Annotated in this window: 56 protein-coding genes (1 of these 56 running past the window's edge); 20 read left to right on the top strand and 36 right to left on the bottom strand. The window is 36.0% G+C overall.

Features of this window, described 5'->3' with window-relative positions; all coding sequences use genetic code 11:
• Both LB467_RS12935 and LB467_RS12930 read right to left on the bottom strand, forming a co-directional pair.
• Positions 1–97 carry the start of a GH3 family domain-containing protein gene (locus LB467_RS12935; RefSeq protein ID WP_224474462.1) on the bottom strand. 1,430 nt of this gene lie to the left of the window's left edge, so only the first 97 of its 1,527 coding nucleotides appear in the window; the start codon lies at positions 95–97; the stop codon falls past the left edge of the window.
• 108 nt (positions 98–205) lie between these two features.
• The gene (locus LB467_RS12930; protein WP_224474461.1) at positions 206–1,765 is read right to left on the bottom strand and encodes an NAD(P)/FAD-dependent oxidoreductase; all 1,560 of its coding nucleotides are present in this window, start codon (positions 1,763–1,765) and stop codon (positions 206–208) included.
• A 484-nt stretch (positions 1,766–2,249) separates the two neighbouring features.
• Here LB467_RS12930 and LB467_RS12925 point away from each other — a divergent pair, with 484 nt between their 5' ends.
• The 5 genes from LB467_RS12925 to LB467_RS12905 all read left to right on the top strand — a co-directional run bounded on the left by LB467_RS12925 (position 2,250) and on the right by LB467_RS12905 (position 7,352).
• A complete protein-coding gene (locus tag LB467_RS12925; RefSeq protein WP_224474460.1) occupies positions 2,250–2,618 on the top strand; it encodes a response regulator in 369 nt (122 codons plus the stop codon).
• Entirely contained in the window at positions 2,619–2,855 is a 237-nt protein-coding gene (locus LB467_RS12920) for a DUF3820 family protein (protein ID WP_224474459.1), read from the top strand.
• Positions 2,856–2,976: 121 nt separating this feature from the next.
• Positions 2,977–4,611 (top strand): CTP synthase, encoded by a 1,635-nt coding sequence (locus LB467_RS12915; protein WP_224474458.1) that lies wholly within the window; start codon positions 2,977–2,979, stop codon positions 4,609–4,611.
• 52 nt (positions 4,612–4,663) lie between these two features.
• Positions 4,664–6,529, top strand: a complete 1,866-nt coding sequence (gene yidC / locus LB467_RS12910; RefSeq protein ID WP_224474457.1) for a membrane protein insertase YidC — start codon at positions 4,664–4,666, stop codon at positions 6,527–6,529.
• A gap of 676 nt (positions 6,530–7,205) precedes the next feature.
• Entirely contained in the window at positions 7,206–7,352 is a 147-nt protein-coding gene (locus tag LB467_RS12905; RefSeq protein ID WP_224474456.1) for a hypothetical protein, read from the top strand.
• Between the two features lie 50 nt (positions 7,353–7,402).
• On the opposite strand, the gene LB467_RS12900 is transcribed toward LB467_RS12905, so the two are convergent.
• Complete coding sequence (locus LB467_RS12900; RefSeq protein ID WP_224474470.1) at positions 7,403–8,044, bottom strand: protein-L-isoaspartate(D-aspartate) O-methyltransferase; 642 nt, start codon at positions 8,042–8,044, stop codon at positions 7,403–7,405.
• A 136-nt stretch (positions 8,045–8,180) separates the two neighbouring features.
• Here LB467_RS12900 and LB467_RS12895 point away from each other — a divergent pair, with 136 nt between their 5' ends.
• The 7 genes from LB467_RS12895 to miaA all read left to right on the top strand — a co-directional run bounded on the left by LB467_RS12895 (position 8,181) and on the right by miaA (position 15,462).
• A complete protein-coding gene (locus LB467_RS12895) occupies positions 8,181–9,146 on the top strand; it encodes a Gfo/Idh/MocA family protein (RefSeq protein WP_224474455.1) in 966 nt (321 codons plus the stop codon).
• A 69-nt stretch (positions 9,147–9,215) separates the two neighbouring features.
• Positions 9,216–10,103 (top strand): 3-hydroxyacyl-CoA dehydrogenase family protein, encoded by an 888-nt coding sequence (locus tag LB467_RS12890; protein WP_224474454.1) that lies wholly within the window; start codon positions 9,216–9,218, stop codon positions 10,101–10,103.
• A gap of 245 nt (positions 10,104–10,348) precedes the next feature.
• Positions 10,349–11,593 (top strand): DUF1015 domain-containing protein, encoded by a 1,245-nt coding sequence (locus LB467_RS12885; protein ID WP_224474453.1) that lies wholly within the window; start codon positions 10,349–10,351, stop codon positions 11,591–11,593.
• 11 nt (positions 11,594–11,604) lie between these two features.
• Positions 11,605–12,258, top strand: coding sequence for a YggS family pyridoxal phosphate-dependent enzyme (locus LB467_RS12880; RefSeq protein WP_224474452.1), 654 nt, complete (start codon positions 11,605–11,607; stop codon positions 12,256–12,258).
• A gap of 21 nt (positions 12,259–12,279) precedes the next feature.
• Positions 12,280–13,653, top strand: coding sequence for an exonuclease domain-containing protein (locus tag LB467_RS12875; protein ID WP_224474451.1), 1,374 nt, complete (start codon positions 12,280–12,282; stop codon positions 13,651–13,653).
• A gap of 65 nt (positions 13,654–13,718) precedes the next feature.
• Entirely contained in the window at positions 13,719–14,549 is an 831-nt protein-coding gene (locus LB467_RS12870; protein ID WP_224474450.1) for an ion transporter, read from the top strand.
• Positions 14,542–15,462, top strand: a complete 921-nt coding sequence (gene miaA / locus LB467_RS12865; RefSeq protein WP_224474449.1) for a tRNA (adenosine(37)-N6)-dimethylallyltransferase MiaA — start codon at positions 14,542–14,544, stop codon at positions 15,460–15,462. Before LB467_RS12870 ends, miaA begins: the two co-directional genes overlap by 8 nt.
• Before the next feature lie 298 nt (positions 15,463–15,760).
• On the opposite strand, the gene LB467_RS12860 is transcribed toward miaA, so the two are convergent.
• On the bottom strand, positions 15,761–16,336 hold the full coding sequence (locus LB467_RS12860; RefSeq protein WP_224474448.1) for a DJ-1/PfpI family protein: 576 nt from the start codon (positions 16,334–16,336) through the stop codon (positions 15,761–15,763).
• A gap of 484 nt (positions 16,337–16,820) precedes the next feature.
• Here LB467_RS12860 and LB467_RS12855 point away from each other — a divergent pair, with 484 nt between their 5' ends.
• Positions 16,821–17,900: a Gfo/Idh/MocA family protein gene (locus LB467_RS12855; RefSeq protein ID WP_224474447.1), complete on the top strand. Its 1,080-nt coding sequence runs from the start codon at positions 16,821–16,823 to the stop codon at positions 17,898–17,900.
• Here the strand turns inward: LB467_RS12855 and LB467_RS12850 are convergent, their stop codons facing one another.
• The 3 genes from LB467_RS12850 to LB467_RS12840 all read right to left on the bottom strand — a co-directional run bounded on the left by LB467_RS12850 (position 17,901) and on the right by LB467_RS12840 (position 20,597).
• Positions 17,901–19,007: a sensor histidine kinase gene (locus tag LB467_RS12850; protein WP_224474446.1), complete on the bottom strand. Its 1,107-nt coding sequence runs from the start codon at positions 19,005–19,007 to the stop codon at positions 17,901–17,903.
• Positions 19,008–19,017: 10 nt separating this feature from the next.
• Positions 19,018–19,782: a LytR/AlgR family response regulator transcription factor gene (locus LB467_RS12845; RefSeq protein ID WP_224474445.1), complete on the bottom strand. Its 765-nt coding sequence runs from the start codon at positions 19,780–19,782 to the stop codon at positions 19,018–19,020.
• Between the two features lie 260 nt (positions 19,783–20,042).
• Positions 20,043–20,597, bottom strand: a complete 555-nt coding sequence (locus tag LB467_RS12840) for a hypothetical protein (RefSeq protein ID WP_224474444.1) — start codon at positions 20,595–20,597, stop codon at positions 20,043–20,045.
• Between the two features lie 214 nt (positions 20,598–20,811).
• Between LB467_RS12840 and LB467_RS19325 the strand changes: the two genes are divergently transcribed.
• A complete protein-coding gene (locus tag LB467_RS19325; RefSeq protein WP_317196370.1) occupies positions 20,812–22,026 on the top strand; it encodes a GAF domain-containing sensor histidine kinase in 1,215 nt (404 codons plus the stop codon).
• Positions 22,027–23,250: 1,224 nt separating this feature from the next.
• Here the strand turns inward: LB467_RS19325 and LB467_RS12830 are convergent.
• On the bottom strand, positions 23,251–24,003 hold the full coding sequence (locus LB467_RS12830) for a VIT1/CCC1 transporter family protein (RefSeq protein ID WP_224474443.1): 753 nt from the start codon (positions 24,001–24,003) through the stop codon (positions 23,251–23,253).
• 385 nt (positions 24,004–24,388) lie between these two features.
• Between LB467_RS12830 and LB467_RS12825 the strand changes: the two genes are divergently transcribed.
• Together LB467_RS12825 and LB467_RS12820 are read left to right on the top strand one after the other, a co-directional pair.
• On the top strand, positions 24,389–25,081 hold the full coding sequence (locus tag LB467_RS12825) for a protein-L-isoaspartate(D-aspartate) O-methyltransferase (protein ID WP_224474442.1): 693 nt from the start codon (positions 24,389–24,391) through the stop codon (positions 25,079–25,081).
• Complete coding sequence (locus LB467_RS12820) at positions 25,081–27,462, top strand: spermidine synthase family protein (RefSeq protein ID WP_224474441.1); 2,382 nt, start codon at positions 25,081–25,083, stop codon at positions 27,460–27,462. Before LB467_RS12825 ends, LB467_RS12820 begins: the two co-directional genes overlap by 1 nt.
• 459 nt (positions 27,463–27,921) lie before the next feature.
• On the opposite strand, the gene LB467_RS12815 is transcribed toward LB467_RS12820, so the two are convergent.
• Both LB467_RS12815 and LB467_RS12810 read right to left on the bottom strand, forming a co-directional pair.
• Complete coding sequence (locus LB467_RS12815) at positions 27,922–29,070, bottom strand: sensor histidine kinase (RefSeq protein WP_224474440.1); 1,149 nt, start codon at positions 29,068–29,070, stop codon at positions 27,922–27,924.
• A 1,478-nt stretch (positions 29,071–30,548) separates the two neighbouring features.
• Positions 30,549–30,938, bottom strand: coding sequence for a hypothetical protein (locus LB467_RS12810; protein WP_224474439.1), 390 nt, complete (start codon positions 30,936–30,938; stop codon positions 30,549–30,551).
• Between the two features lie 539 nt (positions 30,939–31,477).
• On the opposite strand from LB467_RS12810, the gene LB467_RS12805 reads away from it, so the two are divergent.
• On the top strand, positions 31,478–32,230 hold the full coding sequence (locus tag LB467_RS12805) for an XRE family transcriptional regulator (RefSeq protein ID WP_224474438.1): 753 nt from the start codon (positions 31,478–31,480) through the stop codon (positions 32,228–32,230).
• A gap of 516 nt (positions 32,231–32,746) precedes the next feature.
• Here LB467_RS12805 and LB467_RS12800 read toward each other — a convergent pair.
• Positions 32,747–34,099 carry a hypothetical protein gene (locus LB467_RS12800; RefSeq protein ID WP_224474437.1) on the bottom strand — a complete coding sequence of 451 codons (1,353 nt, stop codon included), beginning with the start codon at positions 34,097–34,099 and terminating at the stop codon, positions 32,747–32,749.
• 1,248 nt (positions 34,100–35,347) lie between these two features.
• On the opposite strand from LB467_RS12800, the gene LB467_RS12795 reads away from it, so the two are divergent.
• From LB467_RS12795 to istB, 3 genes are all read left to right on the top strand, one after another.
• Positions 35,348–36,010, top strand: a complete 663-nt coding sequence (locus tag LB467_RS12795; protein WP_224474436.1) for a DDE-type integrase/transposase/recombinase — start codon at positions 35,348–35,350, stop codon at positions 36,008–36,010.
• 95 nt (positions 36,011–36,105) lie between these two features.
• Positions 36,106–36,906 carry a hypothetical protein gene (locus LB467_RS12790; RefSeq protein ID WP_224474435.1) on the top strand — a complete coding sequence of 267 codons (801 nt, stop codon included), beginning with the start codon at positions 36,106–36,108 and terminating at the stop codon, positions 36,904–36,906.
• Between the two features lie 60 nt (positions 36,907–36,966).
• Positions 36,967–37,722 (top strand): IS21-like element helper ATPase IstB, encoded by a 756-nt coding sequence (istB, locus tag LB467_RS12785; protein ID WP_224474434.1) that lies wholly within the window; start codon positions 36,967–36,969, stop codon positions 37,720–37,722.
• 318 nt (positions 37,723–38,040) lie between these two features.
• On the opposite strand, the gene LB467_RS19200 is transcribed toward istB, so the two are convergent.
• From LB467_RS19200 to LB467_RS12665, 25 genes are all read right to left on the bottom strand, one after another.
• The gene (locus LB467_RS19200; protein ID WP_262901630.1) at positions 38,041–38,175 is read right to left on the bottom strand and encodes a hypothetical protein; all 135 of its coding nucleotides are present in this window, start codon (positions 38,173–38,175) and stop codon (positions 38,041–38,043) included.
• Positions 38,176–38,303: 128 nt separating this feature from the next.
• Entirely contained in the window at positions 38,304–38,726 is a 423-nt protein-coding gene (locus LB467_RS12780; protein WP_224474433.1) for a UPF0158 family protein, read from the bottom strand.
• A 142-nt stretch (positions 38,727–38,868) separates the two neighbouring features.
• Positions 38,869–39,201 carry a helix-turn-helix domain-containing protein gene (locus tag LB467_RS12775; RefSeq protein WP_224474432.1) on the bottom strand — a complete coding sequence of 111 codons (333 nt, stop codon included), beginning with the start codon at positions 39,199–39,201 and terminating at the stop codon, positions 38,869–38,871.
• A gap of 10 nt (positions 39,202–39,211) precedes the next feature.
• Positions 39,212–39,544 (bottom strand): type II toxin-antitoxin system RelE/ParE family toxin, encoded by a 333-nt coding sequence (locus LB467_RS12770; protein WP_224474431.1) that lies wholly within the window; start codon positions 39,542–39,544, stop codon positions 39,212–39,214.
• Between the two features lie 770 nt (positions 39,545–40,314).
• Positions 40,315–40,839, bottom strand: coding sequence for a hypothetical protein (locus LB467_RS12765; RefSeq protein ID WP_224474430.1), 525 nt, complete (start codon positions 40,837–40,839; stop codon positions 40,315–40,317).
• 178 nt (positions 40,840–41,017) lie between these two features.
• Positions 41,018–41,764, bottom strand: coding sequence for a hypothetical protein (locus tag LB467_RS12760; RefSeq protein WP_224474429.1), 747 nt, complete (start codon positions 41,762–41,764; stop codon positions 41,018–41,020).
• Positions 41,765–41,925: 161 nt separating this feature from the next.
• On the bottom strand, positions 41,926–42,465 hold the full coding sequence (locus tag LB467_RS12755) for a hypothetical protein (protein WP_224474428.1): 540 nt from the start codon (positions 42,463–42,465) through the stop codon (positions 41,926–41,928).
• A gap of 183 nt (positions 42,466–42,648) precedes the next feature.
• Positions 42,649–43,125: a hypothetical protein gene (locus LB467_RS12750; protein WP_224474427.1), complete on the bottom strand. Its 477-nt coding sequence runs from the start codon at positions 43,123–43,125 to the stop codon at positions 42,649–42,651.
• Between the two features lie 155 nt (positions 43,126–43,280).
• Entirely contained in the window at positions 43,281–43,769 is a 489-nt protein-coding gene (locus tag LB467_RS12745; RefSeq protein WP_224474426.1) for a hypothetical protein, read from the bottom strand.
• Positions 43,770–43,888: 119 nt separating this feature from the next.
• Positions 43,889–44,290, bottom strand: coding sequence for a hypothetical protein (locus LB467_RS12740; RefSeq protein WP_224474425.1), 402 nt, complete (start codon positions 44,288–44,290; stop codon positions 43,889–43,891).
• A 325-nt stretch (positions 44,291–44,615) separates the two neighbouring features.
• Complete coding sequence (locus LB467_RS12735) at positions 44,616–45,092, bottom strand: hypothetical protein (protein WP_224474424.1); 477 nt, start codon at positions 45,090–45,092, stop codon at positions 44,616–44,618.
• Positions 45,093–45,717: 625 nt separating this feature from the next.
• Positions 45,718–46,242, bottom strand: a complete 525-nt coding sequence (locus LB467_RS12730) for a hypothetical protein (protein ID WP_224474423.1) — start codon at positions 46,240–46,242, stop codon at positions 45,718–45,720.
• A 193-nt stretch (positions 46,243–46,435) separates the two neighbouring features.
• Complete coding sequence (locus LB467_RS12725; RefSeq protein ID WP_224474422.1) at positions 46,436–46,930, bottom strand: toxin-antitoxin system YwqK family antitoxin; 495 nt, start codon at positions 46,928–46,930, stop codon at positions 46,436–46,438.
• A gap of 172 nt (positions 46,931–47,102) precedes the next feature.
• Complete coding sequence (locus LB467_RS12720; protein ID WP_224474421.1) at positions 47,103–47,864, bottom strand: RDD family protein; 762 nt, start codon at positions 47,862–47,864, stop codon at positions 47,103–47,105.
• An 851-nt stretch (positions 47,865–48,715) separates the two neighbouring features.
• Positions 48,716–49,384: a hypothetical protein gene (locus LB467_RS12715; RefSeq protein ID WP_224474420.1), complete on the bottom strand. Its 669-nt coding sequence runs from the start codon at positions 49,382–49,384 to the stop codon at positions 48,716–48,718.
• A gap of 61 nt (positions 49,385–49,445) precedes the next feature.
• Positions 49,446–50,423: a hypothetical protein gene (locus LB467_RS12710; RefSeq protein WP_224474419.1), complete on the bottom strand. Its 978-nt coding sequence runs from the start codon at positions 50,421–50,423 to the stop codon at positions 49,446–49,448.
• A complete protein-coding gene (locus LB467_RS12705) occupies positions 50,395–51,054 on the bottom strand; it encodes a hypothetical protein (protein ID WP_224474418.1) in 660 nt (219 codons plus the stop codon). Before LB467_RS12705 ends, LB467_RS12710 begins: the two co-directional genes overlap by 29 nt.
• 576 nt (positions 51,055–51,630) lie before the next feature.
• Entirely contained in the window at positions 51,631–52,683 is a 1,053-nt protein-coding gene (locus tag LB467_RS12700; RefSeq protein WP_224474417.1) for a TlpA disulfide reductase family protein, read from the bottom strand.
• 156 nt (positions 52,684–52,839) lie between these two features.
• Positions 52,840–53,301, bottom strand: a complete 462-nt coding sequence (locus LB467_RS12695; RefSeq protein WP_224474416.1) for a hypothetical protein — start codon at positions 53,299–53,301, stop codon at positions 52,840–52,842.
• Between the two features lie 186 nt (positions 53,302–53,487).
• Positions 53,488–53,793, bottom strand: coding sequence for a hypothetical protein (locus LB467_RS12690; protein ID WP_224474415.1), 306 nt, complete (start codon positions 53,791–53,793; stop codon positions 53,488–53,490).
• Between the two features lie 18 nt (positions 53,794–53,811).
• Positions 53,812–54,600 carry a hypothetical protein gene (locus LB467_RS12685; RefSeq protein ID WP_224474414.1) on the bottom strand — a complete coding sequence of 263 codons (789 nt, stop codon included), beginning with the start codon at positions 54,598–54,600 and terminating at the stop codon, positions 53,812–53,814.
• A 189-nt stretch (positions 54,601–54,789) separates the two neighbouring features.
• Positions 54,790–55,212 carry a UPF0158 family protein gene (locus tag LB467_RS12680; RefSeq protein ID WP_224474413.1) on the bottom strand — a complete coding sequence of 141 codons (423 nt, stop codon included), beginning with the start codon at positions 55,210–55,212 and terminating at the stop codon, positions 54,790–54,792.
• 126 nt (positions 55,213–55,338) lie between these two features.
• On the bottom strand, positions 55,339–55,965 hold the full coding sequence (locus LB467_RS12675; protein WP_224474412.1) for a hypothetical protein: 627 nt from the start codon (positions 55,963–55,965) through the stop codon (positions 55,339–55,341).
• 155 nt (positions 55,966–56,120) lie between these two features.
• A complete protein-coding gene (locus LB467_RS12670) occupies positions 56,121–56,738 on the bottom strand; it encodes a hypothetical protein (protein ID WP_224474411.1) in 618 nt (205 codons plus the stop codon).
• Positions 56,739–57,007: 269 nt separating this feature from the next.
• Positions 57,008–57,550 carry an outer membrane beta-barrel protein gene (locus LB467_RS12665; protein WP_224474410.1) on the bottom strand — a complete coding sequence of 181 codons (543 nt, stop codon included), beginning with the start codon at positions 57,548–57,550 and terminating at the stop codon, positions 57,008–57,010.
• Positions 57,551–57,671 lie beyond the last annotated feature (121 nt).

The raw sequence follows: 57,671 nt of genomic DNA, 5'->3' as shown, positions 1-57,671 counted from the left end.
TTAAAATTTCCAGTTGTGCTTCTTGTGCTTCGGGTTGAGAAACAATAGAATCCCTAAGGTCTATTATTTTTTTTATAATTGAACCTACTATGGCCATAATACTGCTATTTATTAGTGGTTATTTTCAAAAAATGAAGATAAAAAAAACCAAAATCAACACTATTAATCTCTTGACAATTATCAATAATTTAACCTTTATAGATCGCTAAGATTTTTGCAAACTCTTCACGCATTTTTCGGCACATCTTTCACCGTCTATAGCTGCTGAAATTATACCGCCGGCATAACCGGCTCCTTCCCCGCAGGGATAAAGTCCTTTTATTTGCACGTGCTCAAAACTATAAGGATCTCGAGGGATTCTTACCGGTGAAGAAGTTCTTGATTCCGGGGCGTGAACCACGGCATCGTTGGTTAAGAATCCACGCATACTTTTATTGAATTCTTTAAACCCTTCTTGCAAAGTTTTATGAATAAAACCAGGAAAAACTTTTTCTAATTCAGCTGAAGTCACTCCGGGTTTATAAGAAGTTGCCGGCAAATTTGCAGAAACTTTTCCCTCGGTAAAATCTACCAAACGCTGAGCCGGGACCTTTTGTGTGCTTCCGCCTTCCAGCCAGGCTTTTTGTTCTATTTGCTTCTGGAATTCCATTGCTGCCAGCGGATTCTTTTCTGAACCTTTAAAATCTGAAAGCCTCAACTCTACCACGATTCCCGAATTAGCAGTAGGTTGATCTCGCTTGCTGGGAGACCAGCCATTAGTTACTACTTCCCCGGGAGCGGTGGCACAAGGAGCTATTATTCCACCGGGGCACATACAAAATGAATACATTCCCCTTCCTCCTATTTGCTTTACGATACTATACGGTGAGGGCGGAAGAAATTCTCCCCTGGAATCACATTTATACTGAATTTGATCTATAAGTTCCTGCGGATGTTCTACCCTAACCCCAAGTGCAAAAGCCTTGGCTTCTATTTTTATATTTTTTCTATATAAAAGTTCAAAAATATCCCTGGCCGAATGTCCCGTAGCCAGGATGATTTTCTTCGCTTTAATAGTTTCACCTTTTAAAGTTTTAATTCCGGCAACTTCATTATCAGCAATAAGAATATCGGTTAGCCGGGTTTCAAAGAGAACCTCTCCCCCACAAGTAATGATGCGTTCGCGAATATCTGCAATAATCGCCGGAAGCTTGTTTGTACCAATATGAGGATGCGCATTTACCATTATTTCGGGAGTAGCACCAAAACCCACGAGTAATTTCAGGATTCTATCTACATCCCCGCGTTTTTTAGATCGGGTGTAGAGCTTACCATCACTATAAGTACCGGCGCCTCCTTCTCCAAAACAATAATTGGAATCCTCATTTACAATATGTTCAATATTTAGTGCCTTTAGATCGCGGCGACGCGTTCTAACATCCTTTCCGCGTTCAATGATAATCGGTTTAAATCCGAGTTCAATACAACGCAATGCGGCAAATAAACCGGCAGGACCGGCTCCCACAATTATGATTTCCTCTTTATTTTTGACATCCTGATAATCTGGGAGGAATATCTTTTCTTCAGAAAACTCTTCATTTACGTAAACATCAACTTTTAAATTGATCTTTACAGCTTTCTGCCTGGCATCAATCGAGCGTTTCAGGATCTTTACGTAATTAATATCCTTCAAAGCGATGCCGCCGTAGCGGGAAACTGCTTTTTTAAGTTTTTGCTGATTTGCAGCTTCTTCGGGGCTTAACCTTATTTGATACTGATACTTCATTTTATAAAATCTACAACAAAAATATACTTTTCTAATTTATCCGGTAAATTTCAAAATTTAAGATATCTGTAAAATAAAGGGCAATCCAGAAGATTTTTTTTATGCCATTCTAAAATTTTAACTTATTTTACAAACCCAAATATTTTATTCTTATTTAAATGAATTTAACCTCACGCTATCCGATGGTTTCCTATGTAGAAACCTCATCTGAAGTTCAATCAATTTACGATGACATTAAGAAAACCCTTCAACTCCCATTTATATTAAACTGGTTTATGCGTCAGGTTAACAAGGCTACTTTCCTATGTAAGAGAGTTATCAAGAACCCAGGGTATTGTTCCGCTTTTTGAGGTTTTTGACGATAAGACCTGTAAAGAATATCTTCTACCAAAACTTAAAAATCTTCCGAAGAAATAGATCAGGTTTTGCGAGAAGTAATTGAAATGCCCAATACCCAATTAAACCAATTAAAAGGAAATGAGTTATGAGTACCATTATTCTTGTAGACGACCAGCCCATAGCTAATTTTATTACCCGAAAACTTTTGGAAATTGAAGGATATAATAAAGATGTTGTAGATTTCACCAATCCCGAAGAAGCCTTATCCTATTTGGATGACAAGCAAAACACACTTATTTTTTTAGATCTGAACATGCCCGAAATGAATGGCTTCGAGTTCATGGATTCTTTAAAAGCTATAGGCCAAAAACATAGAATTATTATTCTCACCTCCAGCACCAGTGCTGTTGACCGGAAAAGAGCTGAAGAATATCCTTCGGTGATAGATTATGTAGAAAAGCCTTTAAACAAAAATAAGTTCACCCAACTTCAACCCTTTTTGCAAGAATTGTAAATGAGCATAAAACCCAATCAAAAAGCGCTTTTAGAACTTGCCCACGCTAAAATGCATTTTGGAAAATACAAAGGCTATTATTTAAGCGACATTCCCGAATATTATTTGGTTTGGTATCGCCAAAAAGGTTTCCCTGAAGGCAAACTCGGTCAGCAAATGAGTGAGGTCTTTGAACTTAAACTCAACGGGATGGAACAATTGCTTAGAGATATAAGAAGAAAGTTTCCAAAACCCTGAATTTTCCTCAGTTTAAAAGGCGGTTTTAACTTTAAAAATATTAGGTTTAAATTTAACGGCTTTTCTATTCTTCTTTGTAATTTAGCGCCCTGAATTAAACAACGCAACAAACACTTCAAAGATGGCCGAAACCAAGTATATTTTTGTCACCGGCGGCGTTTCTTCTTCCCTCGGAAAAGGGATTATAGCAGCTTCACTGGCAAAATTATTACAAGCGCGTGGATTTAGAACCACTATTCAGAAACTTGACCCCTACATTAACGTTGATCCCGGCACATTAAATCCCTACGAACATGGCGAATGCTATGTTACCGAAGATGGTGCCGAAACCGATCTTGACCTTGGCCATTACGAGCGTTTTTTAAACGTAAATACTTCCCAGGCGAATAATGTAACTACCGGCCGTATTTACCAAAGTGTTATTGATAAGGAACGCCGTGGAGAATTTTTAGGAAAGACCGTACAGGTGGTTCCGCATATTACTAATGAAATTAAAGATCGCATCCAGATTCTTGGCCAAAATGGCGATTACGATATTGTAATTACTGAAATTGGCGGAACCGTAGGCGATATAGAATCCTTACCATACATTGAAGCAGTAAGACAGTTAAAATGGGAATTAGGCGATGAGAACGCCTTGATTATACATCTTACGCTTGTCCCCTATCTTGCTGCTGCAGGAGAACTTAAAACCAAACCAACCCAGCACAGTGTAAAAACTTTGATGGAAAGTGGACTTAAAGCCGATATCCTGGTTTGTAGAACCGAGCATGAACTTTCAGATGATATTCGGCGTAAACTGGCTATTTTCTGCAATGTTCGCCAGGAAGCGGTAATTCAAAGTATTGATGCGGCTACCATCTACGATGTTCCAAATTTAATGTTGAAAGAAGGACTCGATACAGTAACCCTGAAGAAATTACATCTACCCGATGAAACCACTCCAAATTTAGATAGATGGAACCAGTTTTTAGATCGGCATAAAAACCCTAAAGCTGAAATTACTATCGGTTTAATTGGAAAATATGTTGAGCTACAGGATTCTTATAAATCCATTCTTGAATCATTTATTCACGCAGGCGCAGAAAATGAAGTGAAGGTAAATGTAGAAAGTATTCATTCAGAATTTATAAATGAAAATACCATAGACCATAAATTTGCGAATTTAGCCGGAGTTTTGGTTGCTCCCGGGTTTGGGGAACGTGGTGTTGAAGGAAAAATAGACGCTGTAAAGTATGCACGGGAACACAATTTGCCATTTTTAGGTATTTGTTTGGGAATGCAAATGGCAGTTATTGAATTTGCCAGAAACGTATTAAAGTTAAAAACTGCCAATTCTACCGAAATGGATTCTAAAACTAAACACCCGGTTATAGACCTCATGGAAGAACAAAAAGAGATCACTCACAAAGGCGGAACAATGCGACTTGGTGCCTGGGATTGCAAACTTACAGAAGGTTCTAAAATCCAAAAAGCCTACGGCAAAACAGAGATCAAAGAAAGACATCGTCATCGTTACGAATACAATAATAAATACAGGGAAGAATTGGAAAAAGCAGGAATGCTTAGCACGGGAATAAACCCTGAAACCGGACTGGTAGAAGTTATAGAATTAAAAGAACATCCCTGGTTCGTGGGGGTTCAATATCACCCGGAATACAAAAGTACGGTTGCCACTCCGCATCCGGTTTTTATCGCCTTTATAAAAGCGGCTTACGATTTTTCGAAAAAAAGAAAAAATGCCAGTCTGGCATAAAAATAAAAATGGCCGACTTATTGACCAAAAGCAAGTTATAGTTTAGAAAAGCATGGAAGAAAAGAAATTTGATGTTCAGTCCTTAATTGGATTTATACTTATTGGTGGAATTTTACTTTGGATGTTGTACACCAACACTCCTGCCGAAGACGAGGTAAAACCACAACAGGAAACCGAGCAGGTAGAAGTTCCTGAAAATACCGATTCTAATCAACCGCCACAACAACAGGAAACGCAAACTCCTGGAGCAGATTCTACTGCCCTTGCGCAGGCTCGTGAGCGTTTAGGTGCATTTGGTTATTCGGCCAGTCTTCCATCGGCTACAGAAAATACGACCACAATTTCCAACGATGTTTTAGAGCTTAAAATTGATAATAAAGGTGGTTATATTTCAGAAGCAAGATTAACGAATTTCAAGACCTTCGATTCTATTCCGGTTTATTTAATTAAAGACGGAAATGCCTCCTTCAACATTAATTTTACTACTACAGACGGTAGAACCTTAGACACCGAAAACCTTTATTTTGAACCTGAAGTAACCCAAAGCGGAGATAACCAGATTATCTCTATGAAGCTGAAAGTTTCAGAAAACGAATTCCTTGAATACCGCTATGTTCTGAAACCGGGAGAGTATATGCTGGATTTCAGCATTAGATCTCAGGGACTAAGTAATGTGTTTAACAGCTCCAGGGATATTAATATGAACTGGCAGTTAAAAGGTTACCGCCACGCAAAAAGTATATCCTACGAAAATCGTTACACCGAACTGATTTACGAATATGATGATGGTGCCGATGATTATTTAGGCGGCGGTGATTTTGAAGAACAGGAAGATGAGAATATTACTTATGTTGCTTTTAAACAACACTTCTTCACCTCTATTTTACTAACCGATACTCCGTTTAAAAGAGGAAAATTTAATTCGCAGAACCTGGTTGAGGATGAAGAAATAGACACGGTTTATACCAAAAATTTTGCTGCACAATTGCCTTTGGAATTAAATGGCGGAGAGCTTAATTATAATATGAACTGGTATTATGGTCCTACAGATTATAAGATTCTAAACGATTATGACCGTAACCTGGATGAAGTTGTACCCTTAGGTTGGGGAATCTTTGGCTGGATCAATAAGTATGTATTTATACCGTTTTTTGCATTTTTAAGTGGAGTTTTACCTAGTTATGGTATCGCTATTATTGTAATGACTATTGTAGTACGTATCGTGCTTTCTCCGGTTACTTATAAATCTTATCTCTCACAAGCTAAAATGAAGGTTTTAAGACCTGAAATCAACGAGCTAAATGAGAAGTATAAGGACAATGCAATGAAAAAGCAGCAGGAAACCATGAAGCTGTACAGTAAAGCAGGAGCCAGCCCAATGAGCGGTTGCTTACCTGCCCTGATGCAAATTCCTGTTTTCTATGCCTTATTCCAGTTCTTCCCAAGTGCGTTCCAGTTAAGACAAAAAGGATTCCTTTGGGCAGACGATTTATCGAGTTATGATACTATTGCCGAATTACCATTCACAATCCCTTTTTATGGAGATCACGTGAGTTTATTTCCGATTTTAGCATCTGTAGCCATCTTTATTTATATGATGATGACCACGGGACAAAGTATGCAGCAAGCCCAGCAACCGGGAATGCCTAATATGAAATTCATAATGTACCTGTCGCCAATAATGATGTTGTTTTTCTTTAACAACTACGCAAGTGGACTTTCATTGTATTATTTTACCTCTAACTTGATTACCATCGGAATTATGTTGGTGATTAAATATGTGATTATTGATGAAGATAAAATTCACGCAAAAATCCAGGAGAACAAGAAAAAACCTAAAAAGCAAAACAAGTTCACCAAAAAGATGCAGGAAATGATGGAGCAGGCTGAACAGCAACAAAAACAAAAGAAAAAATAAGTTTCTGATTGAAAATTATAGAAAGAGGTTGCTTAAAAAGGTATCGTTTCGTCAAGCTGAACTCGTTTCAGCTTCTAACATGTTTTAATTGCCAAAATCTTAGATCCTGAACCAAGTTACCATTGACGTATTTTTAAAACCCTGATATTTAGGTTTGTTTTTTTATATTTTTATAATTCAAAAAGAAACTTACCTGGTTTGGAAGTTTCCTTTTTCATTTTTTGCGTGTATTCCTCTCACTGCGTTCGTCGGATACAAGTAAGCGAAACAAAACCCGCCTGAACGGACGGGCAGGAAGGGCGTCCTATGTGGAGGTGTTTTTTTGGCAACAAGGCCAAAAAACCGCAAATCAGCAGCTAAATTTTTTCCAGGGCCCCTCGACTCCACTCTGGACAAGCTTTCAAAAATTATTAACGCTGCTGATTTTCTACACTCACACACGGAGTTTAAAACTCGCTTTGCTCGAAAACGTCATTTTCCTCCGCTAGGTATTTTTTTTATCACGGGTCTCAGGATGACGAAGGATTGAAATAGCTTTTTTAATTCTTATCCCCCAACAAAGCCACAAACCGGAATTGTCTAAATTCGGTTTTATTGAATTGCTGAGATTTGAGAGCCTGCTTGTAATTTTGCCGCGTTACCAAAGTTTGGTATATTTAGTTATAAATTTTTCAGAATGGGCAGGAATACATCAATATCGCTCGGAAATAACTTTGAAGACGTTATAAACGAAGCTCTAGAAGCTGGGGAAAAAAGTAGATTTATTGATGATTTTGATCCAAAAGAACATCTAAAAAAACTTCAAGCCCCTAAAATGCATTGAACCAAATCAGTTCGGGTTAACGTAAAATGAACTTTTTAAACAACCTCTATTTAATTCTTATCCCCCAACAAAGGAACAAAGCGGAATTGTCCAAATTCGGTTTTATCGAATTCTTTAGGAGATTTTCTTATAAATAGGGTCATTGTTTGTACATCGTCGCCCACAGGAATTACCATTCTACCCCCAACTTTTAACTGTCCTAAGAGATCTTTAGGCACATAAGGCGCACCGGCAGTAACAATAATCTTATCAAAAGGAGCATAATCTGGTATTCCTTTATAACCATCGCCGAAACTAAGGTGTTTGGGACGATAACCTATTTTACTAAGAAAGGTTTTTGTCTTTTTGTAAAGTTCTCGTTGGCGTTCAATACTGTAAACTTTAGCACCCAATTCACATAACACAGCGGTTTGGTATCCGCTTCCGGTTCCTATTTCCAAAACCTTATCCCCTTTTTCTATTTCCAGTTTTTCGGTTTGAAAAGCTACCGTGTAAGGCTGTGAAATCGTCTGGTCTGCAGCAATGGGAAAAGCTTTGTCCTGATAGGCGTGATCTTCAAAACTGCTATCCATAAACAAATGTCGTGGAATTTTCCCAATCGCGTCTAAAACCGCCTTATCGGTAATTCCTTTTTTCTTTACAGTTTTTACTAATTGCTGCCTTTTCCCCTTATGTCTAAAGTTGTCTTCAATCACTTACTTGCCCGTTTAGGATACAAAAATACTCATAAGAAGTTAAAGTTGCCAAGTGAATTCGGGGGAGATTCCCCGGTTAATTGCTAAACTATTTGCAATCAAAATGCTATTTTTGTGAAAAATGCTAAAAAATATGTTGAAAGTTGGCGTGCTTGGTGCAGGACACTTAGGAAAGATACATTTAAAATTACTCAAACAATCTGAAAAATATGAGCTCGTAGGCTTTCACGATGCCAGTTTAGAAAATGCTGAAAAAGTTTCTGCTGAATTCGGTTATAAACATTTCGATTCTATAAATGACCTTATCGCAGCGGTAGATGTAGTAGATGTAGTAACTCCTACCCTCTCCCATTTTGAAGTCGCTAAAAAAGCGATTTCCGAAGGAAAACATCTTTTTATAGAAAAGCCCATCACCAACACTTTTGCTGAAGCAGAAGAACTTATCGCCTTAACCAAAAAACACGGTGTAAAAGGCCAGGTAGGCCACGTAGAACGTTTTAACCCGGCTTTCAGGGCTGTGGCTTCCAGGATTCAAAATCCTATGTTTATTGAAGCGCATCGCCTGGCAGAATTCAATCCACGCGGAACAGATGTCCCCGTGGTTTTAGATTTGATGATCCATGATATAGATGCAGTTCTAAGCGTTGTAAAATCCAAAGTAAAAAACATTAACGCCAGCGGAGTTTCGGTAATTAGTGACACTCCAGATATAGCTAACGCGAGAATAGAATTTGAAAACGGTTGTGTTGCTAATTTAACTGCCAGCCGGATTTCAATGAAAAATATGCGTAAATCAAGATTTTTTCAGCGTGATGCCTACATTTCGGTAGATTTTCTTGAGAAAAAATGCGAGGTTGTAAAAATGAAAGACGCTCCTGAAAATCCTGATGACTACGCAATGGTATTGCAGAATGCTGAAGGAGTTAAAAAGCAAATCTATTTTGATAATCCCGAAGTTTCTCCAAACAATGCCATTTTAGACGAACTGGAAACTTTTGCCGATGCCATAAATAATGATACCACTCCTATTGTAACGCTGGAACAGGGCGCGGAAGCATTGCGTGTTGCCAATGGAGTTATCGCCAGTTTTAGTAAATAATTTCATGTATTAATTACGATTAAGTTTCAGCATAATTTTGAACTTAATCTCATATAAAAACCACACAAAATGAAAAATATAGCAGTTATAGGAGCAGGAACTATGGGCAACGGAATCGCCCATACTTTTGCCCAGTTTGGATACCAGGTAAACCTAATAGATATTTTAGAAGAAAGTCTGGATAAAGGGATGAAAACTATTTCGGGAAATTTAGACCGAATGCTTTCCAAAGAAAAAATTAGCGAAGCCGATAAAGAAGCAACCCTTAACAACATTACTACGTTTACCGCTATTCCTGAAGGGGTTAAGGAAGTTGATCTTGTAGTTGAAGCCGCTACAGAAAATGAAGGGCTAAAACTTAAAATCTTTAAGCAACTGGACGAGAATTGTGCGGCTAAAACTATTTTAGCGAGTAATACTTCTTCAATTTCCATTACGAAAATCGCTTCTGTAGTTTCCAATCCGGAGCGTGTAATTGGTATGCATTTTATGAATCCGGTGCCAATTATGAAACTGGTAGAGATTATTCGCGGTTATAACACCAGCGATAAAGTTACCTCAACGATCATGGAACTTTCAGAGAAGCTGAATAAAGTTCCGGTTGAAGCTAACGATTACCCCGGTTTTGTAGCCAACCGAATTCTAATGCCAATGATAAACGAAGCGATTGAAACCTATTACAACGGTGTTGCTGGTGTTAAGGAGATCGATACGGTAATGAAATTAGGGATGGCGCACCCAATGGGACCTCTTCAATTAGCTGATTTTATTGGCCTTGATGTTTGCCATTCAATTCTAGAAGTGATGTATGAAGGTTTCAAGAATCCAAAATACGCACCTTGCCCATTATTGACCAATATGGTGATGGCGGGAAAACTGGGAATAAAATCCGGGGAAGGTTTCTATGATTATTCTGAGAGTAAAAAAGCAGAAAAGGTTTCTTCTCAATTTAGCTAAGTGCTAAAATATTTTGAGAAAGTAACTAAGAATTAAGTAACAAACTAACGAGGTTTTATATAAGGTTTTTTAAAACGTCATCCTGTCCCGAAGCTTCGGGATTGTTTCAGGATCTAAATTGTGTTTATTATAATTTGTTAAAATCCCGAAGTAATTCGGGATAAAGTCTGAAACAAGTTTGACAACATTTTAAATAGCATCATTTTAAAGCTCACATATAGTGAGTAGAATTTCAACAATAACTTTTGACAAAGATCCTTCCATTTAGAGCTGTTAGACCACAACGGGCCAAAGCCGGACTTGTAGCGACAAAGTCTTTTGAAGACTATACTGAAGCCGAAATAAGGGCGATTTTACAATATAATCCTTATTCATTTTTACATATTTTGAATCCGGGTTATAAGTTTCAGCACGAGATTACCGGAGGGCAGCGTTTCCAGATGGTAAAAAACCGTTACCTGGAATTCAAGGAAGAAAATTCGTTTATAAAAGATGACGAGCCGGCTTATTATCTTTATAAAATAGTGACCCGTGAAGATACCTGCTGCGGAATTATAGGCGCTGCCAGTGCCGAAGATTATGAAAATAATCTTATAAAAAGGCACGAAGATACCATAGCCCATCGCGAAACTTTGTTCAAGGATTACCTTAAAGTGGTGGGCTTTAATACCGAACCGGTGCTGCTCACCTACCCCGATAATTCTAAAATAAATGAGATTATTGACCAGGTAATGCAAACCCGGCCAGAATATGAGTTTGCCACTGCAAACCGGGAGATTCATTATCTGTGGAAAATAGATAAGGAAGATTTGCTCGAGCAAATTCAGGAAGAGTTCAGCCAGATGCCGCATTTGTATATTGCAGATGGTCACCATCGCTGCGCTTCCTCTTATTTGCTTGCTCAGGAATCCCGGGAAGCCAATCCCAATCATACCGGGAAAGAAGCTTATAATTTTTTTATGAGCTACCTTATTTCAGAAAGCAACCTCAAAATTCACGAATTCAGCAGGTTGATAACCGATTTAAATGGGCATACAAAAGAGGAATTTCTTATTCTACTCGATGAATTTTTCAGAATTGAAAATCACGGGATGCAGGTTTATAAACCCTCGCAAAAGCATCATTTTAATATGTATTTGGATGGGGAATTTTATTCTCTTTACTTGCGAAAAACAAACTATGATTTTGGTGATTCTTTGAGTAAATTAGATCCCTATATTCTCTATAAGAAAGTGCTTAAGCCAATTTTGGGAATTGAAGACCTTAGAAATGACAAGCGTATTTCTTATATTCACGGTAAAAACGATCTCATAGAACTTAAAACCCGTATAGATAAAGGTGAATTTGCGGTAGGTTTTGGGATGCTTCCGTTAAGCATTGAAGAGATTAGAGAAACAGCTGACGAAGGTTTAACCATGCCTCCAAAAAGCACCTATATTGAACCCAAACTTTTAAGCGGTTTAACCATCTACGAGTTTGAAAACAACTAAAAATTAATTGCATGGATATTGCAGAAAATATTAAAAGATTTAAAGAAGAACTACCTAAAGACGTTAACTTGATTGCTATTTCTAAAACCAAACCTCCGGAAGATATTTTTACAGCTTATCAGACTGGCCATAGACAATTTGGTGAGAATAAGATCCAGGAAATGACCGAGAAGTGGGAAAAACTCCCTAAGGATATTGAATGGCATATGGTAGGTCACGTACAGCGCAACAAGGTAAAATATATGGCACCCTATGTTTCGCTGATCCACGCAGTAGATAGTTTAAAATTATTGAAAGAAATAAATAAGGAAGCCGACAAAAACGGTCATTCTCTAGATTGCCTGCTGCAAATTAAAATTGCTGAAGAAGATAGCAAATATGGAATTTCAGCTGAAGAAGCCAAAGAGATTTTAGATTCAGAAGAATTTAAAAAGTTAGATCACGTTAACGTAAAGGGCCTTATGGGAATGGCCACTTTTACCGATGATGAAGCACAGGTAAAAAAAGAATTTGAACACTTAAAATCGGTTTTTGAAGATTTTAAAAAAGAATATTCTAATATGAATATCCTTTCTATGGGAATGAGCGGCGATTATAAGATTGCGGTAGATTCCGGTAGTAATATGGTTCGCATAGGAAGCGAAATTTTTGGAGCAAGAAATTAATTAAAGAAGCAGGAGCATTTTTTGTACGCAGTAGTAGACATAGAAACCACCGGTGGTAAATACAACGAAGAAGGAGTAACTGAAATTGCCATTTATAAGTTTGATGGCCTGAAAGTAGTAGACCAGTTTATAAGCCTTGTAAATCCCGAAAAGCCCATTCAGCCTTTTGTGGTGAACCTTACGGGCATTAATAATGATATGCTGCGCAATGCACCTAAATTCTACGAAGTCGCCAGGCGAATTGTAGAGATTACCCAGGATTGTGTTCTGGTAGCTCATAATGCGAAATTTGATTATCGAATTCTTCGCACCGAATTTAAAAGGCTGGGATTTGACTTTGAAAGAAGATCGCTTTGTACCGTAGAACTTTCCAAGAAACTTATTCCGGGGCAGGAGTCTTACAGTTTAGGAAAACTGGTTAAGGCCTTGGGAATTCCGTTAAGTGACAGGCACCGCGCCAGTGGTGATGCTCAAGCCACCGTAAAACTCTTTAAGATGCTACTTGCCAAGGATATTGAAAAGAATATCCTTAAAGATGCCGTAAAAATAGAACCAAAACGACAGGTAGATACCAGACTGGTTTATATTCTGGAAGATCTCCCGGGAATTACCGGCGTTTATTATTTTCATAATGAAGAAGGCGAGATTATCTACATTGGCAAAAGTAGAAATATAAAGAAACGGGTAACCCAGCATTTCACCAATGAGCACCACAAAGCCCGGCAACTGCAAAAAGAAGTTTCTTCGGTAAGTTTTGAAGCTACCGGAAATGAACTTGCAGCTCTGCTAAAGGAAAATCAGGAAATAAAACAAAATAAACCCAAGTATAACAAAGCTTTAAAAAAGAATATTTTTAGCCACGCGCTTTATCATTCTACCGATGAGCAGGGATATATTCATTTAAAGATTGCGCGAGCCGGGAAAAACAATAGTATAACTACTTTTTCTTCCTTAAAACGAGCTAAAAATGTGTTGGAACGGTGGGTAGAAAAATATGAACTCTGCCAAAAACTTTGCAGTCTCGAGAATGGCAAAGGAAATTGTTTTAACTATACTATAAAAAAATGTAGGGGTGCCTGTATAAAGGAAGAATCAGCTGAGTCTTACAATGAAAGAGTTAGGGCCTTGATAGATCGGCATTCCTATAAAAACCAACATATGCTGGTTATAGACCGCGGTCGTGATATAGATGAAAAAAGCGCTTTACTTGTTGAAGATGGCGAATTTAAAGGATATGGATATTTTAATTTAAACCACCAGATTAACAACATAGATATTATTAGATCTATAATAACTCCTATGAAAAACGACCGGGACGCGCAGCATATTATTCAAAGTTATTTACGTCGCAATTCCCGATTAAAAATTATTCAATTAGACCCGCTAACTAAATAAGCTTCAATTTTCTTAGATGCTACAGTAATTTATTTAAATTTGAATAATTCGTAAATCACTAATTTTTGGCGAAAACACAACCCAAACCAGGCTGGAAATCTAAAATCCACGAAATAATTTATGAAGCCGATACCCCGGCCGGTAAGTTTTTCGATGTAGCTTTACTGATAGTTATTCTTATTAGTATCGTTCTGGTAATGCTGGAAAGTGTGAGCTCCATTAATGTAAAATATTACTGGCATTTCTACATTGCCGAATGGATTATAACCCTAATATTTAGCATTGAATACATCTTACGAATTATCGCCATAAAAAAACCTAAGAACTATATTTTTAGCTTTTATGGGATTGTAGATTTACTTTCTACCATTCCAACTTACATTGCATTTATATTTGGTGGGCATAACTTACTATTTGCAGTTAGAGCCTTAAGGCTGCTAAGAGTTTTTAGAATTTTAAAGATCGCCCGTTACGTTGGGGAGTCTAATAGACTCTTACTGGCATTGCGAAACAGCCGACCTAAGATTATTGTATTCTTATTTGCAGTACTCATTATTTGTATTATTATGGGAACTTTAATGCATCTGGTGGAAGGTGAAAAAGGAGGTTTTGACAATATTCCCATCAGTATCTATTGGGCTATTGTAACCCTTACTACAGTGGGCTTTGGAGACATTTATCCCGTAACGCCATTTGGGCAGGTTATCGCCTCTTTTATTATGATTGTAGGTTATGGAATAATTGCCGTACCTACAGGGATTGTCACCTCAGAGATCACCAGGTCTCAAAAAAAGAAAATCCCTACCAATACGCAAGTTTGCCCGCATTGTAACGAAAGCAAGCATATAGATGATGCAGAATTTTGCCATAACTGCGGAAAGAAATTGAATGAATAATAATTACCTGCTTAATGTAGTTGGCCCTACCGCTATAGGCAAGACAGCCCTGGCTATTAAACTGGCAAAAAAGTTTAATACCGAAATAATTTCAGCCGATTCGCGGCAGTTTTATAAAGAAATGAGCATAGGTACTGCAGTCCCTTCAAAAAACGAATTACAAACGGCTAAACATCATTTTATTCAACATATTTCTATTGAAGAGGAATATAATGTTGGTGATTTTGAAGCTGAAGCAATCCAGAAATTAGAAGAAATTTTTCAAAATAACAGTTTTGCAGTAATGGTTGGCGGGAGTGGTTTGTACACCAAAAGTGTCTTGCAGGGCCTGGATTATTTCCCTGAAGTTCCTTCGGAAATTAGACAAAATCTTAACCTGAAGTTTAAAGAAGAAGGCCTGGTTCCTTTACAGGAACAATTACAAAAACTCGATCCCGAATATTATAAAACTGCCGATGTGGAAAATCCGCAGCGCGTAATTAGAGCCCTTGAGGTTTCTATAGGTACCGGAAAACCGTATTCTTCTTATCTAAACCGGCCTAAAAAACAGCGCAATTTTATTCCCATAAGTATAGGTTTAAGCGCTGATAGAGAAATAATCTATGAACGTATAAACCGTCGTGTAGATCTAATGATGGATGAAGGTTTGCTGCAGGAAGCTGAAACTCTATTCCCTAAACGCCAACTCAATGCCTTAAATACGGTAGGTTACAAAGAACTTTTCGAATTTCTAAAAGGAAAAGATTCCCTGGAAACCGCAGTTGCCGAGATCAAAAAAAATACCCGAAGATTCGCAAAAAGGCAACTTACCTGGTTTAGAAAAGACCCTGATATTCAGTGGTTCAATTTTCACACTCCGCCCGAAGAAATTCAACAATTCATTGAGGCAAAAATCATTAATTATGAAAGGTGATGGGTTATAAGTTAGAATAAACTGAAGTTATCTGAAAAGTCTAAATCGTCAGGCTGAACTTGTTTCAGCTTCTAACATGAATCAATTATCAACTTATTAGACCCTGAAACAAGTTCAGGATGACAACTTTTAAAACTTTTCAGAATGCCTCAATGAATTCAGCTTTGCTGAAGAAAAGGGTGGTTGAACCCGAAAAAAATAGTAGAAAATTCCAACAGAAACCCCTCCAGCCTACGGCCATCTCCTTTAAAATAAGGGGGGAGTAACTAAAAATTATAAAGTCCTTTAAAAACCTCTGTTAAATTTCAATTTTTGCTCCCAGAAGCTTTACAAACTCCCTGATAAAAGCTGAATGACCTGGCCAGGCTGGTGAAGTCACCAAATTACCATCTACAACCGCTTCAGTTGGATTTACCTCTTTGTACGTCCCTCCTACCAGTTCTATTTCCGGGCCTATGGTTGGGTAAGCAGTAAGCGTTCTTCCTTCCAAAACCTTTGCAACCGTAAGAATTTGAATAGCATGGCAAATAGAAGCTACCGGCTTATCCTTTTCAAAGAAATGTTTAGTAATTTCAATTACTTTTTTATTCAACCTAAGATATTCCGGGGCACGGCCGCCGGCCATTACAAAACCTGCATAGTCTTCTACATTTACATCGTCAAATGAATAATTGAGCTCAAATAAGTGTCCGGGTTTTTCGGTGTAAGTCTGGTCTCCTTCAAAATCGTGAATGGCGGTTTTAATTTTATCGCCTTTTTTCTTATCGGGGCAAACAGTATGTACGGTGTAGCCCAACATTACCAGCATTTGGTAAGGAACCATAGTTTCGTAATCTTCAGCAAAATCTCCGGTTAAAAAGAGTATTTTTTTCATAATAATTTTGGTTTTATTTCTAATTATATTTTAATTATTCTTGTTGTTCATTTTTTCCATTGATGAAAAAACGAACCAAAATAATCTAGGCTTACGAAACTTTATTTAAATTATTGTTCGACACCTAAATTTTAGGAACTCGCTACTTTAATTTAACTGAAAAGAAAAATACGTTAAGTTCAGACAGCCAAAAAATTTCCGGTGACTTCACTTCAAATTTCGCAATAAATTTTCGATAGGCCACTAAATCAAAACTTCAGTAATAATTCCTTTAAATCGGAAATAAGTTCCTAATTCCTTAATGGATCTAAATTCAAAAAAATAGTAAAAATGTATAGGAGCTGTTGTTTTGATTTATTTTTAAGTTAATAAAATTCAGCCTAAGCAGTAGGTATCAGCTTTTAAAAAATAGTTAAAAATGAAATTTGAAGGCTGATTTTAAGAAAGCTTGAGTAACTTTTGGGTTCAGCCAAAAAACATAAATATGCAAGATCGCAGGACATTCATTAAAAAATCAGGATTATTTATTGCCGCCAGTACATTACCAATCCCCAATTTTTTGCTTCCGAATAAAGAGAAACTGGGGGTAGCCCTGGTAGGATTGGGTAATTACAGCACCGGCCAATTAGCTCCTGCACTGCAGGAAACCGATTATTGTGAGCTGAGAGGCATTGTAACAGGAAGCCCTGAAAAAATCCCTGTTTGGCAAAAGAAATACGGCATAAAAGATCAAAATGTCTATAATTATGATAATATGGATGACATTGCCAACAACGATGAGATAGATGTGATCTATATTGTTTTACCTACCGGTTTACACGCCGAATATGCGATTAAAGCAGCAAACACAGGGAAACACGTTTGGTGCGAAAAACCAATGGCTAAAACTGCCGAGGAATGCCGGCAGATGATTGAGGCCTGCAATAAAAACGGGGTAAAGCTTTCTATTGGTTACCGGATGCAACACGAAGAAAATACCCAAACCATAATGAAATGGGCAGAAACCAAACCTTTTGGTAAGATGAAAAGTCTAAAAGCTGAATCAGGGTATTACGGCGACCCAATGAATCCCTGGAAATTGAACAAAGAAATGGGTGGCGGAGCTATGTATGACATGGGCGTATATCCTTTAAATGCTGCGAGATATACCACCGGTTTAGAACCAATTTCTGTAAGTGCTACCCATACTACCAACCGACCTGAAATATTTACCGAAGTTGATGAAACCACTATTTTTAATCTTGAATTTCCAAATGGAATTACTGCCGATTGCAGAACCAGTTTTGGGGAAAGTATGAATAACCTTGAAATAGATTGTGAAGATGGATGGTATTATTTAAGGCCATTTCAATCCTATTCCGGAGTAAAAGGAAAAGCCAGTGATGGTACTATTTTACCTCCATTTGGGAAAAATCAGCAGGCCGTGCAAATGGATGATGATGCCCTGGCGATTATTAAGGATAAAAAAGTGATGGTTCCCGGAGAAGACGGTTTAAAAGACATTGTAATACTTGAAAAGATCTATGAATCTGCCGGTAAAAACGGGGAACGCTTAAGTCTATAATCAGGTTTTGGAAAAGGGAATCTTTATAAGAGTTTCCACTCCAGCCTCTATATTACGAATTTTAAATTGGGCTTTTTCACCATAAAAAGTAAATAAACGATCGCGAATATTAGAAATTCCAACACCTTTATTTAATAAAGCTTCCTGTTTTTCGGTGAGTGATTTTCCATTATTATAAACACTTAGCACTAAATAATTTTTCTCTTTGAAAATATTAATTTCGATTTTGAGATGTATGTTATGGTAGGAATAACCGTGCTTTACCGAATTCTCAATAATGGGCTGTAAAATGAGAGATGGTACTACATGATCTAATAGACTTTCATCTATATTTTTTTCAACCTTTAAATGATCTGAAAACCTCAGTGTGAGAATATTTAGATAATAATCCAGCATTCGTAGTTCCTTTCTTAAACTCACCTTATAATTTTCGCCACTATATAAAATCTCCCGAAGTAAATCGCTAAGATCGGCAATAGTATCCTGGGCTTTTTTAGCATCCAATTCTACCAAAACCGAAATTGAATTAAGCGTATTAAACAAAAAATGGGGCTGAAGTTGAGATGATAACATTTTCATACGGGTGTTGGTAAGTTGAGATTCCAGCTGCGTTTTTTGCTTTTCAGCTTCTTTAACCTGTTTCAGGTAATAATACGTATAGATGATAAAAATCATCGCAAAATAGATGAGGAAATTAAGGTCTATCACGAAAATCATTCGGTCTATGCTGGCTTTTACACTATAATCGGCAAAATTCATTCGGCCCAGCAGGATTCCGTGTAAATCGAAAAAAAACCGAATTACAAAACCTATTAAGATTGACAACAAAGTATGCAGTAAAAAAATCCTGGTCCAGGAATAATTTTTATTCAGTAAACGCTTTGTACTAATAGCAATTAGAGTCATATAAGTTACTACGATAATCCAGTCTATAAGCAAATTGTGAAAAATAATGTCGTGCCAGGATTCCATTATTTCCTTATAAACAAAGACACGCATATATGCCAGTTTGCCAATATATACTAGATTGAAAAGAGTATAAAAAGCTGCTAAAAGCAAAATAAGCTTTACATCTATATATTTATTCTTTAAGGCTGAAAGGCTCATCGCTTGGGTTTTAAATTCCGAGTTTATCAAACAATTCTTTTTTATTGGATTTACTGATGTGCAATAATTTATTATCCTTCATCCTAACGTCTACTTCAGAATAGTTTGAATGAACAATTTCTTTGATATGATTTAGATTGATGATAGCCGAACGATGAATTCTGAAAAATGCGTGATTTTTAAAAAAATCATCCAGATTGTTTAATGATTCCCGCAGCACGTATTTCTTATTTTCAGTAAAAATTTCAGCATAATATCCCGAAGCGCAGATGTAATAAATATCTTCAGGTTTTAGTAAAACAGTTTTATTTCCCTGTCTAACCGGTAGCTTTAAAGAGATATTTGAAGTTTCCTGGTCTTTACTATAAACTTCAAATAAAGTTTGCAGACGTTTCTCAAAATTATCCTGAGCTTCCCGATGCGAAATGTTTAGCACCTTTTTTATAGTTTTAAAAAAACGCTCGTCCCTGAATGGTTTTAGCAAAAAATCAAAAGCATCTACATCAAAAGCTTTAATCGCATAATTATCGTAGGCCGTCACGAAAACAACCACCGGTTTTGGGTTTACATTAAGTTTCTGTAAAACTTCAAAACCATTCATATCTTTCATACTAATATCAAGGAAAACAAGCTCAGGTTTGAGCTTATTGATTTGCGAAATTGCAGATTTCCCATTAGAACACTCTCCCAGGACTTCAATTTCATTCACTTCAGCCAATAAGTTAAGCACTCTTCTTCGAGCAAGTTCTTCGTCGTCTACCACAAGTGCTTTCATAATTGTTACATTTGAGATTCACCCATCTAATTTAGAACTATTTTTTCTTGTTGAATATACTTTTCACACACAAACAATTGAAAACAAGCGATCTGAGATGGATGAACCCCCTTAATTATGCAGTAAGTCATTTACTTTTTGAAGTAAATGATCCTTTAATAGAAGTAAAGGGCATAAGAAAATGCCTGTAAAGTTTTTAGGGAGCTTCATTGGAATCGAAGCTTATACCTTACAGACATTCTTTTTTAGATTTAAAGAAATTACATTCCCGCAACACGTTCTTCCCCGATTTTCTTAGGATCAATTTTTATGATCTTAGACTTACCATTTTTCACAACTTTAATTCGATATAGTTCTTTTTCCAGCAGGTCTCTCTTTCCCTTGGCTTTGTACGTATTCTTTACCATACTCCAACCTTCGGTTTGCCTCCATAATTCATTTCTTACCGCTAATGGCAATAGGAAATCATTAAAAAGTTGCCGGGTTCGATTTAACTCTCCGTCTTTGGAATAATTGGCTTCAAGAAAACCTTTATCGGAAGAAAAGCGCACCAGATAAGTATCGTAGTCTTTATCTTTCACTTGTTCTATAAAGCTAGTAATATCAAAATAAGACTCAATAAAACCCATAGGATTTTTCGTGAAATCTTTGGCGAAACCATCGTTCACTTCGTATCGATATTCATCGGGATTATCGGTTTCGGTGAGAATAATTGGGGAAAATCCAATTTTGGTTTCTTCCAGTTCAGTAATTCCCTGAGCCTGGCTACTAATGCTCAAGCCCATAAGGATCAAAATAACAGCTAATGTTTTCATAACAATTAATTTTAGGATTTATAGATGGTTTAGGTACAAGCTTGCATTTAATTATACCCTAAAATTAATGAGCAATGTAGGTGAAATTCTCACTTATGATTTAAACCGCATTTTTTTGATAATGAGTAGTTAGAAAGTTGATGTATAACGTATTTCTTTTTCTATACAAGCTGTCTAAATTCAGTAAAATTCACTAATTTTATAGACTTTTTACATTCAAAAACCTATACCTATTAAGAATCCAACTCCACATAAGAATTACACAGTAGACATTGCGAACATTAATAAAATCCCAATCGTTTCTAAATTATTAAATATAATTTGTCAAAACACCGGGATGGGTTTTGCTGCTATTGCACGTGTTACTGAAGATAAATGGATTGCCTGTGCCAGCAAAGATCAAATTTCTTTTGGAATAAAACCCGGTGATGAACTCCCGGTAGAAACTACTATATGTAGCCAGGTACGTCAGCAGGACCAGCCGGTTTTTATTGATAATGTAGCCACCAATACAACTTATGCGAAGCATCCAATACCTGAGATGTATGGATTTTTGAGTTATATTTCTGTCCCCTTATATAAAAAAGACGGCAGTTTCTTCGGAACTATTTGTGCTATCGATAAGAAAGCAGCTAAAATAGATACTGAAGAAATTAGGGGGATGTTTCAACTCTATGCAGAATTACTAGGTTTTCACCTGGAGGTTATTGAAGAAAAAGATAAGGCCGAAGCAAAGCTTACTGAAGAAAAACACATAGCCGAATTACGAGAGCAATTTATAGGCATTTTAGGTCACGATCTTAAAAACCCTATCGCTACTACGCGAATGAGTGCAGAGATTCTAATGAAGTTCAGCAAAGAAGATATTGTGAAACGCAATGCTGCCCTTATAAAATCGACCAGCATTAGAATGGAAGGTTTAATAGATAATCTCCTGGATTTCGCGCGAGGCCGTTTAGGAGAAGGTATTAAACTGAGGAAAACAAAGGATTTCAAAAAATTGGAGAATACACTGGAACAGGTAATTAATGAAGTAAAGACTACCACTCCCGATCAGGAAATCAAATCTAATATTGAAATAAAAAATCCCGTAAACTGTGATCCCGATAGAATTGCCCAATTATGTGCTAATCTTTTAGGAAATGCGGTAACTCATGGTTCTCCTGGTAAGCCTATAGAACTCCGGGCTGCTTGTATAAATGGAGAATTTAGGCTGGAAATCACCAACAAAGGAATTAAAATTCCCAAGCAGGTAAGAGAAAAATTGTTTGAACCTTTTTACAGGTTGGAAGGAGATGAACCTCAGAAAGGTTTAGGCCTCGGACTTTACATCGCTTCACAAATTGCTTTAGCCCACGAAGGCAATATTAATGTAACCTCTACAGATAAAGAAACTGTATTTAGCTTTGTTATGCCCACGCATAATTAATCCTTGTGGTTAAAACCACATAGTAATAATTATATAGGCCAAATCTTAAAACAACAGGTTTAGCGTCCCCAGTACTGCGAAAATTGCCGCGATAAAAATCCACGCCAGAATGAGCAGAATAAATAGTTTAGCAAGGAAATGAAATCCCGAAGTAGCTGTTTTGTAATTTTCGATAAAAATAAAGAAAGGGTTCATAGCACAAAGATTAAAGGTTAAACATAGAACCTTAACTAAGGAAATGGCTATAAGATGTGGTAGTCTAAATTAAAACCTCAAGACGAAGCTGATTTTTTTAATTACCCATACGCCCGAAAATTAGAATTCGGTTTTTTAGGCAATCCAGGTCTCTTTAAAATCTTTAAAAGTAGTTTTTTACCATATTTCAACTTGTTCTTTCCCCAAAAAAGTTCAACTTTAATTTAAGACTATAAAAGCAGTTTTGGTACTGGGGAAAACCCTTAATTCTCGATTTTTGAACGAATGTTTTATGAGTTTAAAAGAAGAAAATGATTCCAAAGTAATATCGGTTAGTTCAAGAGAAGCCCTAAGCCTGTTACTCTTGTAAACAGATTCGTTATTCTCTTCCCTCCTGGAGAAGTGGGAAAAAAAGATACCCCCCGGTTTGTGAGATTCTAATGCTATCTGACTGGTAATAGATAAGTTATACCGAGGCGTATTGATGCACTGTATGCCTTACTGATGAAATCTTCCCCGGCATCTGTATAATTGGTAAGCCAGCTACGTTGATAACCCAGTTCGACGGTAAGGTGAAAACCAAACTGATTATTTAAATCAAAATATTTCCTGATAGATGGAGAGATCCCTATGCCCTCTGCCTTCAATTCCACTTTGCCTAAATCGGGCCAAAAAAAACTGTTTTTATTATAGAAATAACTAAGACCCATTCCAGGCATTAGGTTTTCACCTATAGCTAATGCAACACTTGGCCTAAGAATAAAACCTAAATCTTTTCTATTAGATGATGTTTCGTATTCTCTATCCTCACTTATGGTAAAGAACCACTGCCACCAATACTCCAGGCTTTAGGCTGAATAGGAAACTGGGTTTCCTGTGCCTGAGAAAAAGCTCTTTTTTAATCAAGAACCTCGGAGCAAGTCCACGAGGTATGAATTGGAATACTATTTTATAATTTCGAGGCAAGCCGGCCTGAATGATTCGGGCAGGCCTCGGGGAATTAAACTCTCAATGAGGGATGAAAAACACCTAGCTAACAAAAAGGCTTTCGAGTAGTGTACCCGCATAAAAGGCAATAATTGCCGCACTTCCTCCAAGAAAAACAGTTTCCAGTATACCTTTTAAAATATTCTTTTGGGTAGCATAACTTTTAAATCCGCCTACAATTGATAAAGCTATGGCGGTTAAAATACAGGAATTTAGAAATAGGCTGGATTCCAATTTTAAGAAATCTACTCCGGTAAAAAAATAAGATAACAATGGCACAGATCCTACTATAATAAAACTAAAAAAAGTCACAGCCGCAGTTTTATAGGGTGTTTTCGAACCCTTTACCATTTCCAGTTCTTCTTTCATCATCGTGTCTACCCAGACTTTTTTATCACTTGTTATTACCTTTACCACATCTTCCAGGAGTTTACCCGAAAAACCCTTATCCTTATAAATTTCCCTAATTTCATCTATCTCCTGATCTCTAAGGTTATCAATCTCCCAATATTCAATTTGTTTATGTTTTTCAAAATTATCCCGCTCAGATTTAACGGAAAAAAAATTTCCGACAGACATGGAAAATCCATCTGCAATTAAATTGGTTAATCCCAGGATAACCACTACTGTAATTCCCAAATTTGCACCTTCTGCACCGGCGACTATCGCAAAAGTTGTTATAGCACCATCAATTCCGCCGTAGACGAATTCGCCTACATATTCCTTTCCTCTAAAAAACCAATCCTTACCGAAATGATTATTGACCTCCGCAATTTTTTCCGCTCTCTTTTGCATGTTAAAATCCTTAGAATAGTCGATTAAATCATTTTTCAAAAAAATTAAAATTAAGTGGGCAGATAGCGCACTTTGTAGATCTGGGGCTTTATAAAATTAGATTCTTCTTCTGGTAAAAAGAATGACTAATGTCATTGGACTGCAAATGCATTAAAAAATGATTAGGTTGGATGGCTCAGATAGATCACCTGCCAAACAATCGGCCCATTTTATTTTTTAAATGATTTAGTTTGATAATATAAAAAATGAAAAGCCCTAAAACCGAAAAAAATTGTTTTCCCGTCATCGGTCAGATTGAAGAATCGCTGGTATTTTCAATACCCCTACCCCAAATACCCCACTCTTTTTTCTTATATTTAATTGAATATGAACAAAGTACAGGACCATGAAGTTAACACTTTTAATTTCAGCTTTATTGCTTTTTTTGATAGCTCCGGCTGATCAGGATAAATATCACAGAGATCGTCAACAGATGGTGACCGCTCAATTGGAAGCGAGGGGAATTTCCCATGAACCCACCCTGAACGCCATGCGCAGTGTTGAGCGCCACCGGTTGGTACCGCCAGCACAGGTGCAATATGCGTATGAGGACCGCCCGTTGCCCATAGGTTTTGGGCAAACTATCTCCCAGCCCTATATGGTTGGGTATATGACAGAAGTTATCAAGCCCACTGCTGGAATGAAAGTATTGGAAATCGGAACCGGATCTGGATATCAGGCGGCGGTGCTTGCTGAAATTGTGGATGAGGTTTATACCATTGAGATCGTTGAAGAATTGGCCAAAACCGCCAAAAGTCGATTGGAGGAAATGGGATACCCCAATATTCACGCAAAAGAAGGTGATGGCTATTTTGGATGGGAGGAGCACGCTCCTTTTGATGCAATAATTGTTACCGCAGCTTCAGAATTTATCCCTCCGCCGCTTATAAAACAATTAAAAGAAGGTGGAAAAATGGTTATTCCCGTGGGTGCCCCTTTTACCACTCAACAACTTATGCTGGTAGAAAAGCAAAAAGACGGAAAACGGAAAACCCGCAATCTCCTTCCGGTCCGGTTTGTTCCCTTTACCCGTAACTAATGAGATTCCCTTCCTCTTTCAACCGGTTGTTGTTTTCCATTGCCCTGCTTTCGCTGTCTATGGTTGCCTACCAATTGAGTCTGATGCAATACCTGTCCATTGTGCAGTGGTATCATTTTGCCTATATGGTAATTGCAATCGCCCTGCTGGGGTTTGGTGCTGCAGGCACTTTTATTGCACTCTTTAGGAAATACTTACTAAGCAGAATCGGCTATTTATTGCCATTGTTCATGGTGCTAACCGGTATCTTCATGCCGCTTATCCTCTGGCTTTCGGGACAGCCTTTTGCCCGGTTTGATACCTATCTATTATTCGTGGAGCGAAGTCAGTTATGGCAATTGTTACTTTATGAACTGCTCTTTTTTATTCCGTTCTTTTTTTGTGCCCTTGCAATTGGACTGGTTTTCGTTAAATATACCAACAGGATCGGGAAACTTTATTTCAGTAATCTGGCGGGTTCAGGATTGGGAGGGCTGGCGGCTATTATCCTGTTTTGGGCGGCTTCACCAACGCAGATCCCTTACATCACCGGATTTTTATCCTTGCTTTCTGCCTTGCTGATTATTCCCCACCACAGAAAACGAATATGGATGATTTCTGTAGGGATAACAGCCGTTATATTGATACTTCTTACATTTTCTTCTCCAACACCTTTACGGCTTTCGCAATACAAAAGTTTGAGTCAAACCCTGGATCTCCCGAAAGCACGTATAGAAAAATCGGCTAACAGTCCGCACGGCTGGGTGCAATATATCACTTCTCCGGTGCTGCGCTATGCCCCCGGCTTAAGCCTTTCCTTTACCGGGGAGGTGCCGGTGATCGATGCGGTGTTCAGCAACGGGGAATGGGCCGGTGCGGTATTGAAATCTCCCGGGGACAGCAGGATCCTTGATTATACTACTTCAGCCGTTGCCTGGGAGCTGGCAACGCATAAAAAAGTGCTGGTCCTGGATGCCGGCACCGGAGTGCGGACCCAATATGCCTCCTTAAAAGGTGCTGCTGAAATAGATCATGTAGAATCCCACCGGCTGGTCACCGGTTTTGCGGAAAATCAAACGAAACTTGCCAGTGATGACGCTGTAACTTTGTACCAGCAGGATTCCCGGTCTTTTCTCGCCCAAACTGAAAAATCCTATGATCTTATTAGTCTCCCGCCTATTGGCGCTTTTGGAGGAACCGCCGGTTTGGGAGCCCTGCAGGAAGAATATCTCCTCACCACCAGGGCCTTTTCCCTAATTTATGATCGGCTGGAAACCGACGGATTCTTTGAAATAACCGTATGGCTGGATTATCCTTACCGAAATCCCCTGAAGATTGCCGCCACCATTTCTGAAACCCTTGCCGAAAAAGGCATTTCTCACCCGGAACAGCATCTGGTAAGCGTAAGAAGCTGGAATACCCTCACCTTCCTGGTAAAAAGAACAGCTTTTACTCAGGCAGAAGTACAGGCTGTCCGCGATTTTTGCGATCATTTGTATTTTGACCCTATGTTGCTCCCGGGAATCACTTCGGAAGAGCGAAACCAGTATAATATGCTGGAAGACCAGGTACTGTTCAGCCTTACCGATTCCATTATTTCCGGCAACAGGGAAAGCATTTATGAAAACTACGATTTTCACCTGCGTCCTGCCACCGACGACAAACCCTATTTTTCACAATTCCTGCGATTAAAAAGTTTACCTCATTTGCAGGAAATCTTCGGGAATCAGTCTGCTTCCTTTATTGAGCTGGGTTACCTCATTGTGGGGGTCACTTTTATACAGTCGCTATTACTGGCTTTTGTGCTAATTCTCCTTCCCCTGTTCCGGCTGAAAAAGAATATTAAGAACAAAGGATTCACCCTAATATATTTTTCCGGACTGGGTATGGGTTTTATGTTCGTGGAAATAGTGTTGATCCAGCGGTTTGTTCTTTATTTGGGTCATCCGGTATATTCGGTAGCGGCTGTAATAAGTGGAATGTTGCTCCTATCCGGACTTGGAAGCTGGTTGTCTTCAGGCTTAAAACTATCAATTGCAGGCATTCGAAAAATTATGCTGTTCATTGTTTTGCTCTTGCTGGTGTATGCCGGGAGCTTGCAATGGCTGTTGCAGATGGGTATGGGGTTTTCAATTTGGGGAAAAATCCTGTTTTCCCTGGTACTCATAGGGCTTCCTTCCTTTTTAATGGGAATGCCTTTCCCGTTGGGGTTGCAGTTTCTTTCCCAAAGGAATGAAGAAGCTGTTCCCTGGGCCTGGGGTATCAATGGTTGCCTTTCAGTGGTTAGTGCTTCGCTGGCGACCATACTGGCCATAGAAGTAGGATTTTCAGTGCTGATGTTACTGGCTGCAACTGCCTATTTTCTTACCCTGGCTTCTTGTTTTCTGGTGAAACCTCAATAAGGGATTAAAAATGCTTTTCTAAAGTCTTTTGAAGAGATCCTTACAGCATTTTCTGGAGATAATAGGGCATTCTGCAATTTATGTGACTTCAGCCACATCATTTTTTCAATATCATTGTCAACACCCTAACCTTAAACTACAGGTCCATACTCAACTTTATTGATAAAAGTACAAACGCATCAGTAAAATCCTTCAATACAAAAATAAAAGCGTTTAGAGGATTAATGTAGAATTCTTTTTGTACAGATTAACTACCATTTTTGCTTAGAAAACAATTGGTCTTGATCCAAATTGGATCATTCTCAAAAATTGTGTGTGAATTGAGATATTATTTTGATTTTTGTTTTCCAAAACAGGAAGCACATTAATTATCTCTTTTATGATTTTGCTTGGTAGAAATGGAGAAAAACATGAATAATACCAAACGATTAAAGAGAGTATTAATCAGGTTCGATAGAGCTAAAGATTGTCGTAAGAGAAATTTAAGGCAACTCGTTTCTTCCCGGGAATATTTTTAGCTTTATTCAAAGTTATTGAAAAGGTAGTTCCTTCTTTTTCGTTACTCTTAATCTCGAGACTGCCACCATGTGCATCTGCGACTGCTCTAATTAAAGCAAGTCCCATTCCGTAACTTCTCAATTCCCCGGCATTATTACCATTGGTAGTGTTCAAGAATTTAAAAATTTCTTTTTGTTTTTCTTCAGGGATCGGTTTTCCATAGTTGTGAACACGAATAGAAACCGACTTCTGGAAATTTTCTACCAATATGGAAACCGGTTTGTTCCCTTCTCCATATTTTACTGCATTGCTTATAAAGTTTTCGAGGACTCTTCTAACCATCATTTCATCAAACACCCCTATAATCTTCTCCTTACCACATTCTAATCTGATCTCATTGGAGTAAATCTGCGAAGCCTCCTGATAGATAGATGTAACACTCTCCACAAGATTAATTTCAGAAAAACCCATAAATATTCCCTCTCCTGCCTGGATCGTTATAGAATCTAGCAGTCCCTCAATTAGATCAAGAGATCTATTTAGACTGCTTTTAGCCATCTTCTTTATTACCTCAAGTTGCTCCTTTTCCTGATCATGCTCTATAGAGCTTATTGCCATATATGCGGTTGAAATAGGATTACGCAAATCATGAGCAAGAATCGCTATCAATTTTTGTCGCTTCTCTTGTAGGGAATTACTGAAAGCACTAACTGAAAACAGCATTGCATTCTCAAGAGTATATTTCAGCACGGTTCCTACTTCTGTTGTGTAAGCATCTTCTTCCATCAAAGTTTCAGTTATTATGCGATGGAAAACTATATATTCCCGTAGGACTTGGTCTACTGTATAGCCAGAGGAAGAAGATCTTTGACATCCATGCTGAACACAATGCTCATAGACTTCTTCAAAATGCTCTTTATCCCTGATTACCAGAAAATTTTCTAAGCGATGCATTATTTTATTAATGTCATCCAACAAATGGGGTAAGTGATCCCTTAGGGCAATCCTGCTAGTAAAATTTGAAGCTCTTGTTTCTTCCTTCACGGACTTCTCCCAGGTATTCAGGATCTTCTCCTTCCGGAGTTTTAATATTTTGGCTGCTTTTTTCATATGAATTGGTTAAATAGTAGGTTTCTTCAATATAATAATTTTAATCAAGTACCTCGGGGCAAGCCCACGAGGTATGAATTGGAAAACTATTTTATAATTTCTAGGCAAGCCCGCCTGAATGATTCGGGCAGGCCTTGGGGAATTAAACCCTCAATGAGGGATTAAAACTGTTAAAATTAGTATATTTTATTAATAAATTTTAAGAAAAAGGATCGAAAGAAAAAAAAGAAAAATAGTTCTTCTTGTGGTCCTGGTAGCCTATTCCACAGGCAGGAAACACATATTTAGGCTTGATCCGTTATTTCCCCGTTCATATAAAAAAAGCAGAAAACGAAGTTTCCTGCTTTTTATTGGAGTTTTTAGTACCACTTATGTAATCATTAAGGATAATTCAAACCTCTATGAATCGTTAAATTCGCGATTAAACTGCGTACTGTTTACTCCTGAAATTTGATCTTTTTCCCTAGCCTACCGGTACTTAAGATCAATTTCTACTTTAATCTAAAAATTTTTCTCTGCTTTACCAAGATAATGCACTGTTAATTAATAATTTATAGTTAATCTAATCTGTTTTCAATATTTTCCATAAATTCCGTGTCCTCTAATCTTGACTAATCTGATTAAAAAGAATTTTCACCAGCCTGTATTTGGTATTGTAGAAAGTATTGAATGAAATACAAGGTTAAAAAAATTGAACCGACTAAAAAGAATTTATAAGAATTAAAGAGAGTATCAAGATAGGTTAAGCATAAAAAGCTTATTAAATAGCATCCTATCGATAGGCCTAATAACAGAATCCGAAATTTTGCCACAGCGATCTCAGCAAAATAATATTTTAAATTTTTCATAACTCTAAATTGTTATAGTTGAAAATGGTTAATAATCCATATTCGACTTTGTAAAAAGAACTATTTTACTCTTTGGTGTGCTGAAAAGCATGTGAAGTGGGGTGACTACTTTTCGATAAAATTCTATTATAATGTAAGTCTTTTTTTCTAAAAAGCTATGGAAATAAGCCGATCTAGTAAAAGGCAAAATAAATCAAGTTATAATATTTTAAGTTGGTTAATAATAATAATAATTGAATGTAACCACATTCTTACAAGATAATCATCAGTAAAAACAAATTAACACACGTTTAACTAAGGTGCTTTTATTTTTATTATCATAAATTATAAAAAATGATCATTCCTAAATTTTGATAACTTGAATTATATAAAATATATCGAAACTTTTAAAGAAAAAAATTGCCGCAATAGTAGAAAGAATTAAAGAGCTCCGAAAAACTTTTTATCTCAAGTTGCATATTCACTTAGAAAAAATTCTTAGTACTATTACGAATCGCTAAAGGAGTAAATGCCTGAGTTTAATCAATTGCCAAACAAGATTTTAAATTTTGAGATTTATAGATAAAAAAACCTCGAAGAATACTTCGAGGTTTTTGATTGACTGTTAATGCCCCAATCGTTAACAGCCCATCATAAATCTTCAATCAAATAGTTCTCAATTTTTGCTTTCTGCACAAGCAGCAGTTCGTTTATGTTGCGCGGAAGGTTTTCGGTATATAATAAATCATGATACTGGCTAACATTCTCTAATTCACATTTATAACATTTATCCCATTCACTGGGAGCGATGAAAAAAAGATGCTGAAGAAAAGTGTCAATCCATACAAAAGATAGTAAACAAGAAATACTGGCCTGGTTAAGAGGGCACTTCTTATTTGCAAAATAAGATCCATCTATACATTCCATTAACTCAAGTTTTATTGTTTCACGCAAACCCTTTCGTATAGAGATGCTGTCATTCTCTAAAACCTCACCTGTGTTTTCAGCTCTGCCCAAAAGAGAACTGTAATGTTCTAACAAATTCGAATTTGTTATGTAAAGCCGGAGGATTCGTAGGTAAAAGGTAAAGTAAATCAAGTTTTAAATATTTAGGTTGGTTAATAGCAATGATTGAATGTAACCAGATCTCTACGAAATAAGCAACATAGAAAAAATTTAACAACCGTTTAACCAATTTATTTTCATTTTTATTATTATTAATCATAAAAAAATAAAAATCTATTTTTAGAATGAAAAGAGGTGCCGCCGCAATAGTAAATGAATTAAAAAGTTCCGAAAATAAATGACGTGATTAGGTAACCAAAAAAAAGCTTGTTATCTCTCGGGCTGAATTTTCGTTTATAAAAAATTCCAAATATAAAAAGTTGAAGGATTCGTAAGTAAAAGTAAGTTTAAATTCAAGTCTTAATATATTACGATGATTAGTAATAAAATGTAACCACTTCTAAAGATAATTAGCTATCACATTAAATTAACACTCCATTAACTTTAATTATTAATTTAATATAATAATTAATTATAATTTAATATAATTCAACCCTAAAAATCACTTTTTAAGTATGGAAAATGTTGCCCCGATAGGAAAAAGAATTAAAGAGTTACGAAAAAAAAACAAGTTATCACAAGATTACGTGGCCAAAAGACTTTATATCTCTCAGGCTGCCTATTCCCTAATCGAAAATTCCCGAAATCGTATCGCGATAAGCCATATTGTTAATTTAAGCAAACTCTATAATGTAACTACCGATTTTATCCTTAAAGGTGAGAAATCAATAATTAAGATTTCCCCGAACAATGGTTTTATCCCATTGGTAAAAGATACGGCCCACGCAGGATTTTTAAAAAATTTTGAAGAAAATCACTATTATGATGAGTATGATTGGTACCGCATCCCCGGGTTCAACCCAACTTTGGACCAAAACCTTTTTGAAGTGGAAGGCGAATGCATGTCTCCCACACTTTTGCCAAATGATATTGTGGTTTGCCAGAAACAGAAAATAGATAAAGTTATTGATGGTGCCATTGTACTTATAATCACAAAAAACAAAACTATTATCAAGAGGCTGCGGTTAGATGATAACCCGGATTACTTATTGGTAGAAAGTGATAATCCCCAGGAAAAAGGGTTGCATAAAGTAAAAAAAGTTGATATTAAACAGCTCATGGTAGTGCTTGGTAAAATAAGCAGTAACCTGGTTCCTCATCATCAAATTGTTTCCACCGGAAAAATCAAGGAATTAGAAGAATCTGTTGACCTTTTAAAACGAGAACTGTTTTCTTTGAATAAAAAGCTTAATACCTTAACGAAATAACATCTTTATATGGCTGACAATTAAAGAAAACCTAAGGCCATATATCTTGCTAGTTTGATTTCTGCTTTTGTTACAATCGATGTTCGTAACTTCTGCCGCTTCGGTCCACAAGGGTAAGCTATATCATCATCAACCTAAAATTTATGGTTTATAATGAACTGATTTAACTCTTTAGAGGATCATTCAATAAAAGCAAGGAAAGTATTGAATTTGCACAATAAAAATTAGTACTAAAAATGTGTCATACATTGAATTTCTTCCATAACGATTATTCGATCAGGTGAGATCATAAAAAAAAGCAGAAAACGAAGTTTCCTGCTTTTTATTGGAGTTTTTAGTACCACTTATGTAATCATTAAGGATAATTAATCCTCTATGAATCGTTAAATTCGCGATTAAACTGCGTACTATATACTCCTGTAATTTGATCTTTTTCCCTACCGGTATTCAAGATCAAATTTATGTTTTGGAATAAAAAATAAGGTATCCCATAATTGGGACACCTTTTAATTATTTCTAATACTCATCGAATTCTCCACAAGCAACGGGCGTCATATCAGGCTCGTGAAATACCACTGTTCTATTTTCAATATTAGCAGCAGTTACCTCTGCATTGGTTAAGGTAAAGGTTCTGGTATAGAATAAGTTTCCTGATGCATCGGCTTCTGGCCAAACATCTCCAGCATAATCCAGAGTCCAAATTGCTGGTCCATAATTTTCACAAGATGCATTTTCATGAATATGTTGTGGAACATCTCCGGCAGTAAGTTCGGTAGCTGCTGTAGTAGCCGTTAATTGGTTTCCTTCTAATTTCAGGTATGCAAATCCAACAGCATTGGCATCACCTAAATTTTTCAGACAGGCTTTATAACGTTTAGCTTCAACTCTTGGATCATCAAATGGTGGCGGGTTATCGCTTCCACAGCCGTAGCTAAAGTGGTAATACTCCATTGTGGCATCATCACCATTGTAGAACATTTTGATTTCATCATCGGTGATTGGTCCTGAAAGAATTACCTGACCTGCATCGTCTGAACTATATTCATTGGTATTATCTAAAGTAATCTCAAAATAGTAAGTATCTATGGCCGCTGTATCCGGCAACCAGAAACTTAATGGATCTGAATAGTAGTCTCCTGTAGAGGCATCTTCTACTACCGCATTTGATTCAGTATAAAGTAAATCTCCAGACGAATCAGAGCCTTTCCATACGTTTACTGTATAACCTGCAACATAATGTCTACCATCTTCTGAGAGACAGAAGTTTCCAAATAAACTGAATTTCATAAGTGGTACAGGTACCAGGTCAAAGAACTGATAACCATATAAGTTTACATCACGGTCATCAAAACATAGAACTTCTACATCTACATATTTTTTAGAACCTGCGCGTAAATCGAAATTTAGTGGTAATGCATGATTTACAAAATTGGCATATTCACTTCCTACGGTGGGCGAAACCCAAATAGGCAGGGTGCTTTCACCCGGCTCTTCAGCATATACCCAGAAATCAGTTAGGCTTACGGCTGTGGTTGTTTGTCCTGCAGGGATTGGAATTGCTAACTCCTCATCATAATCGGTAAAATAGGTAGTACCATCAAAATTAATAGGAACCACTACATCTTCTTCTCCCAGTTCATGAGTAAGTATTACTCTGGCATACATCGGTGCGTCTTCAGAACATTCAGGTACACTCTGTTTTGATATTTCCTGGTTCCTTATAAAATCATTTAACAGTGCTCCTATAGAAATAGTAGCTACCTCATCGCCAGTTTTGGGCTCACCAGAAGTAGTTTCATCTTGACTGCAGGATGTAAAAAGCATCGCAAAAACAGCGATACCGGCAAAATAATGTTTTAAATTTTTCATAACTCTAAAGTTTTTTAATTAAAAAATATTTAAGAATGGTTAATAATATAGATACACAGTTCTCTAAAAAGAACTATTGTACTCAAGTTTGAGCAAAATTTTAGGAGCTAAAAATAGTGAAGTGGGGTGACTACTTTTCGATAAAATTTCTAGTATAAATGTAAGTCAATTCTTACCTATAAAGATATGGGGGATAACCCTATATTTACACACCAAGAATATATAAAGCTTTTTGGTCCTCTACAAGACCGTGATTTATTAATATATTATTAGAGTTTGTATGCTTTAAAATTTTGTTATAATCGATATTTGTAGCTTCGGCAGCTTCCCCAATACTAGGGTAAGCAATATCATCGCTAACTATCGATTTATGGTTTATGATGAAATGAATTAGATCCTTAAACTCAGGATAATTTTTAGCGACTTTTGGAAGATGAACATCGACAACAATAAATCAAGGAGAGCTTGCTTTACAGATAATTTACTCATTTTCTTTTTTAAAGATAATAAACTCCTAGATAGTCAAAGCAACTCTCAAAAATAAAAAGGAGGTTTGAAACAATTAGGCTTGATCCTTGAAACAGCTTAAAAAATACTTTGAATCAAATGTTTTATTATAAAGTTGAAGGAATGAATAAAAGTATGCCCCTGAAAATGAAAAAGCCCCAAAACAGTGAGTTTTGGGGCTTTTTACTTCCATTTGTAGTGTAATTGGCGGAGGAAGAGGAACTATCCGAAAATAGCTAAACCCTACTATTATTGATGTTTAAGAAAGATCATAATTCTGGTGTAACCGAATTTGACACCTTTAATATAACTTTAACTTTAAAACTTATAATTATGTTCTTTTAAACGCTGCTGTCTATTGGCGATTAACCGTCTTTGTTTGCATTAAGGCTGGACTAAGCTGACCCCTCTATAGCCCACCTTTTAGGTAATCTGTCATTCCGGCGGATGCTGACCCCCTTATAAATTAAAAAAAATGGCTGACCAGCAAAATTATTCCGGAGCATACTGACCCCTCTGTGAATTTATTACTTTATAGTAAATGCTGAAATTACCCATCAATGAAACCCTCACATCTTTTAAATCAGTTGCTTTTGTGATCGGAAATTAAATCTGCACAGTTTTCGGTAAATAAGAATACACAGAAAATGGCAACAAGAATGCACAAGTAAAAGACCTTTTGGGGCATGCCCCAAAAGGTCTAAAAGCTAATATTGCTAGTTCACCAAAACCAGCAATTTTATGAATGTGTATTTAGCCAAATTTATGACTTATTTTGAAATCCACCGAATGCACCGTGACGGGTATTCCATCAGCAAGATCAGCGAATTCTTAGTGCTCAACAGACGTACGGTATCCAAATACCTGTCGATGAGCGAAGCGGAATATGAAGAATTCCTGATTAAACAAACCAATCGAGAGAAGAAACTACTTCCCTTTGAGGATTTTGTCAGGCAGCGTCTTGAAGAATTTAGAAACACCCCTGCAGCACAGATGCATGACTGGCTCAAGGAGAATCATCCTGATTTTCCGGTAGTATCCCAGAAGACAGTCTTTAATTTTGTATCCTGGGTCCGAAAGAAACATCAGTTACCCATAGTTAAAACGGAGAGACAGTTCCAGCAGCTTGAAGAAACTCCTTATGGAAAACAAGCACAGGTAGACTTTGGAGAATACAATATGAGAACGACCACCGGTACCCGGGTAAAAGTCTTCTTCTTTACGATAGTGTTGTCTCGTTCCCGTTTTAAATATGTTTGGTTTACGGATCGATACTTTACCTCAGAGTTGGCCATAGAAGCCCACGAGAAGGCCTTTGAATATTTAGGAGGTATCCCGGATGAGATTGTTTATGACCAGGATAAGGTCTTTGTAGTAAGTGAAAACGGAGGAGATATATCCTAACCAATGCCTTCCGGGGGTATACCAGAGCCCAATGTTTTGCTCTTTACTTTTGCCGAAAGGCAGACCCCCAGAGCAAGGGTAAGGTAGAAAATGTGGTGAAGTATGTAAAGCAAAACTTTCTTTACAACCGTACCTATCACAATATCGAAACCCTTAATGATGAAGTACTGGGATGGCTGGGACGCACTGCTAACAGCCTGCCCCACGGGACAACCCAAAAAGAGCCCTGGGCAGAGTTTACTATTGAACGCTCCTTTTTAAAGCCATATAACGCCCATGTTGGTCCAGTAACAACAATTGCTACCTACACCGTCAGGAAAGATAATGTCATCTCTTACAAAGGTAATTTTTACTCCCTGCCCCTTGGCACCTATAAAGGAAAAGAGACCCTGGTGGCTGTACGTGTGGAAGATGATGCTTTCCTTGTCATCACTGATGCTCTGGGAGAAGAGCAAATCTGCCGCCACAAAATTCCTGTAGGCAGAGGGAATAAAGTAGCTAATACGGATCATAAAAGAGACAAGAGCGCTGCCATTGGGGAAATGATAGCGGAAGTCGCTGCTTTGTTCGAACATCCTGAAAAGGCTCGAGAGTGGCTTGAGATGATCAAAGCTGACAAACCCCGGTACATCAGGGATCAGCTGATTATGATAAGACAAGCAGCACTACAGACAGCTTCGGCTTATCTGAACAAGTCGATGGAGTATTGTTTATTCCATAAGATCGTTAGCGCGGCAGACTTCAAAAGTATTTTGGCTTCCACCGAGCAATTTCCAAAAAAGGAAACAAAGATCGTTAGGCTTAATCCACTAAGCGGTGAAATCCCGGACAAAGCTAACATCCAGCCGCAAAAAAGCTCCATAGAAGATTTTGAGCATATTCTTAAAAAATCATAAACCTAATCTCCCCTGGAGAAAAGGCTTCTCCAGGGGATTTATTTTAATAAAAACAATCATATGGAAACAAAAGAACAGATCACTGATTACTGCCGAAAATTTAGAACTGCTGGTATTGGCAACAACCTGGAAGTACTGGTAAAAGAAGCCGAGGATAAAGCCTTTGGTTTTATGGAGTTCACCTTACACCTATTGGAAGCAGAGGCCACACACCGCTACCAAAATGAGGTAAAAAGAAGACGAAAAGTAGCCAGATTACCCCTTCACAGCAACCTGGATCACTATGATCACACCTTCAATAATGGCATCTCAGAGACCCGCTTGAATCAGCTCAGGGAGCTAAACTGGCTGGACCAGGGTTATAATATTATGCTGATGGGGCCATCGGGTGTAGGCAAAACTTTACTTGCTTCCGGTCTTTGCAGCGATGCCATTGACAAAGGATACAAGGCTTATTTTAGAACGATGGAAGATATAGTAAATATGCTGAAAATGAGAGATATGACCCGAACTGCCACAGCAGATTACAAGCGACTCTCAAAGGCCGATCTCATTGTTATTGATGATATTATGCTCTTTCCGGTGGAGAAAAGCCAGGCAGTAGCATTATTTAATTTTATCAATCAATTATATGAAAGCACCTGCTTTATTATAACCACCAATAAAATGGCTGCGGACTGGGCTAAAATGCTGGATGATGAAGTTCTAGCTACGGCTTTACTGGACAGATTACTCTACCGATGCGACGTGATGAATCTCTCTGGAAAAAGCTACAGAATGGAGAATAGAAAAACTTTTTTTGAACAGAAAAAATAACAGATTATATTTACATAACCTGTGCACTCTTGTTGCCAAAAACTGTGCACTCTTATTTACCATTTTCTGCGCATTGTTACTTACCGATTACAGCTTTATAAATCAATGGTCTATCGGCAATTTGTTTTGTTCTTTCAGAGACTAGTTTTACTAGTTTCTTTGAATAAGTCTTTGATTTATTTCTCTTAACCCTATATTCTAAAATCCTGCGAATTGAATGTCGGCTATTCGTGTCCAAATTACATTGCGTTAAGCCATTCCAGATTCCTTTTATCCCCAGCTTCTTGAGAAATCAGTTTTCCATTTTTGATAACTTGTTCACTCATTTCCAACATTATTTTTTGCTCTAGTCAATTCGACTATTTCTGATTTTGAAGAACCCGAAGAAATTAGTTTATTAAGTGCTACTAAAAAGTCAATCAATCCGTTACGTATATTATCTACTGTTGCCATTTTCTTTGAATTTTATTATTAAATATCCGAAAATTTGCTCTTTTTCCCTGATGTTACCTAATAAGTACAGAGTTTCGAATTGAGACAGATTTAGCATTGTTTTTATATAATGTTAGCCGATGGCTTTTTTACTCGTCCACGCGGTCAGATATTTGTTCTCTTACCCATTCAACATTTCTTTCTTGTCGGTAGTCAAACCATTCCTGCCTGAAATCCGATTCGTGGATCAGATAATTGAAATTCCTAAAAGGTTTCGGTCGGTTTAAAGCAGCAAGTAATTTTTTTTCAAATCCGTCCGCTTCGAGCTGGTCGGCAAAAGATTCCATTACAGCGTAAGATTGCGTGGAATGCATTGGTTCGATTCGAATGTAATCGCCCCAATTATTCTCGAGTTTATCAATTACATCTTGCCAGGGATTTTCCTCATCCACAAAAAAGTCCATTTCTGCCGGATGATATTCAAAATCACCTGTCATAGTATTTAGAAAACAAAGTTGTCCGCACAGAAGGAGTTCTGCCATTTCTCGAATATTTGCTTCTTTGACTTTCATTTTTTTTTAGCTATTGGCTAATAAAAACTGTGCGAACTGGCGTGCGTGATTGTCCGCAGGACAATCCGCTGAGCAAGCGAGCACGGAGTTTCGAATTGAAACAGGTTTGAGCATTGTTTTTATACAATTTTGCCAGTAGTGCTTATACTACCTTAAACTCCGATTCGTTCATTTCCACGCTAAACCTAACGTTTGCCTTCAATGCACTGAATACTTTTAAAATTGTTTCGATAGTTACGTTTTTAGTATTTCGTTCCAATTTAGAGATCTGGGATTTTTGAACTCCGATTAATTCTCCAAGTTGTTCTTGGGTTAAATTCCGTTCTTTTCGAACAGACTTTATCATATCCCCAAGGACTTCCATTCGCAAATCAAATTCGTATTTGTCCCTTTCGGGTGTTCCAACTTTTCCAATGTCCTTGTCCTTCATTTGATCAAGGGTCATCATTTTCATTTTTTTATCTATTGTTGCCATAATTTCAAATTTATTCGTCAAAATATTCAGCTCTTATTTTCAATGCTTTCTCAATTTCTGATTTTGGAACCTTACTTACTTTTTTAACCATTCCGTGTGTGGATAACACTAGCGTTTCGGCTTGATCAGTTTTATCCCAAAAAGCAAAGAGTCTGTATTGAATTCCTTGATAAAGTGTCCGAAACTCCCAAATGTCGTCTGTCAATTTTTTAAACAGTTTTGGATCATTTTCTAATTTCGCTTTATCCAAATTGTAATATATTTTCTTTTTTGCTTTAGTATCCAATTTAGACATAAAGTCAATTGCTTGTTCAAGAAAGACTACCTCAAATTTTGGTTTCATTCAGTTTATTTGTCAATATACTTTAGCAAAGATAATCAATAAGTTGAGTTATATGGAAACATTTATTGGTTTTGTTCGCATTACTGGCAACGTCTCGTATAAAAACTGTGCGAGCGGGCGAGCGTGATTGTCCGCAGGACAATCCGCTAAGCAAGCGAGCACGATATTTCGATTCAAGACAGGTTTGAGCATTGTTTTTATATACTGTTGGCAACTGGCTTTTTCACAGTTTTAATCTGATAAATTGTTAATTATCATTACAATGAAGCATATTAAATACAGACCTAATGAATATTTACTGATTTTTTTAATAAAATTGAGTTTCTGAAAATATTCTTTTGGTAAATTAGATTCCTGTTTTAACTTTTGTATTGTATCATTAGTGTTTCTAAAATATTTTGTATTAATCCTTTTAGATTGATAATATAAACTAATCTGCCAGTAACCGTGCGTTATTAGAAATATTCCTAGTAAAATATAAGAGACAATTTCCAACATTTTTCCTTATGTTTATTGAGCCCTAACACAGATTTCCTTTTCAATTCCATACAACCACATTTGGATTTTCAATCCGCATCCCAGTCAGAACTATTTAAAAAATCATTATTCAGGTCCGTTTTTTAGCTTGTTGCCAACGTCTCGTATAAAAACTGTGCGAGCGGGCGTGGGTGATTGTCCGCAGGACAATCCGCTAAGCAAGCGAGCACGATGTTCCGATTTAAGACTGATTTAAGCATTGTTTTTATATGTTGTTGTAGCCAGTTTTTTCTTTATAATTCTGTTGTAGGTTTCCCATTCATAAATAGAAAATCTTTAAAAGTAAATCGTTCCACTTTATCTGAATTTAAGTCTATATCATAAATTACATTGGTGGTTGTAATTCCCGAAAGTTGAGCAGTTTCTCCTAAACGTTGTAAATAATCAATTTTCCCTTTCATATAATTATCAATAACGAATTTGTAGTAATTATCTTGGGGAAATGGATATTCTCTTTTCAAGATTATCATTCGAGGATTTTTTTCGGTGTTTTCGAAATAATAATATTCATATTGATCGACATCATAAATCACTCCCGAAAATTCTTTACTATTCCAGTCAAGTTTAGGCGAGTACTGAAAAATAATGTGATCACTCGTCCCGTGCATTTTCTCAAATTCATTTAATACCAATTTGTAGGGATTGAAATTAACACCTGCTTCTTTTTCAAATTTTGAAACCTGTTCGTAAAATTTCGGTGCTTTACAACTTGATAAAGTAAGGGTCAATATTAAAGAAAGGAGAATATTAGTTTTCATTATTTTCGAAGTCAGATGAAAATTTGTCTTTTAAATTGGCTACAACGTCTCGTATAAAAACTGTGCGAGCTGGCGTGCCTGGTTGTCCGCAGGACAATCAGGCGTTGCAAGCGAGCACGGAATTTCGATTCAAGACAAATTGAGCATTGTTTTTATATGCTGTTGTATGCCGTTTTTATTATCTCAAATTCGGAAATGGTAAACGATATCTAACCGAAAATTTCTTTCCGTTTATTTCAACTGCTTGTTTTTCTTTCAATTTTGAGATAAGATTTATAAAATTTTCAAAATGTTCTTTTGATAAAAATAAACTATACAGCGATTCACTTCTTTTAACTGTTGATTCGCTTTCTAAATCAGGCCAATTTTCTGGCCATTCTTGAGGTTCTTCAGGAGAATGACTATAGTCTGTCAACATTATTTCTATGTTATCAGGCATCCAATCCTTTGCGCCTTTCCCTTTAAATTTTTTAATATTATCATAAACAGTGATAAAGTCTTCCGGTGTCTTTTTTCGTGCTTCACTTCTCTTTTCCTCCAGGCTGCCATAAACACTAATTTCACGTAGTGTGTCAAAGTTTAGAAGTAATATATTTGTTGGTTGGTCAGTCGAGCTGGATGCTTCTATAAAATCAGGTTGCTTCATTAAAGTGTCCGTTATACCGAATGATTTAATTATTTTTTGAGTTGTTTCTCTGTCATTCGTAACTTCAAAGTATTTCCATTTCTTATTAACTACTTTTTTATAAATGATTTGACCGTTTTCGTAAAGTGCAAACGTTGGGACGTCCGAGCCTATTACCATAAGCCAGGGATCGGTCTCAATTAAAACCACGATTGGTTGTCCATATTTTTCATTCCACTCTTGTCCGAAAGAAAAGTTTGTTAAAGTAAGTAGTAAAAATCCGATAATATAGTTTCTCATTGTTCAGTATTAAATGGCATACAACGTCCCGTATAAAAACTGTGCGAGCCGGCGAGCTTGATTGTCCGCAGGACAATCAGGCGTTGCAAAGGAGCACGAACTTTTGATTCGAGACCAATTAAGCATTGTTTTTATATAGTGTTGCCAACAGTATTTTCTAATTACTGCGGGTTAATTACTATCAGTTCTTTGGTCAGTTTAACCTCTTTTGTTTCAACAACAGTGTTCTGAGTAGTGTCTATACTTTTCAAGATTCTAATATCTTCTATAGCACCGTGAAAAACCTTCCTTTTATCGGATTCGTTTTCGTTAGGTTTATATTGAAATTTAAACTCAAATTTTCCATTGCCGATGGTATCTTCCTGAATCCAGTGATTTTCATCCTCCTTAATAGCTTCAAGATTTAATACCTCATTGCGGTCATTAATTACATAATGGAAGAATATATATCTACTACTAATAACCGAATCTTCGGACTTTTCTAAAGCAGTATTATAATGAACATTCCCTGTTGCAATTTCACCCCGACGGATAGTATCATTTAATTTAAATCCAAGAATTTCAATTTTTTCATTGGATATTTTTTCCTTCTTCTTTTCTCCTAAAGCATTCTGCCTGCTATTTGAATTTTCACAGGAAAAAAGAAATATTAAAAAAAGACATATTATCGTCCAAGGCGGAAACTTTATGTTTAATTTCATTTGGTTGGTTTATATTGTTGGCAACGTCTCGTATAAAAACTGTGCGAGCTGGCGAGCGTGATTGTCCGTAGGACAATCCGCTTAGCAAGCGAGCAAGGAGTTTCGATTTGAGACAGATTTGAGCATTGTTTTTATATACTGTTGCCCACAGTATTATTACTTGGTAGATTAATCTTGTAGAAGCTATTTAAACATTTCGGAATACTCTTCAGTAAAGCCGAATTTTTTCTCTCCTAGGTAAAGTAATTCATCCTCAATTTTTTTCTTTAATTGTTCGTAGTTTCGATGGTAAAATGCTGAAACACCTATTAACCTTTTACTTTCATTTACAATAAATATATATTCATATTTTCCTGCACCTCCAGTTTGCTTTGTTATATAATACCCTTTAAGTTCTGATATTTGGTATTTATTTAGTTTTCCTAATCCAAAGTATTTACGCACTTCGAAAACGTCAGATTGTAAACGAACCTTATGAGCTTTTGTCCGGAATTCAGTCAACCAAAAAAATATTACAAAAACTAACCCGAATAATAGAAAAAAAAGATTGTCCATGTCATCATAAGGATAACTTAGAACTATTGGAATCATCACGAAGAAAGTTATCAAAAAGCATAAGATAACTGGGAAATCTGAAAATTTTGAAGAAATATTTTTCATTTTATTTTTTTTTATATTGTGGGCAACGTCTCGTATAACCGCAGTTACGGGTTATTTTGTTTTAATTTTCAGTTTGGCACAGACTTTAGCAATTCCGAGTGGATTCGGAAGTAGTCGAATCCGCCGTAATTGCGGTTATACATTGTTAGCACCAGTTATTTTTCATAAAATTCGGATATTATTTCTGAAAAATCAACTTTAGATTTATTCGAGGCAGAGAAATTGCCCCCAAAGGCTCCATCATCACCATATTCATCTTTTAGAGTGTATTTAACAGTATTAATATTACTATTCTTTAATTTTTTCAGATCATCATTTGTTAAATAATATATTGCTAAAGCTATTTTATCTACATAATCAAAAATTTTCTCTCTTGATGTTGTAATTACATCTCCATTATCTAAATAAATTATCAATTTTCCGCTAAAACCAACATTCTCTGTTTTAGTACTGAGGGCAAGAATTTTATTTTCTTTATCCTTAGCGAACTTTATATTAAGTTCATTAATAAAAAATTTGTCAGAATTAGGTTTTAAGACATAATCTTGAGTACAAGGGAAACTTTTTTCTCCAATGAAAAATAAATTCTGTCCATTCATAGAGAAGGTTAATAACATTAAAAATATTGTAATTCTATTTTTCATATTTTGTATGTTTAATTGGTGCTAACGTCTCGTATAAAAACTGTGCGAGCTGGCGAGCGTAATTGTCCGCAGGACAATCCGCTAAGCAAGCGAACACGGAGTTTCGATTTGAGACTGATTTAAGCATTGTTTTTATATGTTGTTGGCTGTGGTTTTTTTGATTCAACCGTTTTCCTGAAAAGAAAAAGAAGAGAAAAAGCTGCCAGCATCAAAATTAGAGAAATCACAAGTGATGTCGGAGCTCTTTTCTCTCTTAGTACTTCTCCCGAGTTTAAAAAAACAGTATCAGTTTGGGTAATACCATAAACAGGTAAATTCCCATTATTAAATCTATGTTTCTCTTTTTCTTTTGGAATTTGAATTTGAACTTCTTCACCTATTTGGATTGCATTGATAAAATTATTTTTATCGAAAAGCCATAATTCGTCCGCTGCGATCTGATAAATATCAGGAGAATTTTCCAGTTTAAGTGCGTAATATTTTAAATCATACCTAATTCCGCTATTATAATTTTCAAACACATAATTTTCCAGCTTTCCCGAGAAAGAGATTAAATCATTATTTTCAACTACAGTATCTTGCCAATAATGTTGGTACAGAAAAAAGATGGAAATCAGAAAGCAGGCAATCATCCCGAATTTTATTTTTCCCCTATTTAATCCGCTTTCTTTCATATTATTATGTATGCTTTCTGAATCTTACTCTAATTACAGCCAACGTCTCGTATAAAAACTGTGCGAGCGGGCGAGCGTGATTGTCCGCAGGACAATCCGCTAAGCAAGCGAGCAGGGAATTTCGATTCGAGACAGTTTGAGCATTGTTTTTATATGTTGTTGTGCAACGTATTTACTTGAAATTAATCTCGTGCTTACCCTGATTTGTCACTAATAATTTATCCTCCTGCAATTTAAATTCCCACCAGGCAGGAGAGTAATTATCAAAGGCTTCCTCTTCATTTTGAAAATCATCTAAGACTTTATCATCCTTCTTCGTCGAAATTTCAATTAAATTCTCATTACATCTGGAATCGACATTATAGAAAGCTACGAGCTTGTTTTTTATAAATGTAAAACCATCTAAGTCCGTCCGATAAAAATAACTCGTGTTAACTGTCAGAAAGCATTGTCCGCCTCTCTCCGAAAAAGAAACTTCATAAATCGGTGGATCGAATAAATTTTTACTGCTGTCCGATACTTCTTCCTGATATGAGTCGATGATCAGTTGTATCTTTTCTTCTAAACGATCATCCATTTTAACTTCGTCTGGATTGGCACAACCTAATATCACAGAAAAGCAACAAATTAGAGCAAATGTTTTCTTCATAAATGTTATTCCTGAATTATATGTTGCACAACGTAGATCTAACTGCTGTAGTCGCATTTTTGCGGCTATTGCAGTTAGATGGTGTTGTCTGCTGTTTATCTTATCTGCCAGGATCAGGTTAACAGGGACTGTTGATTGAAGCGCAACAATAAAAATACTTCTTTTAAGGTCCGTGCCCCGTTTACATTGTGTTTAGAAGTAGATCTAAACATCCGTGGAATAAGGGACGGGCTTTTCAAATTGTCTGTATAGCTAAAGGAAAAATTAAGGGAGTTGACCCATAGACTATTTCCAAAACTTCAACTACCTTAACCACAAGTATTAGTAACGTGATAACGTTTGGATAGTTAAAAAACTCTCCACGATCTCATCGCTAAATACTTGGGGACGCTACCAAAAAGTATGTCCTTCTCTTTCCTTTAGCTATACCTCCGAAAATCAGCCCAGGATCCTCAAAAGATGACCGTGCGCTACCAGCAATAGGATACAACGTCTCGTATAAAAACTGTGCGAGCTGGAGAGCGTGATTGTCCGCAGGACAATCCGCTAAGCAAGCGAGCAGGAAGTTTAGATTCAAGAATGATTTAAGCATTGTTTTTATATGTTGTTGTAGCCAGTTTTTTCTTTATAATTCTGTTGTAGGTTTCCCATTCATAAATAGAAAATCTTTAAAAGTAAATCGTTCCACTTTATCTGAATTTAAGTCAATATCATAAATTACATTGGTGGTTGTAATTCCCGAAAGTTGAGCAGTTTCTCCTAAACGTTGTAAATAATCAATTTTCCCTTTCATATAATTATCAATAACGAATTTGTAGTAATTATCTTGGGGAAATGGATATTCTCTTTTCAAGATTATCATTCGAGGATTTTTTTCCGTGTTTTCGAAATAATAATATTCATTTTGATCGACATCATAAATCACTCCCGAAAATTCTTTACTATTCCATTCAGATTTAGGCGAGTACTGAAAAATAATGTGATCACTCGTCCGGTGTATTTTTTCAAATTCATTTAATACCAATTTGTAGGGATTGAAATTAACACCTGCTTCTTTTTCGAATTTTGAAACCTGTTCATAAAATTTCGGTGCTTTACAACTTGATAAAGTAAGGGTCAATATTAAAGAAAGGAGAATATTAGTTTTCATTATTTTCGAAGTCACATGAAAATTTGTCTTTTAAATTGGCTACAACGTCCCGTATAAAAACTGTGCGATTGCCAGCAATGATTTTCCGCAGGAAAATCAGGCGCACCAAACAGGTACGAGGTTTCGATTTGGCACAGGTTTTAGCATTGTTTTTATATATTGTTGCAAACTGTACTTTTTTTGAAGTGCATTCTCAATCAACCAATTCACCATTTTTATATTGGAGAACATCCGTTAAGTTGCCATCTATATCATAAAATTTGACTGTTCCACTTCCGTCCTGAATCGTACCTTTATCCAACTTATTTCCTGCTCCATCAGAGGTTGAAATAACTTCCTTAAGTCTGCCATCCTTCCAAGTTCTCACAGTATAAAGTTCCCCATTTTCGTGGTACCAAATCCATTTTCCTTGCCTTTCCCCCTTGTCTAAAATACCCACTCCCTGTCTGTTGCCATTCTCGTGAAAAAATTTCCATTCCCTGTCTTGTTTACCCTCCTCGAAATGTCCGACTTGCCAAAGATTCCCGTTGGAATGATAATATTTCCATTCTCCCACTTTTTGTCCGTCAACCGTCTTTCCCTGGCTCTTCAAACTGCCGTCATCATAAAATTGTTTTGGGATATTGCACGATTGAAAAAGAATTAAGAGGAAAAATGTTGAAAATACAGATTTTACTTTATAATTCATTTTAATAAATTTCACTAATGGGATTTTTTGTATTGTTTGCAACGTCTCGTATAAAAACTGTGCGAGCTGGCGAGCCTGATTGTCCGCAGGACAATCCGCTGAGGAAGCGAGCGCAGAGTTTGGATTCGAGACAGGTTTAAGCATTGTTTTTATATATTGTTAGCACCAGTATTTATTTGTCCAATTCTATCAATTTCCATTCTTCATTCGGTTCTTTTGTCAAATAAGTTTTAACATTTAGGTCCTTTTCATTTCCGATGACTTTAATTTCCAAATTGGCTTCTCCGTAATCACTTTTAATACTAACACCACCAGTTGGAAACATTCCGTATTCTTTTATCCCGCCGACTTCGTTTATAATTTCTTGATTTTGTTCAATTTCACTAATTGCTGTTTTGTAGGCGTCAGAACTTTTCATTGAAGCAAAAACAAAAACAAAAATGAATGTAAAATAAGCTACTCCAATACCGACTAATGTTAAAACTCTGGGTAAGACACTTAGCTTTTTCGGATTCTTTAAGACAGCAGTTTTTGCAATTTTATCGCCAAGTCTTTTCTTTTCTTGACTAACCGCAAGTACAAAAAATTCAATTGGCCAGATAATTATCAATAGATTCCGAATAAAAAGTCTGCCAACAGATGGAATTTCTGTGTGAATATTTTCATCACGAACCATAATTCCCATAATCCACTTCCCTGGGCTGATACCTTTTATAGAATCTTTAGCAAAATATAGTATAAAGCCAATTAGCATTGTAGGGAGAATTTTGACTAACACGTTACTGGCATTATCCTCATCAAGAAAACCTTTTCCGAGCGACATAAATGAAATCGCAACTAGCAGGAAAGTCATTGTGAAGTGGTCAATTAGAATTGCAACAATTCTTCTTTTTCTACTTGATAATATAAGTCTGTCTTCGAAATTTTGTGTCATTAGGATTATTGGTTGATATTGGTGCTAACGTCTCATATAAAAACTGTGCGAGCTGGCGTGCGTGATTGTCCGCAGGACAATCCGCTAAGCAAGCGAGCGCAGAGTTTCGATTAAGGACTGATTTAAGCATTGTTTTTATATGTTGTTGTAAAACGTTTTAATTCACTCTAACAAATTTTCCGGAATGAGATATTACGTGCAAATTTACTCGTAATGTAAAATTAATTGTATCACTTTTACAACCTGTTATTTCATAATATGGCTGTCCGTGTGATGTTAATGCTTTTTGAAATTCGGTTAGAGAATCCGTTTGTTTTTCCAAGGACTTTAATCGAAAAGAATTTTTCCCAAGTTGCTCAATTCTAAACTTATTTTTTGAGTCCGAATTAATCTCGGTCAGAATTTGTCCGTCCACCTCAAATTCGAACTGGGGATGATTCGTAAATTCCTCATCATAAACAACTTTGTATCTGCCGTCCTTTAAATCGCATTTGAAATCAGAGCAATTAAATCCGAAAAAAAATAATATTGATATGTAGATTAGGTTCTTCATAATTCTGACTAACGTCAAATTTAGTTTTTATTGAAACAATCCTTTTAATGGTCGGCTCTTACCAACTTTCAAGGCCTATTTTTTAAGAAAAGGTTCCAGAAATTTGACGTTAGCCTGAGAAATTAATGGAGTTTCTTCATGTGGGGAATGTTTTACAACGTCCCGTATAAAAACAGTGCTTGCTGGTGAGCTAGATTGTCCGCAGGACAATCAGGCGTTGCAAGCGAGCAGGGATTTTCGATATAAGACCAAATTTAGCATTGTTTTTATACGCTGTTAGCCTTTGTTTTTCCTTTATTTAGGCAACTTTAATCCCATTATTTTTTAAAATCAGAGCGTTTTCTAGAGTCAGGCAATTTTGAATATGAGTAGAAAGTTTACAGTATGCTGTTGTAAAGTCAAAGGTTTCATTTTGAAAATCATTGAATATTGAGGAAATATCAGAATGATCAAAATCCCTATCTAAAAAAACAAGTGGATATTTGAAGAAAGAGATGTAAGCATTATACGGAATTGTCAATTTACCTTTCCCTTGCCCAAAATTTTTGTATGACGTTATAACTTTTCTGAATTCATTTTCTAACTCATTACAAAAGTCCAAAAATGAACCCATTAGCAACCCTTTATGATCTAAATAACCGTCAATTTCTGAAACAAAAGTTTGCGTACTTACTCTGATCAAATGATTACCTAAATCAAATTGACTGTTCAATTGTTTCAAACGTGGTTGAAGGAATTTTAATTGGTTTTCTATTTCATCTGAATACAATTTATTGAGTTTCATTTCGTCAAAATTAAAACGACTTATTTTAGCTTCCATATATTTTAATTGCATTCTGTGAATGGAATATGTATAGGAAAAGATATTAAACCTTAGAAAATCATTTATTTTATAATTTTCTTCCAGTAAAAAATCTTCACATTCTTTTGAAGCAAATTTGGTTATTTCTATAAATTCTCTTTCCATAAATAAATTTGTTAAAGTGTAAATTAATTGTTTTTGATTATAATGCTTCTATACGTTTTTCTTACTCTATGGCTACTGGAATTGCACTTATAGCATCTCTTAAGTCACAATTTAAAATTAGAAAATCATCGGTTGTTGAGTAAAATTTGTCGTGTTTTTTGTCAGCTGTAGCATAAATTATAAATCTGAATTCTTTCTCTTCCTCGAATCTTTGTGGCTTGTAAAACCAGAAGTTGGAATTTACTTGTTTTACTTCTTGAGATTTTATAAACTCGGAAAAAGTTTCACACTCTTGAACCATACATTTATCATTGTTACCGTAGATTACATTTTGACGTTTACCGCTTAAGTAATACAGATCACGATTATCTTTTTCGAGCCTATTCTCTCCATCGTTATTTAAGGAATGAAATTTTAAATCGTTTACAAGCGCCTTTTGAATTGCATTTTCAAATTTTTTATAATCAGTTATGAAGTAATAACATTCACAATTAAAGTAGGATTTGAACTTCTCAATTTCGCTTAAATCCCTAACTAAAGATGAGCAAAAAACCCAACTATTAAATTCGTACGAATGGTCTATGATATTGACGTAAAAATCATCAATAAAATGACCTTTATGATCCAAGGGTAATTCTTCAATTTTTTCCTTGAAAGTTTCACGTAATGTATTACAAGGTTTTTTAACTCTTAGATTTAAGCCTTTTTGACCTTCTTTTTCATCTCGCCGAAGTCGATCCTCAATTTTTCTATAGTGATGAAATGTTCCTATTTTTATCGATGTTGACTCTAGATTATCGAAGTCCGGAAGATATTCGCAGTCTATAAACTTTATTAAATACTTCAAATTTTTCAATATTGATTTTAAATAAAGGCTAACGTCCCGTATAAAAACTGTGCGAGCTGGCGCGCGTGGATTGTCCGTAGGACAATCCGTTAAGCGAGAGAGCGAAGTTTTTCGATTTGGGACTGGTTTAAGCATTGTTTTTATATAATGTTGGGCATAGTTTTTATGAAGTGTAAAGTTTGAATATTTCATACTCTTTTTGCCCTTCAATATTTACACTTACGAGATAATAGCCTTCTTTCTTAGCAATAATTTTATAATTCAATTTATCACCAGGAAAGCTGAAATTTGATCTGGTCAGATTATTACTATCAATGAAGGTCAGTTGGAATTCTTTGTCAGACATCCATTCTAAACTCAGTTTAGAAAAAGTTTCATCTGAAAAATGATCTACCCAATATCCATCTTTGATCTCGACTTTTGTAATATTCCCATCGACTTCTTTATATGAAAACTTTTCTTGTTTTTTGAAGTCAGATAACTCTCTGATTGTAATTTCGGATTCTGGTTCTGTTTTTTGAAAAGTTACCTCGTCTTTTGGAGGGTACATTTGATTTAATATCGCTCTAAATGCAGGACAGTTTCTTTGAAATCGGAAATAGACTTGGTTGAAAACTTTATCAATTTTCTCTGGAGAAATATTTCCCAAATAAGGATAGAAGGTTTCTTCAAATACCATCTCAACTTTCAAACTATCATTTTCGACTTCTTGAAGCTTTAAAAGATCACACATTCTAAACGAAAGTGAATCGATTTCTCGGTGAGTTTGGGCTTTTCCAAAGAAAGAAATTGCAAAAATCAAAAACGTAAATATTTTTTTCATAAGTTTTTTTCAAATTATGCCCAACGTCTCGTATAAAAACTGTGCTGCTTACAGGCAATGATTTTTCCGTAGGAAAAACTAGGCGTAGCAAAAACACGCATAGTTTCGATTTGAGACTAAATTAAAGCATTGTTTTTATATGTTGTTGTGAGACGTCTTCAAATCCGAAAGCCGAACCATCCAAATTCCCCAAAAAAAAGCGCCACTTACGGCTGAGTGAGTATTCTAACACGTAGCTTTTTTTCTTCCTGATAAAAACTACAATTGCCGGCTAACTATCTTTTTTTAAAGTTCTTACAAGCCAATGCAAAAATGACTGAAAATAGATTTTAAAAATAAATAGCCATCGCAGATTTAACCGGTCAGTTGCCAATTAAACGACCAAAGATTGAAAAACAAAAATCACCGGCTTTCTCTATTTTCAATCTATTCCCTAAAAATCCTCTCGATGACTCACAACGTCTCGTATAAAAACAGTGCGAGCGGGCGAGCTTGATTGTCCGCAGGACATTCAGCTAAGCAAGCGAGCAAGGAGTTTCGATTCAAGACAGATTGGAGCATTATTTTTATATATTGTTACCTGCTGGCTTTTTCTTTCACAATTCTTCTAATATCGGAAGTATTAGGATTGATTTTAATTATCCTACCATTTTGGTCAATAAGAAAACTATAGGGTATGGCTACAATACCCAATTCCTTATAAATATTGAGATTCTGATCTATTAAATTTGTCCAATAAAGACTATCTTTTTCTATTGCCTTTAGCCATCTTTCTTTATTTTCATCTATCGAAATACTGACTATTTCGAAGTCATTGTTTTTCAATTCCTTTTTCAGTCTAACTAATTTTGGATTTGTTTTTCTGCACGGTACACACCAAGAAGCCCAAAAATCTACGAGTGTATACGCTGTATAAGTTGAATTAATATCGACTTGATTGTTTTCTTGATCGGGGAGTTTGAAGTCTAAAAATGGTTTTCCCACTCCAAAAGGTGATAGATTGACTATAGCTCTTTTTATTAGTGATAGATCGGACTTTTCCATTCTTGTTGTGTCAAGCTTAGAATATAGGTCAATAAGTTGTTTTTGGGAAAATATTGGATTCATTACTGCATTACCAGCTAAAATTCCTCCACTGAAAGGATGACTTCTATTTCCTTCTATTAAAACACTAAGTTTTTTGTACAACAGATTTGGAAAACTATCCTTATTCTTATTGGTCTGATAAAAGAGAGAATAATCCTCTCGAATTCTTTCGGAATATGAACCTTGAATGTCCTTAATTTGCAAGTATTGGTCAGAATTCCCACTTGAATCTGGAATCTTTTTAATGGCTGTTTGAAGGATAATTTTACTATTTTCAATATAAAAATCGGCTTCACCTTTACCTCTTTTTAAACTCAAGGAAGCTGAAACGGTGTCATCTACTTTTCCTTGAAATTTAAAAGTACGATCTTTAACTCGTGAACTGTCAATTACATCTCCGTACATTAAATATATATAACCATTATACTTGTCATCTAAATTTCCAGAAATTGTATAGGCTTCTACTTTGTCAGATTCTTTCTTTGAATTTTCTTGACAGGATGTAATAATGAGGAGCAAAATTAAAGTCAAAGATTTTTTCATAATATTTAATTTTCAGCTTGCAGGTAACGTCTCATATAAAAACTGTGCGAGCTGGCGAGCGTGATTGTCCGCAGGACAATCCGCTATGCAAGCGAGCTGGAAGTTTTGATTCAAGACAGGTTTAAGCATTGTTTTTATATGTTGTTGGCAAACGTTTTATTCCTCGCAAATTTTATTTATCCACTGTTTTGTCCACGTTTCCAACTCTTTTTTATCCATATTAAAGGCAGCAAAAGGAACTACACTTCCGTCCATAGTTCTACTCCCTGAACATTGACTTGAAATATATGTTTCTTCATTTTGTAAATTAACTTCAGTCAAATAAAGAAGATAAATGCCATTTTTTGAAGGGTAAAATGCGCAGCTGTTTGCATCATACTTAGGGTTATCAGTATAATCGCCTTTAATATTTTTTGATACGGAGTTCCCTTTTAAAGTCTGTTGAATCTTAATATTATATCCGTTTTTGTCAACAGCAGTAATTTCGCCTATAATCAACAAATCAGAATTTTCTAAACTAATAGAATCGAGTTTTTGAATACTCATTTCAGGGCATTCACAAGAAAACCCTTGAAAAGTTGTGAAAATCAAGATGGTTAAAATCAGATATTTTTTCATTACAACTGAAAATTTAGTTTATAAATTTTTCTCTTTTCGATTACAAGAAGTTATTCTAATGTTTGCCAACGTCTCGTATAAAAACTGTGCGAGCTGGCGTGCGCGATTGTCCGCAGGATAATTAGCGCAGCAAGCGAGCAGGAAACTTCGATTCGAAACAGGTTTAAGCATTGTTTTTATACGTTGTTAGCGGTTCGGGCTTATTTTCCCTTCAAATTCAGAAGGATTAATTTTTCTGAATTCTTTAAACCTCCTCAATGCATTAATAAAGGCACTATGGCTTTTTTTTCCAAATTTCTCTTCACTGCCCGAAGTGTCATATTTTATTACATAATCATCAATTTGCTCCGAAAGTTGTTTTATAGATATATTTTCTCTTTCACAAATTTTATTAACTCGTTTTATGTAATCATAAACGGTCGATGGGTTTCCTGAAGGAGTATATTCACTATAACCTTTTTGAATTAGATATTTCTTGAAATTTTCTAACATTCCTTGCTATGAGTTTGGTTAATCAATGGTTATTTCAATTTTTTTTAATCCCGTAACCATATCTCTATCGCTCAAGAAAATTTCTGCCGAATTAACTAAAGCTTCTTCGGTTATCTCTAAATCAACATATTTTTTTAATGGTTCGGCTGGAACCATAAAAGCTAAAAATTCTGGCTTTGTGTTTAATGTATTATCGTCCGAAAAATCTTTGCTTCCATAGGTGCAACTTATAACGAAATACTCAATTTTAGTGTCTGAAAAATGTTTGGCAAATTCTTTTAATGAAGGTAAAATGTAAGAAGTTATGACTTTGGTTGCTCTCTGTTTAGAAGATAGTTCAAGTGTATTGTAGGTGTGTTTGATATAAACACTGGAAATAATTAGAGTTATTGATTTATCATTATATACAGCAAAGTTTATTGGTAGCTCCGTATTTTCATTATAAAGGAAACTTCCTGATATATCATTAATAAAGTCAAGCTCATTAAAAAAAGCTTTTAAATTACTTTTGTATTCCTTAATCAAACTAAATTCATTAATCCGCCCTTTAACTTTATCCTCTTCTGAAGGATTTGATAAAAATCTATCAATATCTTGAACTACATATTTCGGCGACTTTGGGAAGTAATTTTCATCCGCGGGATTAAACCTATAAAGGTCCCAACTAGTTCTGCTAAATTGTTCGTAATTAAGTCGGTTTTTAACAGTCATTAAATACAGGCTGTCAGATTTTTCTTGGGAAAAAGTATTATCAATAACGAGTGTGGAAAATATAATTATCAGAATGAATAAGTTTTTATTTTTCATATCTTTTTTTGTTAAGTTATTGAACTCAGTTCGTTTTTTTTGCCTGACCGCTAACGTCTCGTATAAAAACCGTGCGAGCTGGCGCGCGTGATTGTCCGCAGGACAATCCGCTAAGCAGACGAGCACGGAATTTCGAATTGAGACTGATTTGAGCATTGTTTTTATATGTTGTTAGCCAATGGCTTTTTTTTATTCATCAACTCGGTCAGATATTTGTTCTCTTACCCACTCAACATTTCTTTCTTGTCGGAAGTCAAACCATTCCTGCCTGAAATCCGATTCGTGGATCAGATAATTGAAATTCCTAAAAGGTTTTGGTCGGTTTAGAGCAGCAAGTAATTTTTTTCCAAATCCGTCCGCTTCGAGCTGGTCGGCAAAAGATTCCATTACAGCATAAGATTGCGTGGAATGCATTGGCTCAATTCGAATGTAATCATCCCAATTATTCTCGAGTTTATCTATTACTTCTTGCCAGGGATTTTCCTCATCCGCAAAAAAGTCCATTTCTGCAGGATGATATTCAAAATCACCTGTCTTAGTATTTAGAAAACAAAGTTGTCCGCATAGAATTAGTTCTGCCATTTCTCGAATATTTGCTTCCTTTACTTTCATTTTTTCAGCTATTGGCTAACGTCTCGTATAAAAACTGTGCGAGCTGGCGTGCGTGATTGTCCGCAGGACAATTCGCTAAGCAAGCGAGCGCTATTTTTCGATTTGAGATTGTTTAAAGCATTGTTTTTATATGTTGTTACCCAACGTTATCTTTGATTCTACTGATTTGAAAAAAGCTCTTTCCATAACTTCTTTTTCTTGATCGGAATTGTAATTTATTGAAGCACTAAAAACTTTGTTATCAATTAAGGTATTGTAAAGATCTTGATTGATAATTAATTCGCCTGTGGAAGCATTACGAACCTCAATTTGTATTTTATTAAAAACTAAGTTTCCGATCTTCATTTCTGATGTTTGTAATGTATGTTGTGTATTCTCCAAACTTGAGTAGGTCCGATCAATAGATTTAACTATTGCTTCTTGTAAATCCGGAAAAGTAAGATTTGTATTATTCATAGAAGTTACTGAAGAACTAAAAAAGTTGTCTTGACCTTTTCGAAACGTGATTAAGTTTAAATCAGTAGGTACGTTTTTAAAACCATCTGGAGTTTTAAAAATCTCATCTCTTAAATCGGTACTTTTTTCCAGTTTTTCGTAAGTATCTACAGTATATTCTTCAGGGATTTCAATATTCCAGTCAAGTTCACGAGAATAATAGGTACTGTCAATTATTTCACCAGAGGATATGATTCTCTTTTCGTTGGAATTACATCCAACTATAACAAACATTAGTAATAGTAAAATTGGTTTCATCAAATGTTGGGTAACGTCTCGTATAAAAACTGTGCGAGCTGGCGGGCGTGATTGTCCGTAGGACAATCCGCTAAGCAAGCGAGCACGGACTTTCGATTCAAGACTGATTAAGCATTGTTTTTATATGGTGTTAGCACATGTTTTTATTTATGGGACTAAGAGTTGCAATTCAATTTGGGAGCATCATAATAACCTATGGCAATATTAGTAATGACTTTTTTATAATTCGTTAGGTCATTTTCACAAAAGTAGTAGTCGGCTCCTTTTTTTGCATCATCCGTGGACATATCAGGAAATTTTAACCAACCTCCGGCATCATCTTGTAGTATATTGTATTTTTCAAACACCGCCAAGGTTTCTTCTGTAAGGGGGTAGTCATTATCCCACCAATAGAAAAGTTTACCATCTTTTTCTACGTAACGGGATGGCAAATAACCTTTGCTGCCCACTTTGGTACTGTCAGTCAACAGCATTTTATTATAAGTTCCTATAATATTTACAGTTTTTATTCCTACGTACGGCTTGCCTTTAATCCAAGCACTATTCCCGTCCGATATTTTGTGTAAACTCATTCTATATAAAGTATCGTCAAAGGATACGGAAAACACGGAATCTTTTTTAAAAAGTCTCGTGGAATTTGAAAAATCCAGAATTGCATTGTGAATAAATTCTTCCCGTCCTCCATCTTGTACTAAATTATCTTTAAAAGTAACACAACCTTTTAGTGAAACTAATGCTATAACTCCTAATAGAAATTTCAATATTTTATTCATAAACAGTTGATTCTTTTTAATTCCGCTCTTTAAATATGTGCTAACGTCCCGTATAAAAACTGTGCGAGCTGGCGGGCGTGATTGTCCGAAGGACAATCCGCTGAGCAAACGATCACAGAGTTTCGATTCAAGAACAAATTAAGCATTGTTTTTATACACTGTTGGGCACTGTGCTTACTACGCTTGTTGAATTTCGATTATTTCAACCATTATTAATGTCCGAATACTAGAATATCCAATAATCTGCGTATGTGTCATTATGAAGCCTATTATAATTTTTCTAAATGCACCTGGATTCCAAACCCCAACAGCAAGGTGTGGTTCCCTACGTAAGTGTTGTTTGATGTTGAATTAAAATAAATTAGAGATGCCTCAAAAGCCACACTATTGTTTAAAAATATTGCAACACCACCCTTAGCGGAAAATTCTCTAGAATTATTCTCATTTATAAGGCTAAATCGATAAGAACTTTCTAAAAATGGATTAACCATTTTGTCTATATTCAGTAAATAATATCTTGCAAAAGGGGATATCAGAAAGCGGTCAAACTTGGAGGTTCCTGAGTCGCTTTTATAACGAGAAAGAGTATATTCAGCTCTCGTACCTAAAGCTAATTTATCCCAAAAAAAGTAACCCACATTTGGAGTCAAGTTTATGGTGAATGATTGGGAATCAACTGTAGATTCAGGTTTGGTTTTAGAATAAGAAAATGCAACATCCCCGCCAACCAGCCAATTGTTTTTGGTTATTTGTGCGTTAGTGGGCATCGAAAAAGCAAGTGCCAATAAGAAAAATAAAGTGTTTATTTTCATATGTGTTTTATTTTATTTTTAATCAATTAGGGCCAAAACTCTCCCGTAGGGCTTACTGCTCTATGACCGGTTTCCACTATTTAAAGTGTGCTATAGGCCCAATTATAATGGTGATCTATAT

The sequence above is a fragment of the Salegentibacter tibetensis genome (assembly GCF_020164485.1).
Taxonomy (GTDB): Bacteria; Bacteroidota; Bacteroidia; order Flavobacteriales; family Flavobacteriaceae; genus Salegentibacter; species Salegentibacter tibetensis.
This window is presented reverse-complemented; position numbering and strand designations above follow the sequence as displayed.

What these genes read in the sequence shown, in the direction of transcription:
- yidC (WP_224474457.1), top strand. Translation starts at nt 4,664, where the DNA reads ATGGAAGAAAAGAAATTTGATGTTCAGTCCTTAATTGGATTTATACTT.
- LB467_RS12860 (WP_224474448.1), bottom strand. Translation starts at nt 16,336, where the DNA reads ATGAAAAAAATACTCTTTTTAACCGGAGATTTTGCTGAAGATTACGAA.
- LB467_RS12745 (WP_224474426.1), bottom strand. Translation starts at nt 43,769, where the DNA reads ATGAAAAATAGAATTACAATATTTTTAATGTTATTAACCTTCTCTATG.
- LB467_RS12780 (WP_224474433.1), bottom strand. Translation starts at nt 38,726, where the DNA reads ATGAAAGTCAAAGAAGCAAATATTCGAGAAATGGCAGAACTCCTTCTG.
- LB467_RS12925 (WP_224474460.1), top strand. Translation starts at nt 2,250, where the DNA reads ATGAGTACCATTATTCTTGTAGACGACCAGCCCATAGCTAATTTTATT.
- LB467_RS12695 (WP_224474416.1), bottom strand. Translation starts at nt 53,301, where the DNA reads ATGAAAAAATATCTGATTTTAACCATCTTGATTTTCACAACTTTTCAA.
- LB467_RS12890 (WP_224474454.1), top strand. Translation starts at nt 9,216, where the DNA reads ATGAAAAATATAGCAGTTATAGGAGCAGGAACTATGGGCAACGGAATC.
- LB467_RS19200 (WP_262901630.1), bottom strand. Translation starts at nt 38,175, where the DNA reads ATGGCAACAGTAGATAATATACGTAACGGATTGATTGACTTTTTAGTA.
- LB467_RS12825 (WP_224474442.1), top strand. Translation starts at nt 24,389, where the DNA reads ATGAAGTTAACACTTTTAATTTCAGCTTTATTGCTTTTTTTGATAGCT.
- LB467_RS12680 (WP_224474413.1), bottom strand. Translation starts at nt 55,212, where the DNA reads ATGAAAGTAAAGGAAGCAAATATTCGAGAAATGGCAGAACTAATTCTA.
- LB467_RS12750 (WP_224474427.1), bottom strand. Translation starts at nt 43,125, where the DNA reads ATGAAAAATATTTCTTCAAAATTTTCAGATTTCCCAGTTATCTTATGC.
- LB467_RS12735 (WP_224474424.1), bottom strand. Translation starts at nt 45,092, where the DNA reads ATGAAGAAAACATTTGCTCTAATTTGTTGCTTTTCTGTGATATTAGGT.
- LB467_RS12895 (WP_224474455.1), top strand. Translation starts at nt 8,181, where the DNA reads ATGTTGAAAGTTGGCGTGCTTGGTGCAGGACACTTAGGAAAGATACAT.
- LB467_RS12665 (WP_224474410.1), bottom strand. Translation starts at nt 57,550, where the DNA reads ATGAAAATAAACACTTTATTTTTCTTATTGGCACTTGCTTTTTCGATG.
- miaA (WP_224474449.1), top strand. Translation starts at nt 14,542, where the DNA reads ATGAATAATAATTACCTGCTTAATGTAGTTGGCCCTACCGCTATAGGC.
- LB467_RS12880 (WP_224474452.1), top strand. Translation starts at nt 11,605, where the DNA reads ATGGATATTGCAGAAAATATTAAAAGATTTAAAGAAGAACTACCTAAA.
- LB467_RS12685 (WP_224474414.1), bottom strand. Translation starts at nt 54,600, where the DNA reads ATGAAAAATAAAAACTTATTCATTCTGATAATTATATTTTCCACACTC.
- LB467_RS12770 (WP_224474431.1), bottom strand. Translation starts at nt 39,544, where the DNA reads ATGAAACCAAAATTTGAGGTAGTCTTTCTTGAACAAGCAATTGACTTT.
- LB467_RS12765 (WP_224474430.1), bottom strand. Translation starts at nt 40,839, where the DNA reads ATGAAAACTAATATTCTCCTTTCTTTAATATTGACCCTTACTTTATCA.
- LB467_RS12800 (WP_224474437.1), bottom strand. Translation starts at nt 34,099, where the DNA reads ATGAAAAATTTAAAACATTATTTTGCCGGTATCGCTGTTTTTGCGATG.
- LB467_RS12830 (WP_224474443.1), bottom strand. Translation starts at nt 24,003, where the DNA reads ATGCAAAAGAGAGCGGAAAAAATTGCGGAGGTCAATAATCATTTCGGT.
- LB467_RS12855 (WP_224474447.1), top strand. Translation starts at nt 16,821, where the DNA reads ATGCAAGATCGCAGGACATTCATTAAAAAATCAGGATTATTTATTGCC.
- LB467_RS12840 (WP_224474444.1), bottom strand. Translation starts at nt 20,597, where the DNA reads ATGAAAACATTAGCTGTTATTTTGATCCTTATGGGCTTGAGCATTAGT.
- LB467_RS12710 (WP_224474419.1), bottom strand. Translation starts at nt 50,423, where the DNA reads ATGAAATATTCAAACTTTACACTTCATAAAAACTATGCCCAACATTAT.
- LB467_RS12675 (WP_224474412.1), bottom strand. Translation starts at nt 55,965, where the DNA reads ATGAAACCAATTTTACTATTACTAATGTTTGTTATAGTTGGATGTAAT.
- LB467_RS12820 (WP_224474441.1), top strand. Translation starts at nt 25,081, where the DNA reads ATGAGATTCCCTTCCTCTTTCAACCGGTTGTTGTTTTCCATTGCCCTG.
- LB467_RS12930 (WP_224474461.1), bottom strand. Translation starts at nt 1,765, where the DNA reads ATGAAGTATCAGTATCAAATAAGGTTAAGCCCCGAAGAAGCTGCAAAT.
- LB467_RS12720 (WP_224474421.1), bottom strand. Translation starts at nt 47,864, where the DNA reads ATGACACAAAATTTCGAAGACAGACTTATATTATCAAGTAGAAAAAGA.
- LB467_RS12715 (WP_224474420.1), bottom strand. Translation starts at nt 49,384, where the DNA reads ATGGAAAGAGAATTTATAGAAATAACCAAATTTGCTTCAAAAGAATGT.
- LB467_RS12775 (WP_224474432.1), bottom strand. Translation starts at nt 39,201, where the DNA reads ATGGCAACAATAGATAAAAAAATGAAAATGATGACCCTTGATCAAATG.
- LB467_RS12920 (WP_224474459.1), top strand. Translation starts at nt 2,619, where the DNA reads ATGAGCATAAAACCCAATCAAAAAGCGCTTTTAGAACTTGCCCACGCT.
- LB467_RS12845 (WP_224474445.1), bottom strand. Translation starts at nt 19,782, where the DNA reads ATGAAAGCACTTGTGGTAGACGACGAAGAACTTGCTCGAAGAAGAGTG.
- LB467_RS12795 (WP_224474436.1), top strand. Translation starts at nt 35,348, where the DNA reads ATGAATGTGTATTTAGCCAAATTTATGACTTATTTTGAAATCCACCGA.
- LB467_RS12905 (WP_224474456.1), top strand. Translation starts at nt 7,206, where the DNA reads ATGGGCAGGAATACATCAATATCGCTCGGAAATAACTTTGAAGACGTT.
- LB467_RS12670 (WP_224474411.1), bottom strand. Translation starts at nt 56,738, where the DNA reads ATGAATAAAATATTGAAATTTCTATTAGGAGTTATAGCATTAGTTTCA.
- LB467_RS12705 (WP_224474418.1), bottom strand. Translation starts at nt 51,054, where the DNA reads ATGAAAAAAATATTTACGTTTTTGATTTTTGCAATTTCTTTCTTTGGA.
- LB467_RS12725 (WP_224474422.1), bottom strand. Translation starts at nt 46,930, where the DNA reads ATGAATTATAAAGTAAAATCTGTATTTTCAACATTTTTCCTCTTAATT.
- LB467_RS12755 (WP_224474428.1), bottom strand. Translation starts at nt 42,465, where the DNA reads ATGAAATTAAACATAAAGTTTCCGCCTTGGACGATAATATGTCTTTTT.
- LB467_RS12700 (WP_224474417.1), bottom strand. Translation starts at nt 52,683, where the DNA reads ATGAAAAAATCTTTGACTTTAATTTTGCTCCTCATTATTACATCCTGT.
- LB467_RS12850 (WP_224474446.1), bottom strand. Translation starts at nt 19,007, where the DNA reads ATGAGCCTTTCAGCCTTAAAGAATAAATATATAGATGTAAAGCTTATT.
- LB467_RS12690 (WP_224474415.1), bottom strand. Translation starts at nt 53,793, where the DNA reads ATGTTAGAAAATTTCAAGAAATATCTAATTCAAAAAGGTTATAGTGAA.
- LB467_RS12815 (WP_224474440.1), bottom strand. Translation starts at nt 29,070, where the DNA reads ATGAAAAAAGCAGCCAAAATATTAAAACTCCGGAAGGAGAAGATCCTG.
- LB467_RS12760 (WP_224474429.1), bottom strand. Translation starts at nt 41,764, where the DNA reads ATGAGAAACTATATTATCGGATTTTTACTACTTACTTTAACAAACTTT.
- LB467_RS12805 (WP_224474438.1), top strand. Translation starts at nt 31,478, where the DNA reads ATGGAAAATGTTGCCCCGATAGGAAAAAGAATTAAAGAGTTACGAAAA.
- LB467_RS12915 (WP_224474458.1), top strand. Translation starts at nt 2,977, where the DNA reads ATGGCCGAAACCAAGTATATTTTTGTCACCGGCGGCGTTTCTTCTTCC.
- LB467_RS12730 (WP_224474423.1), bottom strand. Translation starts at nt 46,242, where the DNA reads ATGAAAACTAATATTCTCCTTTCTTTAATATTGACCCTTACTTTATCA.
- istB (WP_224474434.1), top strand. Translation starts at nt 36,967, where the DNA reads ATGGAAACAAAAGAACAGATCACTGATTACTGCCGAAAATTTAGAACT.